We start from the raw sequence: 57,391 nt of genomic DNA, 5'->3' as shown, positions 1-57,391 counted from the left end.
CGACATTGAGCGTGATGCCCTTGTCGAGATCGGTCAGGGCGTGGATCTGCACGATCTTGTGCGCGAGCTCGCCGATCGCGCTGACGCCGGCGGCGAAATTGGCTCCGGAATGCGCGGCTTTGCCGGTGATGGCGAGATGCATGAAGATGCCGCCCTTGCGCCCCGTGACGACATTGCCCGTGGGGCGGCCCGGCTCGGAATTGAACACGGCACGCGCGGCGCGGCCTTCGCGCTCGATCACCGGCCGGGAGGAGGGCGAGCCGATCTCTTCGTCCGAGGTGATCAGCACCTTGATCGGATGCGGTGAGCCGCCGAATTTGTGGAAGGCGGTCGCGACGAACACGTTCATGACGAGGCCGGACTTCATGTCGGCGACGCCGGGTCCATAGGCGCGTCCGTCCTTGATGGTGAACGGCCGCCGCCCGGCCTCGCCCTTGCCGAACACGGTGTCGCGATGTCCCATCAACAGCACCGGCTTCTCGTTGCTCCCGGGCTTTGCCACCTCGGCGTGGATCGCATCGCCGAAGGTGGCATCGGCCTCGCGCCGGAACGGGATGCCGTGCTCGGCAAAATGCCGCTCGAACCGCGCACCGACCGCATCGACGCCTTCCTTGTCATAGGAGCCGGAATCGATGTTCACGACGTCGCGGAGCAGATCGACCATGGCCTGCTTCTGCGACGCCAGCCAGTCCGTGATTTGAGCTTCAGACATGTGGTCCCTCGCGTTGGTTCTCACGCGGGGTTATAGGGCGTTGTGCCGGCGGGACCTAGTCGGGGAACGCGGTGCGGCCATGTCCGCTGGTGCTGATCTCACCCTTAAAACAAAATGCCCGGGACTTCGCCCGGGCATTCACATTGTCGATCAGCATGGAGCCGCCTCAAGCCCCCATCATCGGCATACGCGGATATTCGCCGGGCGTGCCCGCCGGCGGGATCGGGATGCCGCCGTCGGAATATTCGTTGAGCTTGTTGCGCAGCGTGCGGATCGAAATGCCGAGGATGTTGGCGGCATGGGTCCGGTTGCCGAGGCAATGCTTCAGGGTCTCCAGGATCAGGTCGCGCTCGACGTCGGCGACGGTGCGTCCCACCAGCGCCCGCGTCACCTGCTCGGCGGCCATCGTGGCGTGGGCCACGGCCGGTGCGGTCTTGGCGAGGTCGAGACGGTCGCCGTCCGGCGTGATGATGGCATCGGCGCCGATCTCGTCGCCCTGCGCCATCAGCACCGCGCGGTGCATGGTGTTCTCGAGCTCGCGGACGTTGCCCTGCCAGCGGTTGGCCGAGAGCACGCGGCGCGCCTCCGCCGAAATCGGGCGCAGCGGCACGCCGTTGGCCTCGGCATATTTCTTCACGAAATGCTGGGCGAGCTCCAGAATGTCGGCCGGACGCTCGCGCAGCGGCGGGATCTTCAGGTTCACGACGTTGAGGCGGAACAGCAGATCCTCGCGGAACGTGCCTTCGCGCACGGCCTCGGCGAGGTTGCGGTTCGAGGTCGCGATGATGCGGATGTCGACCGGCACCGGCTTGGTGCCGCCGACGCGGTCGATCACGCGCTCCTGGATGGCGCGCAGCAGTTTCGATTGCAAACGGACGTCCATCTCCGAGATTTCGTCGAGCAGCAGAGTGCCGCCGGTCGCTTCCTCGAACTTGCCGATGCGGCGCGCGACCGCGCCGGTGAAGGCGCCCTTCTCGTGGCCGAACAGCTCGGATTCCAGGAGATGCTCGGGGATCGCGGCGCAGTTGATCGAGATGAACGGGCGCTTGGCGCGGGCCGAGCGGGTGTGGACGTAGCGCGCCAGCACTTCCTTGCCGGTGCCGGATTCGCCGGTGATCATCACCGAGGCGTCCGAGCCCGCGATCTGCTGCGCCAGCTTGATGACGCGGGCCATGGCCTCGTCGCGATAGACCAGCTCGCGGGAATCGTTGGCAACGGCGGCCAGCACCGCGGCGATCAGCTCCGGATCCGGCGGCAGCGGGATGTATTCCTTGGCGCCGGCGTGAATCGCGGCAACCGCGGCGCGGGCGTCGTTGGTGATGCCGCAGGCGACGATCGGCGCGTGGATGTGCTCGGCTTCCAGCCGCAGCACGAGGTCGCGGATGTCGAGGGCGACGTCGACCAGCAGGAGGTCGGCGCCCTTGCCCCCGCGCAGCACGCGCATCGCCTGCTCGTGATCCTCGGCGTGGGTCACGGTGGCGCCGTTCTCCATCGCGATTTTGGTGGCCGTGGTGAGCTGGCCCTTCAATGTGCCAACGATGAGAAGCCGCATGTCAGTCTCCTGTCCGTCTGCTCGCGCCGTCGCGCGTCATGTCCTTGCGTGTCAGCCGCGCTCGGCCTTGATGATTTCCGTCATGGTCACGCCGAGCTTGTCCTCGACCAGGACGACCTCGCCGCGGGCGACCAGCTTGTTGTTGACGTAGATGTCGATGGCCTCGCCGACGCGCCGGTCGAGCTCGAGCACGGTGCCGGGTCCGAGCTTGAGCAGCTCGCCGACGTCCATCTTGGAGCGGCCGAGCACGGCCGAGACCTGTACGGGAACGTCGAACACCGCCTCGAGGTCGGCGGCGGCGCGCGCCGCATATTCGTCCTCGCTGTAGCCGACGTCCGTGCCGGTGGGCGGCATCGGGCCGTTGAGATCGGGCAGCGGGACCTGTCCGTCGGTGTCGCTCATGGGTTAGCTCCCTTGCGGGACGCGATATAGCGTCCGACCATTTCGTCGATCTTGGCCGCGATGGCGCCGCGTTCCAGCACAACGCCGCCATCGGCCCATTCGATCCGGCAATCGCCGGTGGCAATTTCAGGCTCGGCCAGGATCACCAGCCGTCCCTCGAAGCCGCTCTGCTTGGCGAGCCGCTCGATCTTCTCGCGAGCGCTGTCGTAGAGCGCGTCATTGATGCGGACGACGAGATGTGGCGTCGCGACCAGGTGCGAGAAGCAGTCCTTGACCAGCGCGACGATCTCGCCGAGCGGCTCGGCGGCGACCAGGTCGGCGCACAGCTTGCGCGCGACGGCGACCGCGACGTCGACCGCCTCGGTTTCCATCTTGGATTCGATGCTGCCGATGCCGGTCGCGATGCCGCGGATGCCGATGTTGATCTCCTCCATGGCGAGCGCGACGCGGCGGTCGCTCTCGGCCTTGGCCTCGCGCTGACCGGCGGCGAAGCCTTCCTGATAGGCGCGCGCTTCGGCTTCCGCGACCTTCTGGGCGATCTCGGCGGCGGTCGCGGCCTTCTCCCGCGTCGCCCGCTCGGGCGCCGCGAAGTCGGTATCGAACAGGAATTTTGCCGGAGCTGCCATCAGTACACCAGTTCGTCGTCGGCGCGGTTCTTGGTCAGCATGATCTCGCCCTTGGCGGCGAGGTCCTTGGCGAGGTTGACCAGCAGCGCCTGGGCCTCGTCGACGTCGCGCAGGCGGACCGGGCCCATCGCCGCCATGTCGTCCTGCAGCATCTTGGCCGCGCGCGAGGACATGTTGCCGAAGAAGAAGTTGCGGACGTCCTCATTGGCGCTCTTGAGCGCGACGCCGAGCTTATCCTTGTCGACGTTGCGCATCAGCGTCTGGGCGGACCCGGAATCGAGCTTCACGAGATCGTCGAAGGTGAACATCAGCGCCTTGATGCGCTCGGCCGATTCGCGGTTGTCTTCTTCCAGCGAGGTGATGAAGCGGGTTTCGGTCTGGCGGTCGAAATTGTTGAAGATTTCCGCCATGACCTCGTGGGCATCGCGGCGGCGGGTCTGCGACAGGTTGGACATGAATTCGGTGCGCAGCGTCTTCTCCACGCTCTCGATCACCTCCTTCTGCACCGCCTCCATTTTCAGCATGCGGTTGACGACGTCGAGCGCGAGCTCCTCGGGCAGGATGCCGAGCACGCGGGCGGCATGCTCGGACTTCAGCTTGGACAGCACCACGGCGATGGTCTGCGGATATTCGTTCTTCAGGTAATTGGCGAGAACCTCTTCCTGCACGTTGGAGAGCTTCTCCCACATGTTGCGCCCGGCGGGGCCGCGGATCTCGTCCATGATGCCGTTGACGCGCTCCGGCGGCAAATACTGCTGCAGCAGCCGCTCGGTGGCGTCGAAATTGCCCATCAGCGCGCCCGAGGCCGACATGCGCGAGACGAATTCGAGCAGCATGTCCTCGACCGTGTCGACCTCGACGGTGCCGAGCGTCGACATCTCGAGTGAGAGCTGGCGCACTTCGTCGTCGTCGAGCAGGCCCCAGATCTTGCCGCCATATTGCTCGCCCAGCGCCAGCATCAGGATTGCGGCACGCTTCGGCCCGGGCAGCTGCGCGAGGCCCTTGCCATCGGCGGCGCGGCTGCCCGCTCGCTGACCCAGCGTGGAGATCACGCTGGTGATGTCGTTCGAATTGGCGTTTTGCAGACTGGCGGCCATGTCAGATCACTTCTTGATTCACTTGGCGGATTACTTGGCTGGTTCGGTCAGCCACTGGCGGATGATTGCGACGGTCTCGTTGGGGTTGCGCTCGGCGAGCTCGCCGACGCGGTGAACGGATTGGGCGTGGACCTGGCCCTGGATGGTGGCGACGTCGATCGCGCTTGCGGCGCCGCTCGGCAGCATCGGCTGGCCGGAGGCGGGAGCCGCCTCGTCCGAGACGGCGGGGCCGGGCAGGACGCCGGAAATGGCGGCGGCGACCTCGTCGGAGGCGAGGATGCGCTTGACCAGCGGACGGATCACCAGGAACAGCACGACCAGGCCGAGCAGCATCATCACGCCAAGCTCGACGAAGTACATGACGTCGTCCTTGGTGAACTGCAGCATGCCGAGGAAGCCGCTGGGCTCGCCGATCGGGGCGGTGGAGGGCGCATCGGCAAAGCGCAGATTGACGACCTCGACCTGGTCGCCGCGCTTCTGGTCGAAGCCAATGGCCGAGCGCACCAGCGTGGCGATGCGGTCGAGCTGCTCCTTGGTCCGGTCCTGATAGGCCAGCTCGCCCTTCTCGTTCTTGGAATAGATGCCGTCGACCAGCACCGCGACCGAAATGCGGTTGACCCGGCCGGCCTCAGTCACCTCGGTCTTGGTGGTGCGGGAGATCTCGTAATTGTTGGTCTCTTCGGTCTTCTTGCTTTGGTCCTTGGCCGTGGCGCCGCTGTTCTGCTGATTGCCGGGCAGCTCGTTGTTGACGGTGACCTGGCCGTTGTTGTCGGCGGTCATGCTCTGCTCTTCGCGGGTCTGGCTCGAGCGCAGCACGCGGCCTTCGGGGTCGTACTTGTCCGAGGTCTGGGTGACCTTGTTGAAGTCGAAATCGGCGGAGAGCTGCACGCGGGCGCGGCCCGAGCCGACCACGGAGGAGACGATGTCCTCGACCTGTTTGCGCATCCGCTTCTCGAAGGCGATGCGGCGCTCGTCGCCGACCGCCTGCTCCGGATCGGTCGCAGCCCCGTCGGCGAGCAGCTGGCCGGCCTCGTCGACGATCGAGACCCGCTGCGGCTTCAGACCGTTGACGGCGGAGGCGACCAGGTGGCGGATGGCGCGGATCTGCTGGGCTTCCAGCGCGCCGCGGACACGCACCACGATCGAGGCCGACGGCTCCGGCGCTTCGCGCGCAAACAGCGGGCGCTCGGGCAGCACCAGATGGACGCGGGCAGCCTGGATGCGGTCGATGGCACGAATGGTGCGGGCGAGCTCGCCTTCCAGGGCGCGAAGGTGATTGATGTTCTGGACGAAGGAGGTGGTGCCGAGGGCGTCGGACTTGTCGAACACCTCGTAGCCGACGCCGCCGCCCTTGGGCAGGCCGCCCTCGGCAAGCTTCATCCGCAGCCGCGTCACCTTGTCCTTGGGCACCATGATGATGCTGCCCTCATTGCGGATCTCGAACTGGATGCCCTGGCGTTCCAGGTCCTTGATAATGCTCGATGAATCTTCGACGCTGAGGTCGGTGAACAGCGTCGTCATCTGCGGCGTGGTGACACGCATGATGACGAACGCGAAGAAGCCGATGAGCGCGGCGGTGACCGCGATCATTGCCCCGAACCGGGCGGCACCGATACTCTTCAAAAAGTCCGCAAGACCTTGCAAGCAACCGCCCCAACAGCTTCGGCCGCATTCACGGGAAAGGCCGACTGGGCAATTATTGCCTAGGTGATGGTTTCGATATGGTTAACGAAGGTTAAGAGGTCGGACAAAAGTGGCGACATGAAAAAAATCGGCCTCGCAGGGCGAGGCCGATTTTCGTCAAAGACCGCAGATTTCCGGATCGCTTACTGGCGATATTGCTGAATGCGGGTGGTGCGAAGACCCGCCAGACCGTGCTGGTCGATGGAAAACTGCCAGGAGAGGAATTCGTCGACCGTCAGGGTATAACGGCTGCAGGCCTCCTCAAGGGAGAGAAGTCCACCACGGACAGCGGCGACGACTTCAGCCTTGCGGCGGATGACCCAGCGTTTGGTGCCGGGTGCAGGCAGATCCGCGATCGTCAACGGACTGCCGTCCGGCCCGATGACGTATTTTACCCTCGGGCGATGGGGTTCTGTCATGGCGTACTCACAAACTCTCAACCACTGAACTCACGCCCGTAACCCTACGCCCGGCGGCTTAAAAATCCGCTAAGCCTAAGGCTTCAATACAATTCTCGTTGAAAATGCTGAAACGGCGCCGAGTCGGCCGGCGGAACGGCGGCATCCGGGCCGGTCGAGGGGGTCTTCGTAAATACTTTACTAACGAATGGAGCCGGAGCGGGGGCTGCAAGGCTCGTGACCGTCATCCCGGGCGCGCGGAGCGCGAGCCCGGGATCCATAACCCCAGGGAGCAGTTTGACGACGGCTCGGGGTTACGATCTCACGCGAGAACGACATCCTGTGGTTATGGGATCCCCGCCTTCGCGGGGATGACACCTCGTTATGTGGCGCGCGGCACCGCCCCGTTAATTACTGCCGGTCGCGATGATGCTCTTCACCTGGCTCAGCGTGTAGCTGGTGCCATCGATGTTGAGGAGCGGTGGCGACTGGGTCAGGTCGACCGACGCGACGGTGCCCTGCACCTGCGCGGCGATGCCGACATTGTTGTTCGCCACGTCCTTGCCGGTGGCCGAGATCGTGTACTTGCCGTCGGGCCATTGCGTGCCGTCATTGCCCTGGCCGTTCCAGGTGAAGGGAATGTCGGTGCCGGCCGCGGCGGTATATTTGCCGGTGAACACGGTCTGGCCGCTGGCATTGGAGACCGTGATGTCGACGGTGGAATCGGTCGGCACGTTGAGATGCCAGGTGGCCGAGGAGTTCTTCATGGTCGCGGTCGAGCCGTCGACCAGGGCAGTCTTGCCGACGAAGCCGAGGGCTTGGGTCGCCTGCGTGGTCTGCTGCAGGGTGACGAGCTGGGACAGCGCATCGTTGGTCTTGAGCTGCTGCTCGACGCCGGCGAACTGCACCAGCTGCTGGGTGAACTGGTTGGTGTCGAGCGGATCCGGGGGGTTCTGGTTCTGCAGCTGAGTGGTCAGCAGCGTCAGGAAGGTCTGGAAGTTGCCGGCGAGCGTCGACCCCGTGGTCGAGCTCAGCGAATTCGACGAGGAAGATTTCGGCAGCTCGGTCGTTCCGGAGACGACCGCAGGGGCCGTGGCGCCAGTCGTGGTGGTCATGTCGGATACTCCTTACACTCTGATGTCGACGCCGCTGCTCGGCCCATAGATGCGGCCATAGCCGCGCCCGACGGGTGCGGCAGCAACGGTGTCGTCCTCGCTGATGATCAGCCGGCGGGCATTGCCGCCATTGTCGTTGTTCTGGCCGGAATTCTGGCCCGATGAATTCTGGTCACGCAGGCTGAAGGACAGCCCATTGCTGCCGGTCTTGAGGCCGGCATCGTCGAGCGCGCGCTGCAATTGCGGCGCGTCCTGGCGCAGCATCTGCAGCGTCTCCGGCTTCTCCACCGTGAGATGCGAGGTGACGTTGCCGGCGCGATCGACGTTGATGCGCACGTCGATGCGGCCGAGCTCGGCCGGATCGAGGCTGATGTCGAAGCGCGACTTGCCGGAGCGGATCGCGGCTGCGATCTCGATCGGAACGCCGCTGATCGGCACGGCCGTGTTGGTTGCCGCGGTCGCGGTCAATGTCGCGGTCGATGCGGACGCGGTCGAGGTCGTATTGGTCAGCGGCGCCTGCACGGCGGAAGCGGCCTGCGCACCGGCATCGCTGGCGTTGAACGCGGCCTGCGCATTGGCATGAGCCTGGGCGGCCGGTGCGGCCGGGATCGCGTCGGGGCTTCGGTCCGAGGCGCCGGGCTTGGCGTCGGTTGCGTTACCGTCTGCCTGCGGCTTGGCGGCTTGCGAATGCGCGGCGGTGTCGGCGGTCGTCGGGCCCGGCGCCTGCATCGGCGCGGCGTTCGCCTTGCCGGTGTCCTGGCCGATATTGGAGACGTCGGACTGTCCTTGCGCGGTGGCGACGGCCTGGAACGAGGTCTTCGGCGTGCCCTGATTGACGGGGATCAGTCCGCCGTTGGTCTTGCCGTCGGTTGCGGTCGCGTCGGTGGCCCCGGTCGCGGCATCGCCGAGCGTCGCCGAAGTATCGGCTTCGACCTTAGCGCCGGCGGTCTTGGCGCTCTTGTCGCCCGGCGTCGCGGTGTCGGTCTTGGCGCCCGCGATCTGCGCCGCGGTCGAGGCGCTGGCCGCGAGGCCGGCGGCAGCGATCGTCAGCGGCGAGGAGGTTGCGGCCTGGTTCGCCGTCGCGTTCGGATCGGCCGGGACGATCGGCGCGGCGACCACGATCGCATTGGGATCGGGCAGGGCGGCCTGTGCCGCATCGGTCGTCGCGGCGGCGACGGCGGTGGTGAGTCCGTCGGTGGCCTCGGCCTTGTCGCCCTTGGTCTCGGCGGATGTGTCAGCCGATTTGGCGTCCGACGTCTCGGTCTTGTCCTTGTCATTGGACTTGGCCTTGGCGGCGTCCTTGACCGGATCGGAGGTCGTATCGCCGGTCTTGTCGTTGTCGGTCGCCGCGGATGCGTCGGTGTCCTCGCTCGCCTTGCTCTTTGCGGGCTGATCCGCGGCAGAGCTGTCGCGCGGGCTCTTGTCCGCGGAGGACGAGGCGGGATCGCTCCGGCGCGGCGCGTTGTCCTGGGCCTGCGAGGCCGCATTGGTATTGATCGCCTGGGTGTTGCTGTCGACCAGCGAGCCGAAGGAGTCGTTCGCGGACGCCTCTTTGGCGGTCTGCGACCGGGCAGGCTTCTGCTGCGTGCTCGGAACTTGCACGCTTGCTGCGACATCTGACGTACGACCGACCACAGGCAACCCCTCGGAAACATCTTCCGCATGAGGGGAGCAAGGAGCGGGCCAGCGCCGCTTCACATCTATTTTTCCATAAAAATCAATCTCTTATGTATTTTCTGTCGCTGCCGGGAGGCCCGCCGCGACCCCGTCATTTCTGCCTCCCCGGCAAGAATTGCCCTAACCTCATAGCCCGCGTGATTGCTTCACCGGAATGCCGCCTATATTAAAGAGGTTACTCTCAGCCGCTTTCGACCGGGCAATCTGGCTTTCGGGAACCAAAGTTCCCGGGGATTGCCGATCTCCCGCGAGAAGCATGAAATCGCGGATCGCCGCACGCCGCCGTCAACCCTTAAAGGCCCATGCTCAACAGTCTGGATCTCGAAGGCCGTCCTGAGGACACCAGGGTCGTCGTCGCCATGTCGGGTGGCGTCGACTCCTCGACCACGGCTGCGCTCTTGAAGGCGCAAGGCTACGACGTCGTCGGCATTACGCTGCAGCTCTACGATCATGGCGCGGCGACCCACCGCAAGGGCGCTTGCTGCGCCGGCCAGGACATCCACGACGCGCGCGACGTCGCCGCCAAGCTCGGCATTCCCCATTACGTGCTCGATTACGAAGATCGCTTTCGCGAGTCCGTCATCGACAATTTCGCCGACTCCTACGCGCTGGGTGAAACGCCGGTGCCCTGCATCGAGTGCAACCGCTCGGTCAAGTTCCGCGATCTCTTGAAGACCGCGCGCGAGCTTGGGGCGCAGGCGCTCGCCACCGGGCATTACGTCGCCTCGCGCCGCCGCGACGACGGCTCGCGCGCGCTGGTCTGCGCGGCCGACGCCGACCGCGACCAGAGCTATTTCCTGTTCGCGACCACGCAGGAGCAGCTCGACTTCCTGCGCTTCCCGCTCGGCGACATGACCAAGCCCGAGACGCGCGAGCTCGCGCGGCGCTTTGGCCTTTCCGTCGCCGACAAGCACGACAGCCAGGACATCTGCTTCGTGCCGACGGGACGCTACACCGACATCATCACCCGCCTGCGGCCGAACGCGATGGACCCCGGCGACATCGTCGATCTCTCGGGGCGCGTGCTCGGCCGGCACAACGGCATCGCCAACTTCACCGTCGGCCAGCGCCGCGGCCTCGGCATTGCGGCTCACGCGCCGCTGTTCGTGGTGCGGCTTGAGGCCGCGACCCGCCGCGTCGTCGTCGGCCCGCGCGATGCCCTCAAGATGCACCGCATCTCCCTGCGCGACGTCAACTGGATCGGCGACGGCGACATCGACCGTGCCATCGGCGGCGGCCTCGAGCTGTTCGTGCGCGTGCGCTCGACCCGCAGTCCCCAGCCGGCCTGGCTGCGCGGCGGCAATGGCAATTACGAGGTCGAGCTCGTCGCCGGCGAGGAGGGCGTCTCGCCCGGACAAGCCTGCGTGTTCTACGACGCACCTTCGGGGCAGGCGCGCGTGCTCGGCGGCGGCTTCATCCAGAGCGCGGCCGCGAAGCAGGGCGACGCGACACCGCGCGCGCTCGCGGAAGCCGTGCGCGGCTGAACTTGCCCGGATTGACCCCACCTGCTACCGCGACAATGATCGTCTCACGTCAGTAGAGTATCCGGGGCAGGGCAGGGGCATGGCAGCAGACATCTCGCGAGCCGGGGTCGAGAAGGCCTATGGCCGCTGGGCGCCGATCTATGATCTGGTGTTCGGCAAGGTGTTCGACGCCGGTAGGCAGTCGACCATCGCCGAGGCCGACCGCATCGGCGGGCGCATCCTCGACGTCGGCGTCGGCACCGGGCTCTCGCTCTCCGACTATGCGCGCACCACGAAGATCTGCGGTGTCGACATTTCCGAGCCGATGCTGCGCAAGGCGCAGGCGCGGGTGCGGGCGCTTCACCTCTCCAATGTCGAAGTGCTCTCGGTGATGGATGCGAAGAACCTCGCCTTCCCGCAAGACTTCTTCGACGCCGTGGTGGCGCAATATGTCATCACCGCCGTGCCGGATCCCGAAGGCACGCTCGACGAGTTCGTGCGCGTGCTTAAGCCCGGCGGCGAGCTGATCCTGGTCAACCACATCGGCGCCGAGGCGGGCCCGCGAAAGCTGTTCGAGCTCGCCTTCGCTCCCGTCGCCCGCCGCCTTGGCTGGCGCCCGGAATTTCCGTGGCAGCGCCTGGTCGATTGGGCCGCCAAGCATGGCGGCGTCACGCTCAGCGAGCGCCGCCCGATGCCGCCGATGGGGCACTTTTCGCTGATCCGCTACCGCAAATCGTGATCGAGCCGCGGGAACACGCGCCGTGATCGGCGCGTTTTGCTCCCATGCGCACGACATCAAACATCATTCTGGTGAGCCTCCTGATCGCCGCCTCAGGCGCTGCGATCGCGCAGGCTCCGCCCGCCCCGGCGACGCCGCCGCAACAGACCGCGCCGCCATCCCCGCAACATACGGCCAACTGCACCCCGCAGGACCGGCCCAACCGGCAGGCCGACGGCACTACCACCGGCCAGTCCCGGGAACCGCTCGGCGACAAATTGGCCAAGTCCGACGGCGTGCTCTGCCCGCCCGCCGGTGTCGACCCCGACATGCACGCCCCGGCCCCCGACACCGGCGGCAACACCCCCGTCATCCCGCCCCCCGGCAGCCCCGGCGGTGACCCGAATGTGAGGCCGAAATAGGGGATGCTTCTCTCGCCTCTCCCCGCTTGCGGGGAGCGGGGGGCTTTCCGCGAGTCTGGTGCGCGAAACTGGGTGAGTCCGGCTCCGAATGGGTGATTTCACTCGCGAAATCGCCCCATCAATCGCCGCCACGTTGCTTGACTTCCCGCCGCCCCCTTCCTTATATGCCGCGCGTTCGCGAGATCGGCCTTAGTCGCCGTCGCGATCCCTGTGGCGGGGTAGCTCAGCTGGTTAGAGCACGGGAATCATAATCCTGGGGTCGGGGGTTCGAGTCCCTCCCCCGCTACCATTCGTACGATTTTGTGCGCCAAACTACGATTTTCTACGATTGTTTACGCTGGATGGCAGCAAACCGGCGTGGGCATATCAGTATCTAAGGCAACGACTGGTTGCTGCGCGTGCCTATGCCGGCTTCCGAAAATTGGCGGCGATGAAGTGGGTAACCTTGGGCTCGGCCGCAGCGCCGAACTCGTGGATCGCGTCCTGAACGACCCTGTCTGCGTTCGTCACGCGCTGGTGTTGTCGAAGATGCTCGAGCCATGACGCCACCATGAATGTTTCCAGGAAGCGCCCGGTCTCGGCGGCATCCTCGAATACGTCCCAGGAATAGGCTCCGTCGCGCCGGCGTTGTTGTTCCAAAGCTCTGATGTGGGTAAGGAAGGCTTCACGGCGGTCTGGAGCAATGCGGTACTCCACCGTAATCAGGACTGGCCCGCGGTCGGCGTCTGCGTCATTCGCCAAGACAGGTGCCGGCCAATGCATCGAGGGCGCAAGATCGACTCCTGCGCCTGTTTGAAGCTTCCAATGCCAGGTGAGCGCGATTCCGACGATGGCTCCCGCTGCAGCGAGGAAATGCGCCCCTGGCAAGCCGAGCGCAGAGGCAAGCTGCCCCCACAGCGCGCTGCCGGCGGTCATCGCTCCGAAGAAGACGGTGACGAACATGGCCAGTCCGCGGCCGCGGACCCAATCCGGCAACGAAACTTGAACTGAGACGTTGACCGTCGCGAGCACGGCAATCCATGAGATGCCTGCGATCAGGCATGCCGCAAGTCCGATCTCTGGGTAACGCGCGATGCCCAGGAGGATCAGACTGAGTGCCGTGCCGGCGGTGCCGGCCGCGACGAGCCCGTCGGGCCCGAAGCTCGCCTTCAGCCAGGGCAGCATGAACGCGCCGGCGATGGCGCCGACGCCGACCGCTCCGAGCAAAATGCCGTAGAGTTCTGGACCGCCTGCGATCTGATTGCGTGCGACGAGTGGGAGCAGTGCCCAATAGGCGCTCGCGAAGAAAAAGAATGCTGCCGCTCTGACGAGCGTCGCACGGAGCCTCGGGTTGAACCGCGCGTGGCGTAAGCCGTTCACCATGGCGCCGGCAAGACGTTCCGGCGGCAGTGCGCTGTCTTGCGAGGACGCCGGGCGCCACCAAAGTAGCGCTCCGATCACCGCGAAATTGCTCAGCGCGTTGATCCAGAAGGGTGCCGCGATGCCCAATCCGCCGATGACTACGCCACCGAGCGCCGGCCCGATAGCCCTGCTGATGTTGACGCCCACGCCATTGCTGGCGATGGCTGCCGCCAGATCCTGCTTGGGGACGAGTTGCGGGACGACCGACTGCCATGCGGGCGCGGTGAACGCAGCGCCCGCACCGAGCAGAAACGTGAACAGCAGCAGGATGGGAGGGGTGACGAGGTTAAGCCCGACGAGCACCGCGCTTGCTGCCGCAACGATCGTAAGGACGATCTCACAACCGATCAGAAAACGGCGCTTGTCGACGGTATCCGCCAGCGCACCGGCCGGTAGCGCGAACAGAAACATTGGAAGGCTGCTCGCAACCTGAACCAGGGAGACGGTCAGCGGATCGGCATCGAGGCTGGTCATCAGCCATCCGGACGCCGCGTTGTACATCCACGTGCCGACGTTGGCGACGACGGTCGCGGTCCACACAACCGTGAACGTGGTATGCCGAAACGCGATCCATGGAGAAGCGTTGCGCATTGCGGGTGATGGATCGGACTGTTCGTTGGATGGGGGCATCGTGGTCACTCAACCGTTCGAAATGTTCCACAAGGGTCGGCGGCACCCGCCCAAATGCTCCAGAAACTCGAGCAGTGTGTCAGTCATTCGTTGGCTTGAGTACCGTGGTGTAGTTCGTAGGCAACCACTCGAACCGGCCATCGATCGAACGGATATGCCCGATCCCGGGAAATGCGATATGGGCCGCGGCGATCCACGTCGTATTCTGAGCGGCCTTGGCGAACATCGCTGTGCGTTCCGCCTCCGCCGAGAAAGGATCGCTGTCGTAAGTGACGGTAACCGCGGGATCCGGAAACTGGATCGGAGCGACATGAACGAGATCGCCCCACACCAAAAGTGTCTTTCCTTCACTCGAGACTTCGTAGGACGTGTGGCCTGGCGTGTGCCCGGGGGTAGCGACTGCACGAATCCCCGGCGAGAGCTGCTGTCCATCTGCGAAGGGTTTCAGCCGGCCCGATTCCATGTAGGGCTTCAACGAAGCGCGATCGTCTTCGAACATCGGCTTGAGGAATTTAGGGGCTTCGCCTTCGCTCTTGGCGTCGAGCCAGTAATCGAGATCCTTCTGGTTGACTCTGACGGTCGCATTGGGAAATGCGGGTTTTCCTTGCGGAGCGATGCCGCCGACGTGATCTGCATGAAGGTGCGTCAGATAGATCTCGTCGATCTGCTCCGGCTTGTATCCGGATGCACGAAGGTTTTCCAACAGCTGTCCGCAGCATGCGCCGTAGAGACTGCCGGCGCCGCTGTCGATCAGAATGAGTTTCTCTCCCGTGTTGACGAGGAAGGCGTTGATCGAGCCCTCCACGGGAGCGGCGAGATCTGACGCGGCAAGGAGAGCCTCCGCTTTGCCGGGATGACTCTCTGCAAGCTTCACGGCTTTCCGGTCCCCGCCCGGTAGCGTCTCGTTTCGCGTCATCACATCGTGGACCGGGAAAGGATGCGTGCCGTCTAGCAAAGCTGTTATTTCCACCTGACCAAGCATGATGCGGTAGAAGCCCGGTGCCTGGGCGCGGACCTGCGGAGCGCCGGCATGCGCCTGCTCATGGGACAACAGGGATACGAATGCCAACAGCGTGATGGTGCGGATCGGCTTCATTTCATCTCCTCATCAGGTAGCCCGGCTCCGTTGCGGGCGTCTTAGCCGTTCCAGCCGTTCAGGAAATCGAGAAGGAATCTGTTGACGGCTTCCGGCTGTTCTTCCTGCGGAAGATGGCCGCAGCGTTCGATCGGAGCCACGGTGAGATTCTCGGCCATCTCGCTCCAGATCGACTTCATGTCGAACAGACGGCCGACGGCTCCGAAATCTTCGCCCCAAAGGGAGAGCACGGGGCACTTGATTTTCTTGTCGGCGTCCTCGATGTCCTGAGCGACGTCTTCCGCACTCGCGCGATAATCCGCCATCGCGCCTCGTACGGCGCCAGGCGCGCTGTAGGCCCTCACGTAGGTTTCGAACGCTTCGCCGGTGATCGTCATTGGGTCGTGGCACCAATCGGAGAAGAAGTGCCGAAGCCAGATATTCTCCCGTCCCGCGATCAATGCCTCGGGCAGATCGGGAATCTGGTGGAACATGAAGAACCAGTATTCGCGTGCGACCTTGGCGTTCATCTCGCGCGCGACGACGCGCGTCGGAACATTGTCCATGACCACGAGACGATCGACGATGTCAGGGTGATCCTTGACGAGACGGGTGGCGACCCGCGCGCCGCGGTCGTGTCCGACCAGTGCGATGCGTCCAACCCCGAGCGCCTTCAACAGCTCGACGATGTCGTTGGCCATCGTCCGCTTGTCGTAACCTTTCGACGGCTTGTCGGTCTCGCCGTATCCGCGAAGATCTGGAGCAATCACGCGGTAGTGGGGGGCAAGCGCCGGAATCTGGAAGCGCCAGGCGAAGTTGGTCTCGGGGAAACCGTGCAGGAGGACGACCGGCGGACCAGTCCCTGCATCGAGGTAGAATTGCCTGATGCCGTTGGCACGGCACGTGGTCCGATGGATGGTAGTCACGGATCTGGCGCCCCGGTACAAGATTTTGAGCCGCCATCCTTTCGTGAAGTCGGTCGGGACTGATTGCAGGTTTTAACGGCGCTTTGTACGATTGCGTCGCAGCAGCAGCGAAAGGCGCCCGACGCCGTACCGAATTTTGGCCTGGCGGCGGTTCCGTTACCGGGAGAAAGTCCAAGACACGGTGATGATGTTCGGGATTGTGTGGTCGAAATGACCGGTTTCAGAGCGAGAGGGAGGACCCGTAACGTGAATATCACAGACCGAGCGGACCGCCTCAGGACCGCGCATCCGGCAGCGACGACGTGAACGCGCGTGGACTCCACCACGTTACGACCATCATCGGCGACGTACGACGCGCCGCTGACTTCTACGTGGGTGTGCTTGGGCTCAAGCGGGTCAAGAAGACCGTCTGCTATGACGACCCCGGCAGTTACCACGTGTACTATGGCGACGATGTGGGAAATCCGGGCACGGTGATAAGCACGCTCGCCTGGAATTGCGTGACACCGGGGATGATCGGTGCCGGCGAGGTCGTGCAGACTTGCTTCCGGGTCGCAGCGAATTCGCTCGATTGGTGGGCAGATCGGCTCGGTTCCTTGGGGGTACCCAACCAGATGGAAGTGTCGCCCTTCGGGGAGCGCATCCTCTGTTTCGCGGATCCCGACGGTACGGAGCTCTCGCTGGTCGAGACATGGGAAGCAAAGTTGGGGAAAGGGAGCCCAAACTCATCGACCGATCACGCGCTGCGGGGCCTTCATGGCGTTACGCTGAACGTCCGCGAGGAAGATGCGACGATCGACATCCTTCAGAAGGTATTCGATTTCCAACTGGTCGCTCATCGGGAAGGAACCATGCGCTTCGTGGCCCATGACGGCCCGGGCGGCACGATCACGTTGCGCATGATCGGGAAGTCCTCGCGGGGACGCCTCGGCGGGGGCACCATCCGGCACGTCGCTTTCCGCGCCAGCGATCTCGACGACCGAACGGCGATGGTCGAGAAGCTTCGGTCGACGTACGGCATCGTGGTGAGCGATCCCATCGAGCGAACCTACCTGAACGCGGTAGGCTTTCGCGCGCCCTGCGGCGTGCTTTTCGAAATTGCGACCGATGGTCCGGGATTTGCCGTCGACGAGGCGCCGGAGCGGCTGGGCCGGAAACTTCAGCTTCCCGCATTTCTCGAAGAGCGCCGCGCCGAGTTGCAGGCGATCTTACCGCCGCTCAATTGAACGGCCCATCGATCATCGAGAGTTTGACCTTCCATGAAATCGGTAAGTCGCGGGCAGACGAAGTCGAGGAATGCTTTCACGCGAAAAGGCAGCCGGGGGCCTCCGTGATAGAGCGCGTGCACTTGCTCTTCGTCGCCTGCGGTACCCTCGAGCACTTCGACCAAGTGGCCTGCCGCTATATCGTCGCGAATGTGATAGTCGGCGAGTCGGGCGAGGCCGATGCCCGCGATTGCCATTCGCCGCAAGGTTTGGGCGTTGTTCGCAAGCAGGGAGCCGCTGACCGCCCGGTCGACAATTCGCCCGCTCTCCTTCAGAGGCCAGACCGGTGCAGAGCGCCGGAAATTGAATCCCAGGCAATTGTGACGGGAAAGATCGGCCACCCTTTTTGGTTCACCCAAGCGGTCAATGTAGTCGGGAGATGCGACGATCCTTCTCTTGACGACCCCAATGCGCCGGGCGACCATCGCAGAGTCCTGCAAAGGGCCGACGCGGAAGGCGACATCGGTTCGGTCGAGGTACAGATCGACGATCTCATCGGACAGCGAGAGGTCGACCACGATGTCGGGATGAGCTTCCCAAAAAGCCGGGAGCAGGCGTTCGAGGCCAAGGATGCCGAAGGAAACGGTGGCGTTTACGCGGATCGTCCCCCCGGCCGTCGCTGCGCCCCGAGAAATGCCGCGCTCGATGCCATCGAGTTCGTCCAGCAGTGCAAGGCTCTTCTCATAGTACATCCGGCCTTCGGACGTCAGGCACAGCCTCCGCGTCGAACGCTCGAACAGCCGTACGCCGAGCCGTACCTCGATCCTTCCGATGAGCTTGCTGACGGTGGACGGCGTCATCAAGAGGCGACGGGCCGCCTCGGAATAGCTCCCGGCTTCCACCACGCGGAGGAAGACCTGCATTTCGCCGATACGATTATCCATCACCTACCCATCTATGAAACCGTTTCACAGATAAAGTGGAATTGGGGCGGATTATCAAGTCCGGCAAATGTCACCTATCCTGGATCATCGTTTCCTTTCCGGTCGATTTTCCGATTAGCACGTTGCTGTCGGCAGCTCTCGGGATCGGCGACTTGAACAGAGACGATTGTTTCGATAGACGCGGCCATGTGGTCCTTCGGTAAATATATCCAGCGGCGGATAGCTTTGTGACTCCAATGACGGAAGAGGCTGAAATTGAGTCCGGGGGCTTCTATGGTCGCCGCCTCAGTCAGCACCTCGGGATGGAGGGCGATTGTCTGTTGCGGATCAATCGTGAAGGACAGTTGGCGCTCGCGGTAACCCGCCTGGCCTGCTCCCGCTTCGTGCGAGAACGGACAACCGCCATTCCTTCCGAACCGGCCTTCAGCATCCTGCACCAGCTCGGGGATCTCGAGGGGCACTCCTGCTGGCTGGCCGGACGACCGAAGTATTCGGGTGCTTTCGGAGCAGGGACTGTCAGCGTGATCGACCTTCGCGACAATCCGCAATGCGAATTCAAGGGACCGTTCGACGCCCTTCAGTATTACGTTCCACGGAGGGCTCTGGACGAGTTCGCTCGCGAGCACGGGGCCAAACCCGTCTCGACCCTCAAATGGAGCAGGGATCAGCGTGATCCGTTCCTCTCGACTCTGTCAAGCGTTCTACTCAGCGCGGTGGAGCAGGATCCGGCCACCAACCAGCTCTTCATCGACCAGATCGGGCTGAGTGTGCTCGCTCATATCGCCCAGACCTACGGTGGCATGCGACCTAGCGACGGGGTCTCGGGGGGAGGGCTCGCACCCTGGCAGGAGCGACGGGCCAAGGAGATCATGCGGACGCGCCTTGCTAGCAACCTGACGATCGCCGACGTTGCCACGGAATGCAAGTTGACGCCCAGCCACTTCGCGCGATCGTTCCGGCGCAGCACAGGCGTGGCGCCGCACGAATTCCTCTCCCAGCTTCGCATCGACGAAGCCAAGCGCCTCATGCTGAACACGAAGCTTCCGCTCGCCGACATTGCGCTCATCTGCGGTTTCGGCGACCAGAGCTACTTCACCAGGGTGTTTTCCCGCAACGTCGGCGCAAGCCCCGGCGCCTGGCGACGGGCCCGGACCGACGGCTAGGTCCGGGCGCGCCTCGTTTCAGGTGGGACGGATCATATCGCGGGCATAGGCCAAACCGATCCCGTATCCGCCCGCATGGGATTCAACGATGGCGCGTGCGCCGTCGTACGTTTCGTGCCTTGTCCAATCGCGCTGCATCTCGAGCAGGACCTGAATCCAGGATGTCAGGCGAGCACCGGCGGCCTGCATCCGGCCGAGAGCCAGTTCGTGGCTTGCAGTCGTGAGGCCTCCGCAGGCATCGCCGACGACATAGACTTCCAATCCGGCCGCCAGCGCCGAGAGCACCGCGAATGTCACGCACGCTTCGGTAAGCAGGCCCGAAACGATCAGGCGGCTTCGACCGGTAGCGAGGACGGCCTCACGCGCCTTGTTGTCCTCCCACACATTCATGCTGCGCCGGTCGATCGGCTCGATGCCGGGCAGCGCCGACTTAACGGCCGGCATCAGCGGCCCGCTGTACACCTTTGTCGCCGAAGTCGAGGCGACGACTGGCAGCCCGAACACCGTTGCGGTCTTGGCGAGCGCGACGACGTTGTTGATGAGAGCCTGCCGGTCGATCGAACCCACGCCGAACGCCAAGCCCGCCTGTTGGTCGACCAGGAGCAGCGCACAGTCCTTCGGCTCGAGCAGATCAAGTTGATTCGGGGCCATCGACGTTCTCCGGTCAGGCTTTCAGGAACGCGAGCAGGTCCGCATTGACCTGATCGGCGTGCGTCGTCGCAGTTGCGTGCGGCGCGCCCGGGTAGATCTTCAACTTGGCGCCCTTGATCATCTCCGCGGCCAGCTTACCCGTATAGGGAAGCGGGACGACCTGGTCGTCCTCGCCATGGATCACCAGGGTCGGCACGTCGATCTTGGCCATGTCGGGCCGGAAGTCGGTTTCCGAGAACGCGGTCACGCAATCGATCGTCGCCTTGATCGAAGCTTGAAGTGCGACTTGCAAGGTCTGCTTGAAAATGCCCTGAGACACTTTCATGCCGTGGTTCGTACCGTAGAAGAGGGGGCTGAAGTCGTCGAGGAATTGCGGGCGGTCCTTGACCAACCCGGCCTTGATGCCGTCGAACACCGACTTGTCGACGCCATCGTGATCCGCGGTCTTGACGAAGAGAGGCGTTACGGCACTGAGCAGAACAAGCTTGGCGACCCGCGACGTCCCGTGGCGTGCCACGTAGCGCGCGATGTCACCGCCTCCCATGGAGAATCCGACGAGCGTCACATCCTTCAGGTCGAGATGCTTGACGAGATCGGCGATGTCGTCGGCGAAGGTGTCGTAATCGTAGCCCGTCCAGGGCTGGCTCGACCGGCCAAAACCCCTGCGATCGAACGCCACGGTCCGGTAGCCGTGCTCGGCGAGGAAAAGCATCTGCGCGTCCCACATGTCCGCGTTGAGCGGCCAGCCATGGCTGAACAGGATCGGCTTTCCGCTTCCCCAATCCTTGTAATAAAGCTCGGTACCATCCCGCAATTTCAGCAAGGCCATCGTTCGCTCCTGTGACGAGGTTATCAGGATCGGGACGTCATCCAGCGAGGTCGTCCGGCTCCCGCGCACAAGGTCGCGGATGAAGCACAGATTAGCTTGGACTATCTGCGCGTGCTTTGGACATGCTGGCGATTTCGAACCGTTGCCACTGAAGGGCGTTCGGCAATTCGTCGCACCGTGGTGAATGATCGGGCCGAAGTCCAAGCCGCGACGAAATCGTCCAAGCTCCGTCGGCGTTCAGGGTTCACGGTGCAGCTGCTTGCAACACCCCCTTTTGCTCGATCGCCGATGTCGATCGCAAGGAGCCCATCAAATGTCGAAACTCGATATGCTCACCCCGGACAATAGCGCCATCGCACTGATCGACTATCAGCCGGCCATGTTCCAGGGTGTTCAGTCGCATGACCGCCTGGTCACGATCAACAATGTTCAGATCCTCGCCAAGGCCGCCAAGCTTTTCAAAATCCCGACGGTGCTGACTACCGTGGCGCGGGATTCGTTTTCCGGGCCGTTCATCCCGGAAGTGACCTCGCTGTTTCCGAAGCACGACGTTATCGATCGCACGTCCATGAATTCCTGGCTCGATGCGAACTTCCGTAAGGCGGTGGCTGCCACCGGTCGCAAGAAATTCGTGCTGGCGGGACTTTGGACCGAGGCGTGTGTGATCTTCCCGACGTTGGACATGCTCAAGGAAGGCTTTGAGATCTACATCGCCGCCGATGCTTGCGGCGACCTCTCGCTGGAAGCGCACAACCGTGCAATGGAGCGCGCCATCCAGGCAGGCGCTGTTCCGATCACTTCGTCGCAGTACGCCTACGAGCTTCAGCAAGACTGGGCACGCACCGAGACTTACGAAGGAATGATGGACATCCAGCGCGCCCATTCGCCTTACGGCATCCAGATCCGCTTCTCCAAGTGGGCGCTGGGAGAGCACGCCTCCGAAGGCGGCGCGAAAGCCGGCTAGACCCCCTCAAATAGCGGATAGCCGTGATGAAAATCTATCTGTTGTCCCTCGGCGCCGGCCTCTTGGTCGGCGTCATCTATAGCCTGTTGGATGTGCGTTCGCCGGCCCCGCCGCTGGTCGCTCTGGTCGGGCTGCTTGGCATCCTCGCCGGCGAACAGATCGTTCCCGTCGCCCGGCAATTGATTTCGGGTCATGGGCTCGCATCGGCTTGGCAGCAAGCCAAGTGCGCTCCGCACATGTTCGGGATGCTGCCCGGACGCCAAAGCGACCAATCTAAACGAGTTTCCTCGCAGGAAGGTCTGGAGAAACACTCATGAGCTCGACGCCGGACATCATTCTGCACCGTGGTTTGTTCACGACGCTCGATCGCACGAACCCGACGGCTTCGGCCGTCGCAATCGCCGATGGCCGGTTCGTGGCCGTCGGACACGACCATGAGGTGATGAAGCTCGCCGGGCCCGCCACGAAACTCGTCGACCTCAAGGGGCATCGCGTGCTACCCGGCTTGATCGACAACCACCTCCACATCATTCGCGGTGGCCTGAACTTCAACATGGAACTCCGCTGGGACGGCGTGCGTTCGCTCGCCGACGCCATGGGCATGTTGAAACGGCAAGTCGCCGTCACGCCGCCGCCGCAGTGGGTGAGGGTGGTCGGCGGATTCACCGAACACCAGTTCGTGGAAAAGCGACTGCCGACCATCGACGAGCTCAACGCCGTCGCACCGGATACGCCGGTGTTCCTGCTGCACCTCTACGATCGGGCTATCCTGAACGGCGCTGCGCTGCGTGCCGTCGGCTATACCAAGGATACGCCCGAACCGCCGGGCGGCGAAATCATGCGCGACGCAAGGGGCAATCCCACGGGTCTTCTGCTCGCGAAACCCAACGCCAACATTCTCTATGCTACGCTCGCGAAGGGGCCGAAACTCCCGTTCGACTACCAGGTCAACTCGACGCGACATTTTATGCGGGAACTGAACCGGCTTGGCGTGACCGGTGCGATCGATGCCGGCGGAGGATTCCAGAACTATCCGGACGACTATGCCGTCATTCAGAAGCTGAGCGATGAAGGCCTCCTGACGATACGGCTTTCCTATAATCTCTTCACCCAGAAGCCAAAGGGAGAGAAGGAAGACTTCCTCAACTGGACGAAGACGTCGAAATACAAGCAGGGCGACGACTATTTCCGTCACAACGGCGCCGGCGAGATGCTGGTGTTCTCGGCCGCCGACTTCGAGGATTTCCGCGTCGCCCGTCCGGATATGCCGCCGGAGATGGAGGGTGAGCTCGAGGAGGTCGTTCGCGTCCTAGTCCAGAACAAGTGGCCGTGGCGGCTGCACGCGACCTACGACGAGACGATCTCGCGGGCGCTGGACGTCTTTGAGCGGGTCAACCAGGACATGCCGTTGGAAGGGCTGCACTGGTTCTTCGACCACGCCGAGACGATCTCCGACCAGTCGATCGACCGCATCGCGGCGCTGGGCGGCGGCATCGCCGTGCAGCACCGGATGGCCTACCAGGGCGAATACTTCGTCGAGAGATACGGCGCGGGAGCCGCCGAAGCGACGCCGCCGGTCAAAAAGATCATCGACAAGGGCGTCAAGGTCTCGGCCGGCACCGACGCGACGCGTGTGGCGTCCTACAATCCGTGGGTTTCATTGTCCTGGCTCGTCACCGGTCGGACCGTCGGCGGATTGCGGATCACGCCCCAGCGCAACTGCCTCGATCGCGAGACGGCGCTGCGGATGTGGACCGAGAACGTGACATGGTTCTCCAACGAGGAGGGCAATAAGGGCCGCATCCAGGTCGGCCAGCTCGCGGACCTCGTTGTTCCGGACCGCGACTACTTCTCTTGCAGCGAGGCAGAGATCGCCGACACGACGTCCATCCTGACGATGGTCGGCGGCAGGATCGTGTTCGGTGCCGGCGATTTCTCCAAGTTGGAGGCGGTTACGCCGCCGCCGGCCATGCCGGATTGGTCGCCCGTCCGCCGGTTCGGCGGGGATGCAGCCTGGGCCGATGACAAGGCAAAGGCGAAGGAAGGCAGCCTTGCAATGAAGGCCATGCAGATGTGCGGTTGCGCAAATTCCTGCGGCGTGCACGGACATGATCACGCCTCGGCTTGGTCGAGCCGTCTTCCGGTCTCCGACCTGAGGAGCTTTTGGGGCGCGCTTGGGTGCGCGTGCTGGGCGGTCTGACATGACGCCGAACTGGGTATCCACGATTCTGCGTTGGCCAGTGCTGTGGCATGTGGCGAGACTGGCGCTGGTCTCGGCCTACGTCCTCGGCGGCTTTACCAAGCTGCTCGACTTCGCGGGCGCAGCGGCCGAGCAGGAGCACTTCGGCCTGTATCCGGGCTCGTTGTGGGCTGCAGCGGCCATCGTGGTCGAACTTGGTGGCTCGCTGCTTGTCATCGTCAATCGCTTCGTGTGGTTCGGAGCAGGCGGTCTCGGTGTGCTGACGTTCGTCGCGATGCTCACCGCCAATACCTTCTGGACAATGGGTGGCCATGAGAGATTCGTGGCCACCAATGCCTTCTTTGAACATCTCGGGCTGATTGCGGGCCTCATCATCGTGTCGATCGTCGCCGACCCGGCCTCTTCCGACTCGCGCCGCGCTGCGCAATCTCATGCCTTCCAAGGAGTGTCGAAATGAAATCAATGAGAATTCTCGCTCTTTTGGCGTTTTCCGCGGCGATCACGACGGCCGGGCCGGTTGCCGGAAAGGAAGCGACGAAATCCAGGGAGACAGTGGTCGCCGTCGCCCCTCAATATGATACGACCCACGTCTATGTGGCGCCTGAGGACGTGGACAAGTTCGCGACGAGTTTCATCGCGACCTTTGGCGGTAAGAGCACCAAGCAGGTGGTGGCGACCGTCACGCCCACGCCGAGCAGCACCACGTCGCAATTGCTGCAAACGCCCGTAGGCACGGTCTCATTGTTCGGCTTCAAGACGCCGATCCCGTATCCGTTCGGGGCGGAACGGAACGGCTATCTCGTCAGCGACATGGACAAGGCAGTCAAGGCGGCGCGCGCAGCGGGTGCTGACGTGATCGTGTCCACTTTCCCCGATCCGATCGGGCGCGACGCCGTGGTCCAGTGGCCCGGCGGCATCAACCTGCAGATCTACTGGCACACGACGAAGCCCGACTATGCTCCATTCGAGCGTGTTCCGGAAAACCGCGTGTACGTCTCGCCCGACAAGGCGGCCGCTTTCACGCGGAGCTTCGTAGCGTTCTCTCGCGGCAAAGTCGTCTCAGACGATGCAAAGGCGCCTGGCGTCCAGATCGGCCGGCCGGACGCGACTTACAGGCGCATCCGGATCGAATCCGCCTTCGGCAAGATGGTCGTACTGGTCACGGATGGTCATCTGCCCTATCCCTATGGGCGGGAGACGACGGGCTACGAAGTGGCCGATCTCGCTGCGACGTTGGGTAAGGCGAAGGATGCGGGCGCGACGGTACTGGTCGAGCCCTACACGTCCGGCGATCGCTCGGCCGCGATCGTCATGTTTCCCGGCGGCTACGTCGCCGAAATACATGCAGTGGGGCAGAAGGGCGCATCTCGTGCCGACGGCAAGACGAGGTGATGTCCGACGATGCCGGCACGGATCGAATTGCGTAGCTTCTGGGTCCTGCCGGTGCTTGCGAGCCTTGTCGCAGGCGTCGCGCGGGCCGAGGACGGCAATGCCTCGCCCCCGAAGAGGCCCACTTTCCAGGCAAACCGCTGGGCGGAGGATTGGTCGGTCCTTGCCGATCCCAGGTTGCGCACCGAGCCGTTCGACGAGTTGAAGTACATCCCGCTATGGGCCACCGATCCGAAGAGCTACATCTCGCTGGGCGCTACGCTGCGCGAACGTTTCGAGAGCAACAACGCAGCGGGCTTCGGCACCGGCAACACGCCGTCTGACGGTTACTTCCTGCAACGGTTGCAGGTCCATGCCGACGTCCACTTCAACGAAAACTGGCGTGCGTTCGTGCAGTTGGAGGACGATCGCGCATTCGACAAGACGAGCATCTCGCCGGTCGATCAGGATCGGCTCGACCTTCGTCTGGCGTTCCTGGAATACGTCAATACGTTCTCGGGCGGAACGCTGAAGGCGCGCCTCGGACGGCAGGACTTTGCCTTCGATCTGCAGCGTTTCGTATCTTCCCGAGACGGGCCCAACGTCCGGCAGTCGTTCGATGCCATCTGGGCCGACTGGGAGACCGGCGCCTGGCGGTTCATCGGCTTCGTCAGCCGTCCCGTCCAATACTTCGACGTGCGTCCCTTCGACGACACCTCGAACGACAACTTCCGGTTCAGCACGCTCAGGGTTGAGCGCAAGGTGTTCGGCGACAAAGAGCTTTCCGGCTACTATTCGCTCTACGAGCGCAACGGCGCCAAGTACCTGGACGCTTTTGGCGACGAGCACCGCCACGTCATCGATGTTCGCTTCGCAGGCAACGCGCAGCATTTCGATTGGGATCTCGAGGCCATGGGACAGGTGGGCCAAGTGGGGACGAAGGACATTCGCGCCTGGGCCGTCGGCGCGCGGACGGGCTATACCTTCGTCAGCGCGCCCTGGCAGCCGCGCGTCGGCCTTCAGGTCGACGCCGCATCCGGCGACAATCGTCCCGGAGACGGAGCGTTGGGAACATTCAATCCGCTGTTCCCGAACGGCTACTACTTCACGCTCGCTGGCTATACGGGCTATGTGAACCTGGTGCATCTCAAGCCATCCATCACCATCAGTCCGGCGAGCCGGCTGAAGGTGATGGGCGCCATCGGCCTGCAATGGCGCGAGACGACGGCCGATGCCATCTACGTCCAGCCCAACGTGCCGATCGCGGGGACCGCCGGCAAGGGAAGCAATTGGACGGGAGCATACGAGCAGCTCCGCGTCGACTACGCGTTCAACGACCATCTCACGGGAGCCATCGAGGCGGTGCATTTCGACGTCGGCGACACGATCCTCCGCGCTGGTGGTCACACCAGCAACTATCTAGGTGTCCAGCTTCAGTACGGTTGGTAAAAATGCCGCGGCAAATCCTCCTGCTTCCGCTCCTGATGAGCTTCAACGCCGGGTTCGTCGATACTGGTGGCTTCCTGGCGCTCCAGGGGCTGTTCACCGCGCACGTCACCGGCAATTTCGTTACCTTCGGAGCTGCCATGGTGCTTGGGACATCGGGCGGAATCGCGAAGCTTCTCGCTCTGCCGGTCTTTTGCGTGGTCGTGATCACCACTCGGATGTTCAGCTTCGTTCTGCCCGCAATCGGGCTACCGATCTTTCGCTCGATGCTCGCCATCAAGATGATGCTTCTGACGGCGGGCGGTGCATGTGCGGTTTACTTCGGGCCATTTGCGCAAGGCGATAGCTGGCAGGCGATCGGCACCGGCATGATCCTGGTCGCCGCCATGGCCATCCAGAACGCCGCGCACCGCATCCACATGGGCACCGAGCCTCCGAGCACGCTCATGACAGGGACGACGACCCAGATCATGATCGACGTCGCGGACGTATTGCGGGGCGCACCGGCCTCCGTGTTGGCCGTCGCCACGCCTCGCCTTGGCAAGATGGCGGCGAGCGTGGCGGCCTTCGCTCTTGGCTGCGCCGCTGGCGCTTGTCTCTACGCGAAATTTGGGACGTGGTGTTTCGTGCTGCCTCCGCTGATCGCGCTGCCGGCGGTGTTTCTGGCCACCGCGGAACCGAAGTGACGCGGCGGGAGCGATCTGGCGAACAGGTTGGGCCAGACAAATGTCGATTGAGGTGCGGTACTTCATCGATTTCCTCGCCGAATGCGCCGGGCACGAAGGCGGTGAGCGAGGAAATTGAGATGGCCGGCAGTACTCCTGATCCGTCGCCTCGAACTTATCCCTCGTCGGTCTCGTTCGTGCGTCGGGCCGGCCCCATCTCGGTTGCCGCCGGGAACATGGACACATTTGCCGAGATCGAAATCTGGCTGCTGGAAGGGGCCCCCGCCGAACGGCAAATGATCGACCTGCTGGTCAAGCTGATCCGTCGAATGAAGGCCGCCGGCTCTTCGGTCGATCGTCTGACGTTGCATATCGGAACGCTCCACCCTCAGCTCGTTGGCTTCGCTTGGGTCTGGAACATCGATGACGGCTTCTGCGACGAAGTGCGGGTCGCCGACGCGGCGATCGATTCTGACGCCTACAAGCTCAATCCGCTGCAACGAATCGTTGAGACCGGCGAAACGATTCGGCGAGCGCCGAATGAGCCGTCGGCGCAGGCCGAATTTCCCATCATGATCGAGCTCGCGTCCGCCGGCATGACCGACTACGTGGCGATCCCCTTATCCGGCCTGGATAAGCGCAACGTGATCACCATTGCGACGAAAGCGGCCGGCGGCTTCGCCGAGGCGGAGACAGATTCCCTGACACGCCTCTTCAAGCTGTTCGCCTTGCACGTGCAGCGGCACAGCGAGTTGAAGATCTCCGAAAACGCGTTGGGCGCCTATCTTGGCTACGGCGCTGCCGCCAAGGTGCTCGAAGGAGCGATCAAGCGCGGCGCGGGAGACTCGATCCGCGCCGTGATTTGGGTCTCGGATCTCAGAAACTTCACGAAGATGTCGGACGCTCTGGCCCCGGCCGAGATGCTCGTTCTGCTCAACGCCTACTTCGAAGCGATGGCGAGCGCCGTGGCCGCCCACGGCGGCGAAACCCTCAAGTTCATCGGCGACGGGATGCTCGCTGTCTTTCCGGTGACGGTGGGGGTCGCCGAAGCGTCGCGCGCGGCCGTCTCGGCGGCGAAAGAGGCAATCGCCAGCCTCGAAACTTCCAATCGGACAATCCGGGCCGTGGCCGACGCTGGAGCCCGCCCCGAGCTCCGGGCGGGTATCGTCCTTCACGAGGGTGAGGTCTTTTTCGGCAACGTCGGTGCTCCGGATCGACTGGACTTCACGGTCATTGGCGCAGCCGTCAATGAGGCCTGCCGCGTGGAAGCGCTCACCAAGACGATAGGTCGGGACCTGCTCATGACGGAAGCCGTCGCTGGACATGTTGCCGATGTCGAGCATCTCGGCGAGCACCAGTTGCGAGGAGTCTCCGCCCGGATGTCCGTGTACGGCCTCGCGGGATGACGGCTGCCTGCGCTGTTGTGCCGGCATCAAGCTCGCGCAGCGGCCTTTCCGTTGACGGTCTCGAGCAGCGAATAGTCGAGATAACCGGAATCCGAACCACCGTATATCCCGAACGGTTTGGGGGCATTGTAGGGACCACCAGCCCGAATCCGTGCCGGAAGATCCGGATTGGCGAGAAAGAGGCGGCCGAAGGCGATAGCGTCCGCCTCTCCGGAACTGACGATCCGGGCGGCGTGCTCGGGGGTGATGCTCGCATTGACGATGAGTGGTCCGCGATAGCGTCCGCGGAAGATTGGAAGCATCCTTTCGTAATCCGGTGCTCCCGTCCAGGCGTTGGTATCGGCAAGATGCAGATATGCGAGCCCGGCGGCCCGCAACAGAGGCGCGATTTGCCCATAGGTATCTTCCGGTTTTGGGTCGCGAGCGCTGTTGTAGTCTGCGAACGGCGATAGCCGCACTCCTATCCGCGAACGCGGCATGACCTCGGCAATCGCCGAGACGATTTCCTGAAGCAGCCTGGATCGTCTTTCGGCGCTCCCGCCATAGTCGTCGGTTCGCAGGTTGATCGTCGGGGATAGAAACTGGTGGATCAAATAACCGTTGGCGCCATGGATTTCCACGCCGTCGAACCCTGCGCGAGCGGCGTTGGCGGCCGCTTGTCTGAATTCGTTGACGACGCCTTGGACCTCTCCGAGTGTCATCGCGCGCGACGGCGTAGCCGCGATCCGCACGTATGCGCCGTTGGCAAGCAGCGCCCACACCTGCAGCCGATCCAGGTCGTCGTTCACGCCCGACGGCGACAGCGGTTGCTTGTCGGACAGCAGGCCACGCGCGCTCGCGCGTCCGGCGTGCCAGAGTTGCGCGACAACGCGCCCCCCTTTCTCGTGGATCCGATCTACGACCGCTTTCCATCCCTCGGTCTGTTCCTCGGTCCAGAGACCGGGCGTACGGTCGAAGGCATTGGACATCGGTCCAACGTTAATGCCTTCGCTTATGATCAAGCCGGCGCTCGTCCGCGCTGCGTAGTATTCCGACGCGGTAGGATTGATGACGCCGCGCTGGTCGGCACGCGACCGTGTCATTGGGGCCATGACTATCCTGTTCGTGAGATCGAGATCGCCGAAGGTCGTCCGATAAAAAAGCCCCGCCATGTTCGCACTCCTTTGAGGTTGGGATCTGGTGCCAGTCGACCGGGTTAGTCGCCGCTATCCTCGCGCGACCAGCGATTGCGCGGCACTGGATCGGTAGCGCGCACTCCCGGATTCGATCTGCCTGCTGGGTGGCCAACTTTGCCATGACAGTTATTGAGAGAACCCGGCGTGGCGTCAGTGGCGCGATGATTTCCCGATTCGGGATGAAAGCGTCGGTAGCTGCAACAGCAGACCCACCGTCGCAAGCGCGGCCCCGTAACCGCAGACGCCGAGCCATGAGGAATGGGTATAGGCCCAGCTCGCCCCGAGGGATCCGAGCGAACCGCCGATGAACATCGCCGTCATGAACACGGTGTTGAGCCTGCTTCGTGCCTCCGGGCGAAGCGCGAAGATCAGGTGCTGATTTGACACGAGCGCTGCGTTCACCCCCGCGTCCAGCAGCACCACCCCGACGACCAATCCCGCGACGGCGTTCCAGCTCGCGAATTCGACCCATGAGAAAAGGGAGATGGCGGCAGCAATCGCAACCACCATGTGAGGACCCCGCTTATCGGCTACCCGACCTGCGAGAGGCGCAGCGAGGATGCCTGACGCCCCGATCACGCCGAACAGGCCAGCGATCTCCGGTCCGAGTCCGAATTTGGGTTCTTGAAGATGGAGAGACAGGACGGTCCAGAAGGCGATGAATGAAGCAAACAGCATCGCTTGTGTCGCTGCCGCCAGTCGAAGCGCCGGCTCCTCGATGAGCAACTGGACGAGCGAACGCAGCGCGGCAGTGTATCCGATACCTTGCGTCGCATGGTGGCGCGGCAAGGTCAAACGGACCAGCGCGGCGGCGCCGAGCGCCAAAGGGACGCCGAGCCAAAACATCTCCCGCCATCCGAAGTGCGATCCGACGAAGCCGGCTATCGTGCGGCTGAGCAGAATGCCACCTAAGATACCGCTTACCACCATTCCGACCGCGGCGCCTCTGGTCCGGTTATCGGCAAGCGTCGCAGCGAATGGGACGATCTGTTGAGCCACAGTGGCCGATACGCCCAGCAAGAGCGACGCCGCGATCAACGCCAGCGTTGTCGGAGCGATGGCAGCGAACGCAAGAGCCGCTGCAAGAACGACGAATTGTACGGCGATGAGACGGCGTCTCTCGACAAGGTCACCCAAGGGAACCAAAAAGAGGAGGCCGACCGCGTAACCGAACTGTGTGGCCGTGGGTATGAGACCGATGGCTGAGGAGTTCGGATAATTTGCCTCGATCAGGCCGAGCAGAGGCTGATTGTAGTAGATGTTCGCGACGGCGATGCCCGCGCAGACCGCCATCGCGAAGATGCGTGCACGCGTGAGCGCGGAGGCCTGTTGGTCAGTCGCGATTGTTGATGTGGACATGGCGGCAAATCCTCTTTTCGTCGGCACGCAGTCTCGGTTCGAGGCGCCGGCTCTTGACCTCAGCACCAATGTTAATTATCAATCGATAAATAACAAGGAGTCGTCAAAGATGAATGGCTCCCATGTGCAGATGGCGGCATCTGCACACGGCCACGATGGTCTCGGCAATCGCCGCAACAGCTGTCTTGGCCGCACGCTCGTTCTTCAGGCGAGAGAGCCTTCGCTCGATCCCTACGCTGCGGACGAGCGGGCGTATTGGATTCCGTGCGCACGCTTTGGATTGGCTCGTCGAGCCGTGATCGAGAGATTGTGCAAGTCGCGCACGAAACTGAAAAGATGTCGCCTGGACCGGTCTGATATGGCGTTCGCATCCAGGAGGGGAGAGCGATGAAGCTTAGGTCCGTTCTGCTCGCACTGCTTGTGATTGGAGCGATCGGTGGGACGGCGGCACTTCTCTATGCTTGGGAATCGCCGATTCCTCCCATCGATTCACGGCCAGCCGGAGCCCCGGATCGTGCGAAGGCGCGTCGTGGAGCGAGCCTTGCTCTGCTCGGAGACTGTGCCACGTGTCATACGGCACCCGGCGGACTCCCCTACGCCGGGGGGCTTGCGATGCCCACGCCCTTCGGAACGATCTACTCCACCAACATCACGCCCGATCCGGAAACCGGCATCGGGCGATGGTCGGAGGCGGCGTTCATCCGTGCTCTGCGATCCGGTGTGGATCGCGAAGGCCGCCACCTTTACCCAGCGTTCCCATACGATCACTTCACACGCGTGTCGGATGATGATGCGACGGCGATGTATGCCTTCTTCATGTCGATCGATCCAGTCAGGTCGTCGGCGCCTCCGAACGAACTCCCGTTTCCTCTCAATGTTCGCCTGACACTCGCCGGCTGGAAGCTGATGTTTCTGCGTCAGGTGCGGTTCGTCCCTGACCCTTCGAAGAATGGGAAGTGGAACAGGGGAAAGTACTTGGTCGAAGGACTGGGGCATTGCGGCGCCTGTCATTCTCCGCGCAATCTGCTGGGGGCGGAAGAAGCCTCGGCCAGTTTCGAGGGAGGCGAAGCCGAAGGTTGGCGCGCTTATGCGCTCGGTCGAAGCTCGCAATCACCCGTCCCATGGGACGAAGGTGCCCTCACGGACTATCTTACGCGTGGCTCGCATCCCCAGCATGGGACGGCTCAGGGCCCCATGGCGAACGTGGTTGACAATCTGTCCCTTGTCGACCCTGCGGACGTAGGCGCGATGGCCCACTATCTTGCATCGCTCGGCAAGAGCGAGGGGCGGAAGGATGTGGAGACGGCTCCTTCCGGTCCGGGCCGCCTGCCGCAAGCCGCGGGCATTCAGGCGGCCGCGCCTTCTATTCCATCCGATCCCGGCGGAGCGATCTATGCCGCTGTTTGTGCGTCGTGCCACGAAGGCGACAGAGCCTTGCCGCTGGGCGGGGTGAGACTTGGTCTCTCCACCGCCGTTGCAGACGAGACGCCCACCAACCTGGTCAATCTTGTGCTGCGGGGAATACCAGCATCCACCGGCGGCTCTGCGCGTCCGATCATGCCCGGCTTTGGCGATGTTCTCGGCGATCGGCAGATCTCGGATCTCGCCAGCTATCTGCGAACCCAGTTTGCCGGGAAAAGCCAGTGGGATGGGATAGCCAAAGCGGTCGCGGAAGCTAGAGGCAATCGGTGAGCTGGACTCGACAACAAGAGCAGAAAGTTCGGTGAAGTGCCATGACAACGCTGACAATTAACGGTGAGAGCCGATCCATCAAGGCGAGCCCGGACACTCCGCTTCTCTACGTCCTCAGGGACGAGCTCGCGCTGAATGCCGCGAAGTATGGTTGCGGACTTGGCCAATGCGGAGCTTGCACCGTCATCGTCGACGGTAAAGCTATTTTCTCTTGCATAACGCCGGTGATGCTGTTGGAAGGGCGGACGATCACGACGCTCGAAGGACTTGGGAACCTGGGCGCACCTGGCCCAATGCAGCGTGCGTTCCTTGCCGAGCAGGCGGCACAATGCGGCTATTGTATTCCCGGCGTGATGATGCGCGCCCAGGCGCTGCTGAACCGCGACCCGCATGCCACCGACGAGTCGATCAAGGCCGAACTTCAGCCTCATCTCTGCCGATGCGGAACACATATGCGCATTCTGCGTGCGATCCGGCGGGCCGCGGAAGAGATGAACTCGAAGACTGCCGACGCAAGGACAAGACGATGACGCATGCCGTCTCGCGACGCGGCGTATTGGCGGGCGCCGGCGCGCCCATCATCGCCTTCCGGCTTTCCGGAGCACATGCACAGACCGAAACCGGTACGGGTGGAAAACCCTCGAAGCACGGTTTGCCCGGAAGCCTCGACGACACGCCGAGGATCGATGCCTGGATCCGCATCGACGCCTCGGGCGCCGCTACGATCCTCACCGGCAAAGCCGAACTTGGACAGGGCCTCAAGACTGCGCTGCTTCAGGTCGCGGCAGAGGAACTCAAGTTACCGCTCGCACGGCTATCGCTGATCACGGCTGACACCGCGCGGACGCCCAATGAAGGCTACACGGCTGCCAGCCACTCGATGCAGGACTCCGGCACCGCAATTCGGCATGCGGCGGCGCAAGCCCGCGAAATACTCCGAGACGAGGCAGCCCGCCGTCTCGGCGTGCCCGCTACCTCGCTGCAGATCCGCAACGGCGAGGTATTCGGCCCGAACCGCATGCGCCTGGGCTACGGCGAACTGGTCCGTGATCAGATGCTCGCGGTCGACGCACAGCAGACCTCGCATTTGACCTCGCCGGCAGATTTCGTTGTGTTGAACCAACCCGTGCCGCGGATCGATATTCCGGCCAAGGTGACGGGTGGAGCAGCCTACGTCCAGGACCTGCGCCCCGAGGGGATGCTGCACGGTCGCGTCGTTCGCCCGCCGAGTTATGGCGCCACATTGCGGGACTGTGACGTCGCGCAGGTCGAGCAAATGAGCGGGATCGTCAAGGTCGTGCGGGACGGCAACTTCCTCGGCGTGCTTGCAGAGCGGGAATGGACTGCGATCCAGGGAATGCGAACCCTCGCGGCAACCACGACCTGGATCGAGCAGCAAGCCCTTCCGGACAGCGCGGACTTGCCGGCCGCTCTGATGAAGCTGCCCTCCCACGACACGACGATTTACGACACAGGAAATCCGGGTGAGCCCGGAATTCTGGTCGAGGGGACCTTCAGCAGACCCTATCTTACGCACGGTTCGATCGGACCGTCCTGCGCGATTGCGCAATTCGGGGACGGGAAGCTTACGGTTTGGACCCATACGCAAGGCGTGTTTTTCCTACGCGACGCGATCGCGGGCATGCTGCGGATGCCTGCCGAGAATGTGCGCTGCATCCACGCAGAGGGCTCCGGCTGCTACGGCCATAACGGCGCCGACGACGCGGCGGCCGATGCGGCGATGCTTGCCCTCGCGATGCCCGGTCGTCCGGTCAGGGTACAGCTGATGCGTGAGCAGGAGCACGCGTGGGACCCATTCGGGCCGGGTATGGTGGTCAAGCTCAGGGCGACAGTCGGGGTGGACGGTGCGATTGCGGATTGGCGCCACGAGGTTTGGAGCCAGTCGCATATGATGCGGCCTGGCCCTCCCGGGGCGCTGATTGCTGCCCGACTGAAAGCCGACGCCTTTCCGCCGGCGCCGCCCGTTGCGCTGGCCCAGCCTGAGGGCGGCGGCGACCGGAATGCCATTCCGCTTTACGCGATCCCGAACTCAAAGGTGGTTAGTCACTTTCTGCCTGACATACCCTTGCGCGGATCCTCCATGCGCTCCCTGGGAGGCTACCTTAACGTCCTTTCGATCGAGAGCGTCCTCGATGAATTGGCGGCTCGCTCGGGCCAAGATCCCGTGACGTTTCGGCTTCGGCACATCGAAGACCCTCGTGCGCGTGAGGTCATCGAAACGGCGGCATCGCGTTTCGGCTGGGCTGGGCGGGGCAAGCGTTCGGAGAGCACCGGATTCGGATTTGGCTTTGCACGTTACAAGAATCTCGAGGCTTGGTGTGCCGTGGCAGTCGAGATCGAGGTGCCGCGTCAGAGTGGCGTCGTTCGCGTCCGTCGCATCGTGGCGGCGGTGGACACCGGGCAGGTCGTGAACCCGGACGGTATCCGCAATCAGATTGAAGGCGGCATCTTGCAGTCGATGAGCTGGACGCTTTTCGAACGGGTGACGTTCGATCGCACCCGCGTCACATCGGTCGATTGGTCGGCCTATCCGATCATGCGGTTTGACAGCGTCCCGGAGTCCGTCGAAGTCCGCCTGATAGATCGTCCGGGCGACTCCTTCTATGGTGTCGCTGAGGCCGCACAAGGGCCTGCGGGAGCCGCGATCGCCAATGCGATCAGGGATGCGACCGGTGTTCGAATGTACGAACTTCCGTTCACTGCGGCCCGAATCAAGAGAGCGGTTGCGGTCCGATCGGAAGGCTGAATGGAGGTTTGAAGGCGCGGTCGATGCACGGCCTGCCAATACACAAACATGCGATTTGCGCTTCGAATAAGACGGCAGACGCGCCTCCCGGACTTAACCCTTCGCCGGCAGAACGGAGCGAAAGCCATTCAGGAAGGTTGCTATTTTTGCATCAATGATGGAATTGACGTCCGTTTCGAGGGGCATCGAGTAGATGAATTGGCGCACGCCGAGGTAGAAGATCGCCGCGTGGAGTCCCCACACCATCTCGATTTCGAGATCGGTGACCGGGAGTTCGCCAGTCGAGGGGCGTCCGTACTCGACCCTGATTTCCTCAATGACCTTCTCGAACGCGCGTTCGCGCAGCATTTTGAGATAGCGGGCATTCAATCCGAGATCCTTCAGGCCCGCGAACATGAACAGGCGGATCCACTCGTAGGTGAGAATGACTGCGGCATATTCGCGATAGAAACGGACTAGCCTCGCCTTCACGGGTACCGAGCGATCGGTGATGATTTTCTCCCAGGACGGCTTCCAGCGCTCGACGAAAACGTCCTGATAGACCCTCTCGATGAGAGCTTCCTTGCTCGGAAAGTAGCGATAGAGCAGGGGCTGGGTAATGCGCAGCCGCTTTGCGAGTTCGCGGGTCTGCCCCTCGAACCCGTACTCGGCGAAAAACGTGACGGCTTCTCGCGCGATAATGGCTTCCCGCTCCGACGGGTCCAGTCTCTGCTGCTCTCGGATCGGCGTCCGGTGACCCGCTTTGCTGCGCTGCTTCACATCTGATTCGTTAGTTTGAGTGCCTTCGAAACTTCATACACCGATTTGCCGTCGCAGCCGATCGGGGCGCGGCCATCACGTTTTGTTTATCGAACGATAAATAGCCGTTGACTTGCGTCAATGACATCCCGATAATTGATCAATCGATAAATAACGATTGCAAAAGGGAGGTCGCTCTTGAGTGACCATCGTTGGAGCCAAGGGGCGCAGCTGAAAGCGCTGGTGGTTGGAGGGTCCATGGCCGGACTGTTCGCCGCGTTGCTATTGCGGCGGCAAGGCTGGAACGTCGATGTTTACGAGCGTATCGGCGCCGAACTGGCAGGCCGTGGCGCGGGCATCGTGACCCATCGTGAACTGTTCGAGGTCCTGGGCAGGGCGGGTATCGATACCGACGCCGCCGCCGTCGGAGTCGTTGTCCCAGGACGGCGGGTGCTGGACGGGAGCGGCCGCATCGTGGGTGAACTCGGGCTGCGGCAGGGCCTCACTTCCTGGGGACACCTCTATGGGCTTCTGAAGGCAGCGCTCCCGGCAGAGCACTATCATCACGGCAAGAACCTTGCGGAGGTTGCCGAGCTTGGCGATCGCGTGCTGGCGCGTTTCTCCGACGGCTCGGAGGTTTCAGCAGATCTGCTGATCGGCGCGGATGGCATATTTTCGTGCGTCAGGGCCCAGCTTGCGGCCAAGGTCCGTCCTGCCTACGCGGGCTATGTCGCGTGGCGTGGCCTCGTCAATGAGCGAGACCTGTCGTCTCGGACGCGCGCAGAATTGTGCGATTGGTTCGCCTTCAGCCTCCCTCCGGGCGAGCAAATGCTCGGCTATCCCGTCGCCGGCGCCAAAGAAGAGATGGATGTCGGCGAGCGTCGCTTCAATTTTGTTTGGTACCGCCCGGCCGACGCCGACCATGGCTTGGCAGATTTGCTGACGGACATTGACGGCGTCCGGCACGAACTGTCCATTCCGCCGAGCAGGATTCGATCCGAGGTGATCGCCTCAATGCGTCGGGACGCGGAGCAATTGCTTGCACCGCAATTCGCCGAGGTCGTTCGCCTTACCCCTCAGCCGTTCATCCAGGCCATTCTGGATCTCGAGACACCGCGCATGGCGCTGGGATCCCGAACGGTGATCCTGGGTGATGCCGCGTTCGTGGCCAGGCCCCATGTCGGAATGGGAGTGACGAAGGCCGCCGCCGACGCGGCAGCGCTGGCTGATGCTTTGCGAGCGCACCCGGCCGATTTGCCCGCGGCGCTTGCGAAATTCGAGTCGATGCGGCTTCCGTTCGGAGCTGCGGTCGTCCGTCGTGCCCGCGATCTCGGCGCGTACATGCAGGCGCAGATTGCCACTGCCGATGAACGGGCGATGGCGGAGCGGCATCGCAGCCCCGAGGCCGTGATGACGGAGACCGCCGTCGCGACGGGCATCGCCGCCTAACAGGATTCAAAAAATGGAGGACAGGAGACCAATGGATTTGCGAGTCATCCAGACCCATCCCGCGTTCAATCAGCTTGCGCGCGAACGTGCACGCCTTGGCGTGGGTATGTCGATCGTCATGGCCGCCGCCTATTTCGCCTACATCCTGACCATCGCATTCTGGCCCCGGTTGCTCGGGCGTCCACTGTGGGATGGTACCGTGATCACTTGGGGCGTGTTGATCGGCGTCGGTCTGATCGCGCTCGGCTTCATTCTCACCGCCGTCTATGTCCGGCGGGCCAATTCCCGTTTCGATCAGCTCAGTCAGCTTCTTCTGGAGGACCTGCGATGATGTCGCGCTCGGGTTGTGGAGCTTTGTTTGCGACCGTATTGGTTCTTCTTTCAGACCCCGCAGCAGCTGACGCGTTGGCTTCAGCTGTCAACGCGCGGCAATCATTGAATGCGACAGCGATCACCATGTTCCTCGGCTTTGTCGCAGTTAGTCTCGCGATCACATGGTGGGCGGCGAGAAGGGGAACAAGCACGGCGAAAGACTTCTATGCCGCCGGCGCCGGGCTCACGGGCGTCCAGAATGGGCTTGCGATCGCCGGCGACTACACCTCGGCGGCGACATTCCTGGGAGTCACGGCTCTCGTCTACAGCTCGGGCTACGACGGCATGATCTACGCGATCGGCTTTCTCATCGGCTTCCCGATGATCCTGTTCCTGATTGCCGAGCCGTTGCGCAATCTCGGCCGTTACACATTCGCCGACGTCGCGGCCTATCGGCTGTCAGAGGTGCCGGTGAGGGCCGTCGCGAGTGTGAACACCCTCGTGATTGTGGTCTTCTATCTCATCGCCCAGCTGGTGGGCGCCGGCAAGCTGATCCAGCTGTTGTTCGGGCTACCTTATATCTACGCGGTCGGCATCGTGGGTGGGCTCATGATGGTTTATGTGACGTTCGGCGGCATGCTGGCGACGACCTGGGTGCAGATCATCAAAGCCCTGCTGTTGATGTCGGGCTCGGTGCTGATGTCGATCCTGATCCTCGGACACTTCGGTTTCAGCCTGGAGGCTCTCTTCCGAGAGGCGATCATCTTGCACCCGAAGGCCGACGCGATCATGGCCCCCGGCGGACTGGTCAAGGATCCGATATCGGCGATCTCTCTCGGATTGGCCCTGATCTTCGGTACGGCCGGGCTGCCTCACATCCTTATGCGCTTCTTCACCGTGAGCGATGCTCGTCAGGCTCGCACGTCGGTTCTGGTCGCGACGGGGTTCATCTCCATCTTCTATAGCCTGCTATTCGTGCTCGGCTTCGGCGCCATTGCGATCGTTTCGGCGAATCCCCAGTTTCGGGATGCGTCGGGTGGTCTGCTTGGGGGCGTCAACATGGTCGCCCTGCATCTGGCGGACGCCGTGGGCGGGTCGCTCCTGCTCGGATTCATCTCGGCGGTGGCGTTCGCGACCATCCTGGCCGTCGTATCCGGGCTGACGCTAGCGGGTGCTTCGGCGGGGAGCCATGATCTCTATGCCCGTGTAATTCGCAGGGGCCGTGCGAACGAGCAGGAGGAAGTGCTTGTCTCGAAGGCCGCCGCGGTCGCAATCAGCCTGCTCTCGATGGGCTTGGGCGTCCTGTTCGAAAACCAGAATATCGCATTCATGGTCGGGCTGGTCTTCGCGATCGCCGCGAGCGCCAACTTCCCAGTGATACTTTTGTCGATCGTTTGGCCTGATCTCACGACGCGAGGTGCAGTGAGCGGTTCGCTGGCGGGCTTGCTGGCTTCCGTGGGATTGGTTGCTCTCAGCCCGGGAGTATGGACCGCCACGTTCAAGCTCGGACCTGCGCCATTCCCTTACGACAATCCAGCCCTGGTCTCGGTTCCGCTCGCCTTCGCGATATCGTGGGCCATGTCGGTGTTGGACCGCAGTGCGGCGGCCGCTTCGGTTCGCGCGTCGTTCGGCGCGCAGCATGTTCGCGCCCAAACTGGGCTGGGCGTCGAATAACGCAACCTGGATAAATTATCTCAAGGAGGCACGATAGTGACCGTTAGCGTGACGGAAAAGGGTAGGGCCGCGTGGCCTGATATCATTCGCAAAGAGTTCGACACCAATCGATTCAACGGACGGGTCGGCACCCGGCTCTTGTCCGAAACGGACCGCGTGCGCGTCTGGGAAATCCGGCTTGCTCCAGGCGAGCGCATTGGATTCCATCGTCATGTGTTGGACTATTTTTGGACCGCAGTCACGCCAGGTCGGGCGCGATCCCACGCGGAGGATGGGACGATCGTCGAAGCCATTTATTCGGCTGGCGAGACCCGTCACTTCGTCTATGGGAAGGGCGAATACAAGATCCACGATCTCGAAAACGTCGGAGAGGCCGACTTGTGGTTCACCACTGTCGAATTCCTCGACAGCTCGAACAAGGCCTTGGAACTTGACCGTTAGGTCCATTGCGACAAAGAGAGTAGCTCTTGGCGCGAAGCGGACAGGATTCGAACGTGTGATCTTTGCCTTCGAGGGCAGGGGTCTATTCCATTGATCGCGGAATACGTCCTTCGATGCGACGGATAGTCCAGAATAACAGGCAGTATAACGAGACCCCATGACCTGCGACGAATGCCCAGTTTGGGCCGGATAAGCGCAGGTGTGCGACCGGCAAGTCGTTGATTGCGCTTGATCCGTGGCTGTCTCTTAATTAGCCACATCGGTCAGGACGTCAGGTGCTTACTTCATGACGGTTACATGCGTGATAGTCCGAAGCAGGGCAAAGCGGATCTCAAAGTTGCGTTGCTCGGTTCGATCGCTTCGAGCTGCTCCTGCGGAGTTTTCATTTGGAAACGGCAGCCACTGCGGCGTCGGCTCCACTGTATCGCGCCTCCTCGACTCGCAGCGCTGCATCGAGGCAATCTCGAGCGGCAGTTCATCGTACAAACGGCGGCTTTCGGCAGCCTATCCAGTAGCCTCGCGAGTTAAGCTGCCCTTCGATAAGAAAATTGGGCTTCCGAATTAGTGGGTTTCGCGATGTAGCGCTCCCCCGCTACCAAACCTGCGATTTTGCACGCCAGACCACGATTTTCCGCGATCTCGTTCGCAGGGTGGTGGCGCGCCAAGCGTTTTGCGACAGCACTGGCTCTCCGGCGGTCTGATTTGGCGCGAGCCAATCGGCGACGCCGCGGGCTGATCATGCGCTCGTCAGACAGATTGTTAGGCGTAGGACTTCGATGGCCACCTGGGATCCGTGCGCTCGCAGATTCGTGTGTACGGATTCATCCATCGCTGCGTGCCGCGTTGCGCAGCAGTTTGACGAACGCCTCCGCGGGCGGTGAGAGCACGAGTCCCCGCCGTTGGTATATATAGTAGCGGCGGCGGATTTCCGGAGCGCGCAGCTTGATGAAACGCACGTTGAAGTTCGGCGCGAACAGCCGGCCGTAGTCGGGAACGGCAGCCAGGCCGGTACCTACGCCCACCAACGCCAAAGCGGTGGTCAGATATTTAACCTCGACGGCGGTCTGCATGGAAAGCGAGCTGTCGTGCGCATGCAGCAGGCTCTCCAGGTGCCGGTTGAACTCACTGGAATAAATGACCCAGCGCTCGTCGCGCAGTTTTTTCCACGAGACGGCGCGTTGCTGCGCCAGCGGGTGCTGCGCTGAGCAGACCACTCGGATCGGTACATCCATCAGGAATGTGCTGGTGACATCCTCGCCGGTGGCGCGCTCTGGGCCGACGCCCAGTTCCGCCTCGCCACGGCGCACCGTGCCCACCACCTCGTCTGCCATCGCGTCGGTGACGCGCAGGCCGACATCCGGATGGGCTTGCTCGAATTCGCCCAGCACCGCCGCCACCCACGTGCATGCCAACATCTGCGGCGCTACCACGCGCAACAGGCCGGTGCGAAGGGAGCGAAGGTCCGAGGCGCCCTCTGCGATCTGTTGCACGTCATCCAGGATGCGGCGCGCCAGGGGAAGCAATTGCTGGCCGGCCGCCGTCAACAACACGACCGCGCCACGGTCGAACAGTTTCAGCCCGAGGGTCTCCTCGAGCTGCTGAACCAGCATGCTGACTGCCGACTGCGTCAGGTTGATCTGTCGCGCCGCCGCCGTGAAGCTGCCCGCTCGAGCGACCGCGGCAAAGGCACGCATCTGTCGCAGGCTGAGGGCGGAGAGAACTTCGGGCCGCATCAAGCATCCTCGCGTGAATGGATCGACTATCAGAAATCCTGATGATCGTATTAAAAGAATTGGCTTGTATGATAGGGGAATTATTTTTCAGAATTCCCAACCATGCACATTGTCGTCATAGGGACCGGAATCGTCGGCGCTTGCACCGCGGCGTGGCTGCAGCGCGATGGCCATGCGGTGACTTTCGTCGATCCGCTGGAGGCGGGCGAGGCCTGCTCCTTCGGCAATGCCGGCTCGCTTTTGCCCAGCGCCTGCCTGCCGGTGGGCATGCCCGGCATGTGGAAGAAGGTGCCGCGCTGGCTGCTGGACCCATTGGGACCGCTGACGGTGCGCTGGGCGTACGCGCCGCACGTGGTGCCGTGGCTCTCGCGCATGCTCCGGCATTCGTCGCGCCAGGAGGTGACGCGGATCGCCACGGCGTTGCGGACGCTGCTGTCGCCGATCTTCGACTGCTACGATCCACTGGTCGCCCATGCCGATGCGCAGGAGCTGGTGCGGCGGAGCGGTTGCCTCTACGTCTTTTCCTCTCGCGAGACAGCGGCGCAGTGGGCCTGGGGCATGAACCTGCGGCGATCGCTGGGCGTGCGGATGCAGGATGTGGAGCAGGACGAGCTGGAAAGTCTCGAGCCTGACCTCAAGGGACGGTTTCGCTTCGGCATCCTGGCGCCCGAGAACGGCTCCACGTCCGATCCATCGGCCCTCGTCAAGGCGCTGTACAATCGCTGCATCGGCGACGGCGCGCGTCACGTTCGCAATCGCGTCCGCGGTTTCGAGCGGCAGGGCCGGCGCGTCACGGCCGTGCTGTTGGAGCACGGTGAGCCGCTGGCGGCGGACGGCGTGGTGGTGGCAGCCGGAGCCTGGTCGGGCGCACTGGCGGCACAGCTCGACAGCCCGGTGATGCTGGAGACGCAGCGCGGTTACCATGTCACCGTGCAGAGCTCGAACCTGGCCCTGCGCCACACCGTGATGGCGGTGGAGCACAATCTGATGGTGAACCCGATGGCGATGGGCCTGCGGCTGGCCGGCACGGTGGAATTCGCCGGCTTGAATGCGCCACCCAACATGGCGCGTGCCGACGCACTGCTTCGTCAGGGGCAGCAATTATTCCCCCACCTGGATACATCGTCCTTCACGCGCTGGATGGGCCATCGTCCCTGTCTTCCCGACAGTCTTCCCGTGGTCGGTCCGGTCCGCGCGGCCGACAACGCCTGGCTCGCCTTCGGCCACGGCCATATGGGCATGTGCATGGGCGCTGCGACCGGCCGCGAGATCGCGCATCTGGTGGCCGGACGTCCGACGCAGGTGGACCTGACGCCGTTTTCGCCGGAGCGCTTCCGTTGAGCGCGTCCTGGTCGCTCGCCGTGGACATGGGTGGCACGTTCGTCGATGCGGTGGCCTTGCGGAGCGACGGGCACGTTGCATCGCTCAAACTTCCGCGCGCCGGACGCCGGCTGGCGGAGCCTGTTGTCGAGGCACTCGATCGGCTGTGCGCGCAGGCGGGCATCGGGGCAGATGACGTCGGCCGCGTCGTGCACGGCTCCACCGTGATCACCAATCTGCTGCTGGAGCTGAACGAGCCGCCGGTGGCCCTTGTCCTGACGCGCGGCATGCGCGACGTACCGGTCCTGGCGCGCCAGGACCGCAAGGAGCTGTATGAGCCGGTGATCATGCCGGCCGTGCCCGAAGCAAAGCTGTTTCCGGAGCCGCTGCGTTTTGAGATCGGCGGGCGCATCGATGCCGAGGGGCGTGAGGTGGAGCCGCTTGAACTGTCGGCCGTGGACGCCATTGCGAATGCAGTGAACGCCGCCGGCGTGCGCGCGCTGGCGGTCGGTCTGTTGTTCTCGCACCGCAATCCGGCGCACGAGCGCGCGCTGCGGGCTGCGCTGCATGCGCGCCTTCCGGGCCTGTACGTTTCGCTGTCCAGCGAAGTCGATCCGCAACCGCGGGAGTTCGAGCGCTGGCTCGTCACGGCGCTGGACGCCTATGCCAAACCGCTGGCGACGGATTATCTGCACGCGCTGGCCGACGCATTGAAGATACGTGGCTTGCCGCCGCTGCGCCTGATGCGATCGGCCGGCGGCACCGCGCCCTGGCATGATCTCGCCGAGCAGCCCATCGGCCTCGCCATGTCCGGTCCCTGCGCGGCGCTGCAGGGCGTGGCCGCCGGCCTCGCAGCCTCCGATCCCGCGATCGTTCTGGATATCGGAGGCACGAGCGCCGACATCAGCATTCTGCTCGACGGCAGGCTGACCTTTACCGACGCGCTGGAATGCGGCGGCTTGCCGATCCGTCAGCGCTGCGCAGATATCACCTCCATCGGCATCGGGGGCGGCAGCGTGGTGTCGGTGCTGCCGGGTGGCGCGCTGCGCCTGGGGCCGCGCTCGCAGGGAGCCTGGCCGGGACCGGCCGCCTTTGGTCTCGGCGGTGACTTGCCGACGCTGAGCGATGCGCTCTGCGTACTGGACCGCTTGCCGCCCCGGCTGGCCGGCGGGATGGTGCTGGACCGCGCCGCCGCGGAGGCCGCACTCAGCGACGTGGCCGGCGCGCTCGGCCTGTCGGTGCTTCGAACCGCTGAAGCCGTCGTGAGCGCGGCCGCTGCCGGAATGGCGGAGGCGCTCAAGACCCACGCCTTTCAGCGTAACTTGGATCCGGCGGATGCGGTGCTCGTCGCCATCGGCGGCGGCGGCGCGCAGCATGCGGCCGAGATCGCTGAACTGGCCGGGATGCGCCGTGTGCTGGTGATGCCGCACGCCGGCGTGATGGCTGCGCTGGGCATGCTTTACAGTCCGGAGCAGGGCGACGTCCGCCTGGCGGCGAGCGAAAGCCCGTGGGATTCGCTGCCGCCGCAAGGCAAGGGGCCCCATTCTCTGTTCGCGCCGATGACCACCGCCTTTGTGCCGGCGGGCTGGTGGTGGCGGCTGACGCCGGATCAGACGCTGGCGCTGGAGGCGAAGTCATGATGCCGCGCGCGCGCGAGGTCCCACCTGATCCGCTCATCGCCCTGCGCATGGAGCCGTTGCGTCTGGCGCTGCAAGGCACGGCCGACCGCATGCAGCATGGCATGATGCGCGCCGCCGTGTCGTCCATCGCCCGCGAGAGCGGCGACTGTGCCGCGGCGCTGTTCCTGCCGGACGGACGCTTGCTCGCCCAGGCGCGCTCGCTGCCGTTGTTGCTGGGATCGCTGATTCCGGCCGTTGCCGGTGTGCTCGCACGCTTTCCGCTCGCAACGATGTCAGAGGGCGACGCCTATCTGCTCAACGACCCCTGGTCCGGCGGCACGCATCTGCCGGACCTGGCTCTGGTCCACCCGATCTTCCACGATGGTGAGGTGATCGCCTTCGCCGCCGCCAATTTGCACCATCAGGATGTCGGGGGCATGGCCGCCGGCTCCATTCCGCCCGACGCAACCGAAGTGTACCAGGAGGGCCTGCGCCTGCCGCCGGTGCGCTGGCGCAGCGCCGAAGGCGTGCGGCCCGATATCGACGCCATCCTGGTCGCCAACTCACGCACGCCTGACAATCTGCGTGGTGACCTGGACGCGCAGTGGACGGCGCTGACGCAAGGCGCGCGCGAACTGAAGGGAATCGCGCGTCACACCGGACCTCGTTTTGCCGAGGTTTGCGATGCCCTGATTACGCAGACCGAACGCATGACCCGCGCCGCTCTTGCGGCCGCGCCCGACGGCGAATGGACCTGGCGCGACCAACTCGACGGCGATGGCATCGACACCGCCCCGGTTTCCATCGCGGTGAGCTTGCGCAAGCAGGGTGACACACTGGTGATCGACTTCGAGGGGACCGCGCCGCAGGTGAGGGGGCCTCTCAATGCATCGCCGGCGGCGATGCTGTCGGCGGCTCTCTTCTTCATGCGGACGCTGGCACCGGACGCACCCAACAATGCCGGTTGCCTTGCGCCACTGACGCTGAAGCTTCCACCCGGCAGCCTGGTCAATCCGGCGCTGCCGGCGGCGGTCAATGCGCGCACGGCGACCGTGAAGCTGGCGTGCAACGCGATTCTCGGAGCCTGGTCACAGTCGGCGAGCGGGATGGGCGTGGCGCCGCACGCTGGGGTGGCCACCGTCCTTGCGCTCAGCGGCACGCGGTCGGACGGGCGGCGCTGGATGTTCACCGAGATCATTGCCAGCGGCGCCGGTGCCAGCGTCCTCGCGCCCGGCCGCGCCGGCGTCTCCACCGACGTCGGCAATGCGCGCAATACCCCCGTGGAGGTGATCGAGACCGAAGCGCCGCTGCGTGTGGAATGTTACGAGATCCGCCGCGGCAGCGGCGGCGCCGGTCTGCAGCGCGGCGGCGACGGCGTGCGGCGCGCCTATCGGCTGCTCGAAGGCCAGGGGTGGATCGCCTATCGCGGCGAGCGCCATGTTGGCCGTGCGCGCGGCGCGCAGGGCGGTCGAGCCGGCGCAACATCGATGGCCCGGGTTTTGCGTGTGGACGGAGCGGTCGAGTTCTTGCCTGCGCGCGCCCGCATCGCGTGGTCCGCCGGCGACCTGCTGATCATCGAGACCGCTGGCGGTGGCGGCTGGGGATCCCCGGCTCCGGCCGAAACCGCCAATCCACCCGCAAGGAGTTGCCCATGATCCGCTTCCTGATTTCGCGCCGCGCGACGCTGGCGTTGGCCGGCCTCGCGATGCTGCTGCCCGCGCCCGGTCATTCGCAAGCCAGCTACCCGAACAGGGCGATCCACATCGTCGTGCCTTTCGCGCCGGGCGGCAGCACCGACGTGCTCGCGCGTCGTGTCGGCGACAAGCTCGCCGCGGCCTGGGGCCAGCCGGTCGTGGTCGACAATCGACCCGGCGCCGGCGGCGCCCTGGGCGCCGACTTCGTGGCCAAATCCGCACCCGACGGCTACACTCTGCTGGCCGGCGTCACCGGCAGCAACGCCATCGCGCAGGCGCTGTACGCCAAATTGCCCTACGACGTGGTCAAGGACTTCGCGCCGCTGTCGACATTGGTGACTGCGCCGCTGGTGCTGGCCGTCAACCCCGACGTGAAGGCGAACACGGCAGCCGAGTTTCTCGCCCTCGCCAAGTCGAAACCGGGCGAATTGACTTTCGGCTCGGCCGGCAACGGCACGTCGATGCATCTCACCGGCGAGATGTACAAGCAGGCGGCCGATGTCTCGATGGTGCACGTTCCCTACCGCGGCAGCGCCGCCATGCTCACCGACCTGATGAGCGGTCAGATCCAGGCCACGTTCGGTGACGTCCTGGTGCTGATGCCGCAGATTCAGGCCGGAAAGATTCGCGCGCTGGCCGTTACCTCGAAAACCAGACACCCCCTGCTGCCGGGCGTGCCGACGCTGGATGAAGCGGGACTGAAGGGTTTCGAGGCGCTGTCATGGCAAGGCTTGTTTGCGCCGGCCGGCACGCCGCCCGAGGTGGTCGAAAAGCTGAGCGCGGAAGTGAACAAAGCGCTGCAATCTCCTGACATCAAGGACTACTTTGCGGCGCAGGGCTTCATCGTCCAGGGCTCGACGCCTGAGGCCTTCAAGGCCTTTATCGCGAGCGAGGTGAACAAGTGGACGCCGATTGTGAAGTATTCGGGTGCCCAGGTGAATTGAGCTGGCGCCGCCGACCTCGTGGCCGGCAAGATCAAGGGGCGCGTCGTAATTGATGTGAAGGCGTAGGATCGCCGCGCACGGCAGGGTACGCAGTCGGCCTATTCGAATAGCCAAGGGCGGCACCGATGGTTCGTGCTGCCTCCATCACGTGAACCGAATACTCCCTGATCTGCTTGCGCTTGACGCGCGTATCGGGCCCGGACATGCCGATCGCTCCAACGAGTTCGCCGGAGCGACCGAGGATCGCACAGGCGCAGGCTGCAATGCCCTCTCGCCACTCGCCGTGCAGCACGGAGGAGTAGCCTTGCGCGCGTGCCAGCTCGATGTCCTCGCGCAGCTCCTCGATCGTCGTTCGCGTCGTCTCCGTGTAGCGCCTGAGATGCGGCCGGAAGCGTTCCAGATAGTCATCAGGCATATGCGCGAGCATCGCCTTCCCGGTCGCCATGGTGAACGCTGGGGCGCGCATTCCCACGCTGGTATGGGCGCGGATATGGTGCGCGCTTTCGATCTTGTCGACGTAGACGACGTCGGTATCCTCGAGTACGGACAGGTGAATGGTTTCGCCGGTGATCTCGGCGAGCTTCGTCATTGCCGGTCGCGCGACGTTGATGAGATCCATCCGGTGAATGACGTGGCTGCCGAGCGCCCAGATCTTGGTCGTGAGCTCGTAGGTGCTGTGCGGGGGGATCTGGCGCACATAGCCTTGGGACTGCAGGGTCATCAGCAGCCGATGCACGTTGCTCTTGGTGAGCTTCAGCTCGCTCGCGAGGTCGGTGACCCCGCGGGGCTGCTCGCTCAGAGCAAGTGCTTCCAAAAGACGCAGTCCCTTGGTGAAAGCCTTATCCATCCGCCAGCCAAAATAGAATGATCTTTCACTGCCTCTAGCATGGACGCGCGATCGGCAACAGCCTGCGTGTGGGATCGGCCCCGATCCTCCTTGGGGTCGGGGCCGGTCAGACGCCTACTGAGCCAGCAGGGCGTTGAGCTTCTCCTGCCCGTACTCTTCATTGGTCGAGTTTCCGGCCGGCGAAGCTGCACCCCAATAGTCCGGGCTCCATTCGATTGCTTTGGAGACGTTGTCCGGGTTGTTGGCCCAGTAGCGGGCGAGCTTCTTGTCGGTCGCGGCCGCGAACACGACCGAGGAGGGGAGGGCGACCGGGAAGGTCGAGGTGAGCTGCGCCGCGCGCTTGGGCTCGAGCCGCCAGGAAAGCAGCTTCAGCGCGTTATCGTAGTTCGGCGCTCCCTTGGGGATCGAGAAGAAGTCGTAGTAGACGAAACCCTGATTGAAGGTCAGCTCGATCGGGGCGCCCTCCAGGGCGAGCTTGCTCATCGAGCCGGTATAGGCCATGCACATGTCGGCCTCGCCGTCGAGCAGGAGCTGCGGCGGCTGCGCGGCCGTGGTCCACCATTTGGCTATATGGGGTTTGATCTCCTTGACCTTCTTCAGCGCCCGCTCCATGTCGATCGGGTAGAGCTTGCTCTTCTCTACGCCGTCGGCCATCAGCGCCGCTTCGAATACGAAACGCGGCCAAGCCGGCATGCAGCGCCGGCCGGGGAATTTCTTCACGTCCCAAAAGTCGGCCCAGTTCGTCGGTACGTTTTCCCCCTTGTACTTGTCCTTGTTGTAGACGAGGCCGACGCCGATCACCTGCAGCGCCACGCCCTTCTTGCGTTTCAGATTGTCCGGCATCGCCGCCAGCGTCTGTTTCGCCGCGTCGGACAGCTTGGAATAGTCGATGTCGGCCAGGCAGCAGTCGCCGAGCAGCTTCGTCTCCTGGTCGAAGATGAACGTCAGATCCCATTGCGCTTTGCCGGCTTCGGCTTGAGCCTTGATGCGCGGGCCGCTACGGGCCTCCTGGACGGTGACGACCTTGATGCCGGTGTCCTTCTCAAACGGGTCGTACATGACCTTGCGCAATGCATCGCCATATCCGCCGCCGGGATCTTGCATGATCACGACATTGCTCTGCGCGTGAGTCAGACCCGTTCCGATCGCCACGGACAAGGCCGTGGCCAACACGGAAGCCGATAATCGCAAGTGTTTCATTCCCAGCATCCTCTTTTTCCTCCACTTGAAATTGATACTTGTCACGTTGCCTTCCGCGACGTGGCGAGAACGGGTCGTGCAAGAACCAGCCCTGCGACCACCAGCAGCACCTCCAGCGTCGAGACCACGGCCAGCACCGGATTGAGCCGATAATTGATGTCGCCCCACAGCATGAGCGGAAGTGTCTTCAGCTGCGCGCTCGACAGGAACAGCGTCAGCACCAACTCGTCGAACGAGTGCAGGAAGGCGAAGAACGCCGCAGCAGCCAGGCCCGGCATGATGGCAGGCAGTGTCACCAGGCGGAACACCGTCAGGGGCGATGCGCCATGGACGGCGGCCGCCTGTTCGAGCCTGGCATCGACGCCTTGAAGCGATGCGGACAGGATCACCACGACGATGGGAAGGCCGCCGATCGCATGCGCCGCGGCAAGGCCGAAGACGGAGCCGACGAGATCGAAACGCAGGAACAGGCTGTAGAGCGACAGGCCGAGCACGACCGGAGGAACGATGATCGGACTGACGAGCAGCAGCATGATGGCGGATTTGCCGCGAATGCTGCTTCTGACGATGCCGAGCGCGGCCGACGCCCCGAGCACGATCGCAATTCCGGCCGACATCGCCGCGACGATCAGGGATGTCCAGAACGCCCGCATCCAGTTCGAATCGGAGAAGAACTGCTCGTACCAGCGCAGTGAGAAGCCTGGCGGCGGGAAGGTCAGATAGCTTGCGTTGCTGAAGGAAATGATCATCACCACGATGATCGGCAGGATGAGAATGGCGATGACCATGCCGCCCATGATACGAACGGTCCAAGTTCCGCAGCTCGCCGGCAGACGCCCGAACAGCCGCAGCAGCGGCCAGCCGATCAGATCGGCAGCTATGGCGCCGAGATTGCGCTGGCTGACATCGGCGGCGGTGCGGGGGGTCGCTCTTGGTGTGGCTTCCGTCAGCTTGCGGCCGCCCCAAATGAACTCGAAGCCGAGGAAGCGTCCGGCCACCGCGACCACCGCCAATATGATCGTCAGCAGCACCACGCCCAAGGCCTGCAGGAATCCTTCAGACGTGACGGAGTCCGCCTGCTGGGTGATATGCATTGCAAACATCTGGTCACCGGGTCCCCCGAGCAGGGTTGGCGTAATGAAGAAGCCGATGGCGGCGACGAAGACCAGCAGGAAGCCGGCGCCCATTCCAGGCAAGGTCAGCGGCAGCATCACGCGCCAGAATGCCGCAATGGGCCCGGCGCCGCTCGCCAGCGCCGCGCGGGTCAGGCTTTGGTCAAGGCGCGCCACGCTGGAATAGATCGTCAGCACCATCAGCGGCAGAAGCACCGCGGTCATGCCGAGAAGCACCGTGCCGCGATTGAAGAGAAGCTGCACGGGCTCGCTCAGTATGCCGATCGAAACCAGCAGCTTGTTGACCGGCCCATTGCGGCCGAGCAGGACCATCCAGGCGTAGGTCCGGATCAGGATGGCAATGAAATAGGGCAGCACGATCGCGGTCGCGATCAGCACCTGAACGATGCCGCGACTGCGGTGAATGAGCAGCGCAGTCGGATATCCGAACAGCAGGCACAGGCCCGCAACGGTGACCGAGATCTGCATCGTGCGGACGAGCGAATCCCAATAGAGCGGTATCGCGAACACGCGCTCGAAGTAAGACGACCACGATGGCCCGCTCAGGCTGATCCGGATGAGATCGATCAGCGGCAGGAGATAGATGAAGGCCAGAAATGCGAGCGCAGGCAGGAGCAGCGGCGCGGGATCCCTCAACCTCCTGACGAGATCGAGATCCGCAGGACGGTCTGTCTGGAGGCCGATCGATGCCGAGGTCATGCAAGCACCCAGCAGTCCGCGGCGCCCCAACTCACGTGCAGGCGATCCCCGACGGTCGGCAGGGGCCGGTCGGCCATGTCAGTACACCTGATCAGAAGCGGCTCTCCGCCATCTATTTGGGCCTCGATCCGCAGGATCTCGCCGAGGAAGATCGCAGACGTGACGCTGACGGGCACGGAATTCGCAGTCGGTTCGTTCGACACGGCGATGCGTTCCGGGCGCACGAGCACGGTTGCGCGCCCGACGTCGATCGTGTCCCGGCTTTCGGCGCTGAACACGTATCCTGCGCGGTTCTTCATCGTCAGCGTCGATCCGCGCTTCTGCAGGATCTCCGCCTCGACCAGATTGCTCTCGCCGACGAAAGAGGCGACGAAGCGATCGGTCGGATGTCGATAGATGTCCAGCGGACGGCCGATTTGAACGATCCTGCCGGCGTTGAGCACTGCGATGCGGTCGCTCATGGTCAGGGCTTCGCCCTGGTCATGCGTGACGAACAGGATGGTGCTGCCGATGGTCTGATGAAGATCGCGGATCTCGATCTGGATCTGCTCGCGCAGCCGCCTGTCGAGGGCACTGAGCGGTTCGTCCATCAGCACGACCTTGGGCCGCTTGACGATGGCGCGCGCGATCGCGACGCGCTGCTGCTGCCCGCCAGACATCTGAGAGGGAGATTTCGCCGCATGCTCGGTCAGCCGCATGATCTCCAGCGTTTCGGCGACGCGTCGCTCCGCAGTCGCCCGATCGACGCCCGCCATGCGAAGCGGAAACGCGACGTTCTGGCTGACCGTCATGTTCGGAAACAGCGCATAGCTCTGGAACACCATGCCGAAGCCGCGCTTGTGCGTGGGTACGTTGTGGACAGGCTTTCCGTCGACCAGGATCTCGCCGCTGTCGAGGCTCTGGAATCCGGCCACGAGATTGAGCAGCGTCGTCTTTCCGCTGCCGGAGGGGCCAAGAAGCGTGATGAATTCGCCTGGTTCGATGTCGATGCTGATCCGGTCGACGGCATGAAAGCTGCCGTAGGTCTTCACCGCGTCGCGGACGGCGATGCTCGATCCGATCGCGTCGCGTTCCCTGAGGCGGCCGGTCAGCAATGCCCGAACATTCGCATCGCCGGAGCGCATCGCGCGCTGAGCCGCGGGCTCACCCATTCTTTCCTCCCAGCATGTTCTATATTGTAGAACGTTATTCCAATTATTGTTGGCGTAACGGGGCATCTTGTCAAGTCGACCTGACTGATCGCAGCGCAATGGCACGCGGCTGTGGCCGGCTGTGCAAGCGGAAGTCCTGCAAATGAAGGCCTCGCAGGCAACCCAGATTGACAGCGTCGTCGAAATCCGCCTAACATAAATTTGGAATTACGTTCTATAATATAGAACAACATAGGGGGGATGATGGTGTTGAGCGAGCCTCGCGCAATGGCGAAGCACATCGAGCCGGGCATGCGCGTGGCGCTGCCGGTCGATTATGCCGGCGTCTCCATGGCCATGACGCAGCCGATCATCGAGCATGGCGCGGGCAATCTCGATCTCGTCTGCGTGCCGACCGGCGGATTGCAGGTCGACCAGCTGATCGGTGCAGGTCTGGTTCGGACGGTGGAGACCAGCGCCGTCTCGCTGGGTGAGGCAGGCGGAGCGCCAAGGGTCAACGCCGCTGTCAAGGAGGGCGCGGTTCGATTGAAGGACGCCACGTGTCCCGCCATCCATGCGGGCCTGATGGCGGCGCAGAAGGGCAGTCCCTTCATGCCGCTCCGGGGGCTGATCGGAACGGACCTGCTCCGCCATCGCGATGATTGGCGCGTCGTCGACAATCCGCTGGCGGACGGGGGTGATCCGATCGTGCTGATTCCGGCCATCAAGCCCGACGTCACGATCTTCCACGTGCCCATGGCTGATCGCTTCGGCAATGTCTGGATCGGACGGCGCCGCGAGCTTGCCGCAATGGCTTACGCCTCGCGGCTCGTTCTCGTCACGGTGGAGCGGGGCGTCGAGGAGAATCTGCTTGCGGATGAGATGTGCGCCGCCGGCGTGCTGCCGGCGCTCTACGTCACGGCGGTGGCGCGTGCTCCAAAGGGGGCGTGGCCATACGGTCTATGGGGCGAGTATCCGGCCGACAGCGCAGAGATCGCACGCTACGCGAAAGCGGCACGAACGGCCGATGGCTTCTCGGCCTATATGGCCCAGACGCAGATGGAGCCCGCGTGATGGCCGAGGTCCTTCCTCGCGAAGTGCTGATCTGCACGATCGCGCGGCTGCTCGATGGTGTCAGGCATGTCGCGGTCGGAGCGTCATCTCCCATTCCTGCGGCCGGCGCGATGCTGCTGCGTGCAATGAAGGAAGCGGACGGCGCCGTCGGTCCCCGCATCTCCATTCTCGGCTCTGTCGAGCATAATTTCTTCACCAACGGTTCGGCCGAGCTGTTCGATTGCGCGGGTCAGGGCCGAATCGATGCGTTCTTCCTCGGCGGCGGCCAGATCGACGGCTTCGGCAACGTGAACCTCGTCGGCGCCGGCGACTATCCGCGTTCGAGCGTGCGCTGGCCAGGCTCGTTCGGATCGGCCTATCTCTATTTCGTCGTGCCGCGCGTCATCCTGTTCCGCGAGGAGCATACCCCGCGCGTGTTCGTCGAGAAGGTGGACTTTATCAGTGCCCCGGGTGTCAGTCCCGAGGGCGTCTTCCGGAGCGGCGGCCCTATTGCTCTCTTGACCGGCAAGGGACTCTTTCGATTCGACAAGACGCGGCCGGGGTTCGAGCTGGAAAGTGTTCACCCCGGGCACGATCTTGCGGAGATCAAGCAAGCGACCGGCTTTCGGTTCGAGCATGACGCCGCGCCGCGGCAGACCTCGCTGCCGGATCGAGCGACGCTCGATCTGCTCCGCGGCCGCGTGTTCGACGAGCTCGCCGAGACCTATCCCGAATTCGCCGCGCAGATGCGGCGCGATCTTGGGACGGTCGACGCATGAGCAGGATCAAGCGGGTCCCGCATTGCAGCCATTGGGGTGCGTACACGATCCTGGTCGAGGACGATCGCATCGTGGGCGTCGAACCGTTCGAGCACGATCCGGCGCCTTCCCCGATCATCTATTCCATTGCCGAATGGGCCAACCCCGAGCGGCGCGTGCTGCGACCGATGGTCCGCTCGGGCTGGCTCGACAAACGCGAGAAGAGCGACCGCCGGGGCCGCGGCCGGGAGAAGTTCGTGCCGGTGAGCTGGGACGAGGTGACGACGCTGGTCGCCGACGAGGTGCGCCGCGTCGCCGGCACCTTCGGCAACGCGTCGATCTTCGCGGGTTCCTATGGCTGGACCAACTCCGGCCGCCTGCATCATGCCTCTTCGCTTCTGAAGCGCATGCTCAATCTGGTTGGCGGCTTCACCAGGCACGTCGATACCTATTCGATCGCGGCAGGTCCCGTGATCTTGCGCCACACGCTGGGCAGCGACGACGCATGCGGCGGCCGCGCCAACACGCTCGACACGATCGCACAGCACACCGAGACGCTGGTGGTGTTCGGCGCTCTGTCGCCGCGAACGGCCCAAAACGAGGCCGGGGGAATCGGCAGCCACCGGCTCGAAACCTATCTCAGGCAGATCGTCGAACGCGGCGTCAAGGTCATTCACGTCTCGCCGCTGAAGGATGATCTGCCCGATTGGGTCAACGCCGAATGGTGGCCGATCCGGCCGAACACAGACACGGCGCTGATGCTCGGCCTTGCCGGCGAGATCGTGAAGGCGGGCCGGCACGATACCGATTTCCTCGCGCGCTGTACCAGCGGCGCGGATCGCTTGCTTGGCTATCTGGAAGGCAAGACGGACGGCGCGCGCAAGGAGGCGGTGTGGGCCGCGAGCATCTGCGGCCTCGATGCGGACAAGATCGCGCGGCTGGCAAGCCGCCTGGTCGACACGCGCAGCATGCTGACCGTGAGCTGGAGCCTGCAGCGTGCCCATCACGGCGAACAGCCGTTCTGGGCGGCGCTCGGACTTGCATCGATTGTCGGCCAGATCGGATTGCCAGGCGGCGGCGTCGGTTACGGCTACGCTTCCCTGGGGGGCGTGGGGGCCCCACTCAACCTCGGCAGGTCGCCGGCTATTTCACAACTGACCAGGCCAATCGACAGCTTCATCCCGGTGGCGCGGATCAGCGACATGCTGCTCAATCCCGGCGGCCCATTCAGCTACGAAGGCGAGGTCCGCACCTATCCGGATACGAGGCTGGTTTATTGGGCGGGCGGCAATCCCTACCACCATCACCAGGACCTCAATCGCCTGTCGGAAGCCTGGACGAGGCCCGAAACGATCATCGTGCAGGACCCGATGTTCACGGCGACAGCCCAGCGGGCCGACATCGTGCTGCCGGCAACCACGTCAATCGAGCGCAACGATCTTGCCGGCAACAGGCGCTCCGACTTTATCCTGGCGATGAAGAAGGCGATCGAGCCGCTGGGCGAATCCCGCTCCGACTTCGAGATCTTCAACGCGATTGCAGCCAAGCTTGGAGTGGCCGATCGATTTAACGAAGGCCGAGATGAAATAGGCTGGATTCGGCATCTCTACGAGGCCTGCCGCAGCGACGCTTCGCAGCGCTTCGGCTTCGCGATGCCGGATTTCGATGCGTTCTGGGAAGTGGGCTATGCCCGCTGCCCGGTCGAGGCAGAGCACACCTTCCTGGCCGACTTCCGCAACGAGCCGAAGGAGCATGCGCTCAGGACCGAAAGCGGAAAGATCGTGCTCGGCAGCGAGAACCTGGCCGGCCTGCACTATGCAGACTGCCGCCCGCATCCCGCCTGGATCGAACCGGCCGAGTGGCTCCGCAATGCTGCCGACGCCGGCCAAATGCACCTCATCTCGCAGCAGCCGGCTGGCCGTCTTCACAGTCAGCTCGAAACCGGGGGATCGAGCCGGGCCATGAAGCGCAATGGCCGTGAACAAGCTCGCCTTCATCCCGACGACGCGGCTGCCCTCGGCATCGCCGACGGCCAGACGATCCGCATTTGGAACGGCCGCGGGGAGTGCCTTGCGACGGCAGAGGTCACCGACACGGTCCGTCCGGGCGTGCTGGTGCTTCCGACCGGTGCCTGGTTCACGCCGACAGGCAATAGCGGCCTGGAGATCGCCGGTAATCCGAACGTGCTCACGCTCGATATCGGCACGTCTCAATTCGGCCAGGGCTGTTCGGCCCACCCCTGCCTCGTGCGAGTCGAGCCGTACGCCGCCGATCGACGCGATGCGTTCGAGGCCTATCAGGAAACGCTCGTCGCGCTCGCGGCAGTCTAACAGGAGCTTGGAACATGTCTGCGCCCGCCATCCGCCGCTTTCCCGTGCCCGACATCGCGGCGCTCCCCGAGGATATCCGCACGCGCATCGAGGCGGTTCAGGAGAAGTCCGGCTTCGTCCCCAACGTCTTCCTGACGCTGGCACATCGTCCGGACGAGTTCCGGGCGTTCTTCGCCTATCACGACGCTCTGATGGATAAGCCCGGGCCGATCACCAAGGCCGAGCGCGAAATGATCGTTGTCGCGACCAGCAGCGCCAATCAATGCCAGTATTGCGTCGTGGCACACGGCGCCATCCTGCGCGTGCGCGCGAAGAATCCGCTGATCGCGGACCAGGTCGCCGCCAATTACCGCAAGGCCGATATCACCGCCCGGCAGAGGGCGATGCTCGATTTCGCGATGAAGGTCTCGGCGCGCGCCTATGAGGTGGACGATTCCGACGTCGAGGATCTCAAGGGTCACGGATTCACCGAGGAGGACGCCTGGGACATTGCGGCCATCGCTGCATTCTTCGGCATGTCGAACCGCCTCGCCAACGTCACCAGCATGCGCCCGAACGACGAGTTCTTCGCGATGGGACGCTGAAC

Annotated in this window: 51 protein-coding genes and 1 tRNA gene (1 of these 52 running past the window's edge); 29 read left to right on the top strand and 23 right to left on the bottom strand. The window is 63.7% G+C overall.

The window, feature by feature from the left end:
- The 9 genes from X268_RS26390 to X268_RS26350 all read right to left on the bottom strand — a co-directional run.
- A protein-coding gene (locus X268_RS26390; protein WP_128927642.1) for a M20 family metallopeptidase crosses the window boundary here: on the bottom strand, positions 1–712 show its 5' portion. 437 nt of this gene lie to the left of the window's left edge; only the first 712 of its 1,149 coding nucleotides appear in the window; it begins with the start codon at positions 710–712; its stop codon lies beyond the left edge, outside the window.
- Between the two features lie 166 nt (positions 713–878).
- Entirely contained in the window at positions 879–2,264 is a 1,386-nt protein-coding gene (gene flbD / locus X268_RS26385) for a sigma-54-dependent transcriptional regulator FlbD (RefSeq protein ID WP_128927641.1), read from the bottom strand.
- A gap of 51 nt (positions 2,265–2,315) precedes the next feature.
- The gene (gene fliN, locus X268_RS26380; protein WP_128927640.1) at positions 2,316–2,666 is read right to left on the bottom strand and encodes a flagellar motor switch protein FliN; all 351 of its coding nucleotides are present in this window, start codon (positions 2,664–2,666) and stop codon (positions 2,316–2,318) included.
- On the bottom strand, positions 2,663–3,292 hold the full coding sequence (locus X268_RS26375; RefSeq protein ID WP_128927639.1) for a FliH/SctL family protein: 630 nt from the start codon (positions 3,290–3,292) through the stop codon (positions 2,663–2,665). Before X268_RS26375 ends, fliN begins: the two co-directional genes overlap by 4 nt.
- Positions 3,292–4,389, bottom strand: a complete 1,098-nt coding sequence (fliG, locus tag X268_RS26370) for a flagellar motor switch protein FliG (RefSeq protein WP_128927638.1) — start codon at positions 4,387–4,389, stop codon at positions 3,292–3,294. Before fliG ends, X268_RS26375 begins: the two co-directional genes overlap by 1 nt.
- A 30-nt stretch (positions 4,390–4,419) precedes the next feature.
- Positions 4,420–6,033, bottom strand: coding sequence for a flagellar basal-body MS-ring/collar protein FliF (gene fliF, locus X268_RS26365; protein ID WP_128927637.1), 1,614 nt, complete (start codon positions 6,031–6,033; stop codon positions 4,420–4,422).
- Positions 6,034–6,215: 182 nt separating this feature from the next.
- Positions 6,216–6,491, bottom strand: a complete 276-nt coding sequence (sciP, locus tag X268_RS26360; protein ID WP_002714638.1) for a CtrA inhibitor SciP — start codon at positions 6,489–6,491, stop codon at positions 6,216–6,218.
- A gap of 386 nt (positions 6,492–6,877) precedes the next feature.
- Positions 6,878–7,585 carry a flagellar hook assembly protein FlgD gene (locus X268_RS26355; protein WP_128927636.1) on the bottom strand — a complete coding sequence of 236 codons (708 nt, stop codon included), beginning with the start codon at positions 7,583–7,585 and terminating at the stop codon, positions 6,878–6,880.
- Positions 7,586–7,597: 12 nt separating this feature from the next.
- Entirely contained in the window at positions 7,598–9,220 is a 1,623-nt protein-coding gene (locus X268_RS26350; RefSeq protein WP_128927635.1) for a flagellar hook-length control protein FliK, read from the bottom strand.
- 344 nt (positions 9,221–9,564) lie between these two features.
- On the opposite strand from X268_RS26350, the gene mnmA reads away from it, so the two are divergent.
- The 4 genes from mnmA to X268_RS26330 all read left to right on the top strand — a co-directional run bounded on the left by mnmA (position 9,565) and on the right by X268_RS26330 (position 12,154).
- Positions 9,565–10,746: a tRNA 2-thiouridine(34) synthase MnmA gene (gene mnmA / locus X268_RS26345; RefSeq protein WP_128927634.1), complete on the top strand. Its 1,182-nt coding sequence runs from the start codon at positions 9,565–9,567 to the stop codon at positions 10,744–10,746.
- Positions 10,747–10,825: 79 nt separating this feature from the next.
- On the top strand, positions 10,826–11,464 hold the full coding sequence (locus X268_RS26340; protein ID WP_128927633.1) for a class I SAM-dependent methyltransferase: 639 nt from the start codon (positions 10,826–10,828) through the stop codon (positions 11,462–11,464).
- Between the two features lie 44 nt (positions 11,465–11,508).
- Complete coding sequence (locus X268_RS26335) at positions 11,509–11,865, top strand: hypothetical protein (protein WP_128927632.1); 357 nt, start codon at positions 11,509–11,511, stop codon at positions 11,863–11,865.
- 212 nt (positions 11,866–12,077) lie between these two features.
- A tRNA-Met gene (locus X268_RS26330) sits at positions 12,078–12,154 on the top strand.
- Positions 12,155–12,267: 113 nt separating this feature from the next.
- On the opposite strand, the gene X268_RS26325 is transcribed toward X268_RS26330, so the two are convergent.
- The 3 genes from X268_RS26325 to X268_RS26315 form a co-directional block, all read right to left on the bottom strand.
- The gene (locus tag X268_RS26325) at positions 12,268–13,857 is read right to left on the bottom strand and encodes an MFS transporter (RefSeq protein ID WP_164938189.1); all 1,590 of its coding nucleotides are present in this window, start codon (positions 13,855–13,857) and stop codon (positions 12,268–12,270) included.
- 118 nt (positions 13,858–13,975) lie between these two features.
- Positions 13,976–14,992: an MBL fold metallo-hydrolase gene (locus X268_RS26320; protein WP_128927631.1), complete on the bottom strand. Its 1,017-nt coding sequence runs from the start codon at positions 14,990–14,992 to the stop codon at positions 13,976–13,978.
- 41 nt (positions 14,993–15,033) lie between these two features.
- Entirely contained in the window at positions 15,034–15,897 is an 864-nt protein-coding gene (locus X268_RS26315) for an alpha/beta fold hydrolase (protein WP_245477665.1), read from the bottom strand.
- Between the two features lie 302 nt (positions 15,898–16,199).
- Between X268_RS26315 and X268_RS26310 the strand changes: the two genes are divergently transcribed.
- Positions 16,200–17,123 carry a ring-cleaving dioxygenase gene (locus tag X268_RS26310; protein ID WP_128927629.1) on the top strand — a complete coding sequence of 308 codons (924 nt, stop codon included), beginning with the start codon at positions 16,200–16,202 and terminating at the stop codon, positions 17,121–17,123.
- On the opposite strand, the gene X268_RS26305 is transcribed toward X268_RS26310, so the two are convergent.
- Positions 17,057–18,046 (bottom strand): LysR family transcriptional regulator, encoded by a 990-nt coding sequence (locus X268_RS26305; RefSeq protein WP_128927628.1) that lies wholly within the window; start codon positions 18,044–18,046, stop codon positions 17,057–17,059. The two genes, X268_RS26310 and X268_RS26305, sit on opposite strands and share 67 nt — an antisense overlap.
- 236 nt (positions 18,047–18,282) lie before the next feature.
- On the opposite strand from X268_RS26305, the gene X268_RS26300 reads away from it, so the two are divergent.
- Positions 18,283–19,209 carry a helix-turn-helix domain-containing protein gene (locus tag X268_RS26300; protein WP_128927627.1) on the top strand — a complete coding sequence of 309 codons (927 nt, stop codon included), beginning with the start codon at positions 18,283–18,285 and terminating at the stop codon, positions 19,207–19,209.
- A gap of 18 nt (positions 19,210–19,227) precedes the next feature.
- Here the strand turns inward: X268_RS26300 and X268_RS26295 are convergent, their stop codons facing one another.
- Both X268_RS26295 and X268_RS26290 read right to left on the bottom strand, forming a co-directional pair.
- Positions 19,228–19,860 (bottom strand): hydrolase, encoded by a 633-nt coding sequence (locus tag X268_RS26295; protein ID WP_128927626.1) that lies wholly within the window; start codon positions 19,858–19,860, stop codon positions 19,228–19,230.
- A gap of 13 nt (positions 19,861–19,873) precedes the next feature.
- Positions 19,874–20,893 carry an alpha/beta fold hydrolase gene (locus tag X268_RS26290; RefSeq protein ID WP_245477663.1) on the bottom strand — a complete coding sequence of 340 codons (1,020 nt, stop codon included), beginning with the start codon at positions 20,891–20,893 and terminating at the stop codon, positions 19,874–19,876.
- A gap of 109 nt (positions 20,894–21,002) precedes the next feature.
- On the opposite strand from X268_RS26290, the gene X268_RS26285 reads away from it, so the two are divergent.
- From X268_RS26285 to X268_RS26250, 8 genes are all read left to right on the top strand, one after another.
- Complete coding sequence (locus X268_RS26285; protein ID WP_128927625.1) at positions 21,003–21,653, top strand: hydrolase; 651 nt, start codon at positions 21,003–21,005, stop codon at positions 21,651–21,653.
- A 26-nt stretch (positions 21,654–21,679) separates the two neighbouring features.
- On the top strand, positions 21,680–21,970 hold the full coding sequence (locus X268_RS26280; RefSeq protein WP_128927624.1) for a XapX domain-containing protein: 291 nt from the start codon (positions 21,680–21,682) through the stop codon (positions 21,968–21,970).
- A complete protein-coding gene (locus X268_RS26275) occupies positions 21,967–23,853 on the top strand; it encodes an amidohydrolase (protein WP_128927623.1) in 1,887 nt (628 codons plus the stop codon). Before X268_RS26280 ends, X268_RS26275 begins: the two co-directional genes overlap by 4 nt.
- A gap of 1 nt (position 23,854) precedes the next feature.
- Positions 23,855–24,310 carry a DoxX family protein gene (locus X268_RS26270; protein WP_128927622.1) on the top strand — a complete coding sequence of 152 codons (456 nt, stop codon included), beginning with the start codon at positions 23,855–23,857 and terminating at the stop codon, positions 24,308–24,310.
- Positions 24,307–25,245, top strand: a complete 939-nt coding sequence (locus X268_RS26265; RefSeq protein ID WP_128927621.1) for a glyoxalase — start codon at positions 24,307–24,309, stop codon at positions 25,243–25,245. The genes X268_RS26270 and X268_RS26265 overlap by 4 nt, the downstream gene beginning before the upstream one ends.
- Positions 25,246–25,254: 9 nt before the next feature.
- Entirely contained in the window at positions 25,255–26,670 is a 1,416-nt protein-coding gene (locus X268_RS26260) for an alginate export family protein (protein WP_128927620.1), read from the top strand.
- Between the two features lie 2 nt (positions 26,671–26,672).
- Positions 26,673–27,353, top strand: coding sequence for a YoaK family protein (locus tag X268_RS26255; RefSeq protein WP_128927619.1), 681 nt, complete (start codon positions 26,673–26,675; stop codon positions 27,351–27,353).
- 119 nt (positions 27,354–27,472) lie between these two features.
- Positions 27,473–28,738 (top strand): adenylate/guanylate cyclase domain-containing protein, encoded by a 1,266-nt coding sequence (locus tag X268_RS26250; protein WP_245477661.1) that lies wholly within the window; start codon positions 27,473–27,475, stop codon positions 28,736–28,738.
- A gap of 26 nt (positions 28,739–28,764) precedes the next feature.
- Here X268_RS26250 and X268_RS26245 read toward each other — a convergent pair whose 3' ends face one another.
- The gene (locus X268_RS26245; RefSeq protein ID WP_128927617.1) at positions 28,765–29,889 is read right to left on the bottom strand and encodes an alkene reductase; all 1,125 of its coding nucleotides are present in this window, start codon (positions 29,887–29,889) and stop codon (positions 28,765–28,767) included.
- A 174-nt stretch (positions 29,890–30,063) separates the two neighbouring features.
- Positions 30,064–31,272: an MFS transporter gene (locus X268_RS26240; protein WP_128927616.1), complete on the bottom strand. Its 1,209-nt coding sequence runs from the start codon at positions 31,270–31,272 to the stop codon at positions 30,064–30,066.
- A gap of 387 nt (positions 31,273–31,659) precedes the next feature.
- On the opposite strand from X268_RS26240, the gene X268_RS26235 reads away from it, so the two are divergent.
- Genes X268_RS26235 through X268_RS26225 form a run of 3 tightly spaced genes read left to right on the top strand, consistent with a single transcriptional unit; the run spans position 31,660 to position 35,731 of the window.
- A complete protein-coding gene (locus tag X268_RS26235; RefSeq protein WP_128927615.1) occupies positions 31,660–32,964 on the top strand; it encodes a c-type cytochrome in 1,305 nt (434 codons plus the stop codon).
- Positions 32,965–33,005: 41 nt separating this feature from the next.
- Positions 33,006–33,494, top strand: a complete 489-nt coding sequence (locus X268_RS26230; RefSeq protein ID WP_128927614.1) for a (2Fe-2S)-binding protein — start codon at positions 33,006–33,008, stop codon at positions 33,492–33,494.
- A complete protein-coding gene (locus X268_RS26225) occupies positions 33,491–35,731 on the top strand; it encodes a xanthine dehydrogenase family protein molybdopterin-binding subunit (RefSeq protein WP_128927613.1) in 2,241 nt (746 codons plus the stop codon). Before X268_RS26230 ends, X268_RS26225 begins: the two co-directional genes overlap by 4 nt.
- A 93-nt stretch (positions 35,732–35,824) precedes the next feature.
- On the opposite strand, the gene X268_RS26220 is transcribed toward X268_RS26225, so the two are convergent.
- Complete coding sequence (locus X268_RS26220; protein ID WP_128927612.1) at positions 35,825–36,490, bottom strand: TetR/AcrR family transcriptional regulator; 666 nt, start codon at positions 36,488–36,490, stop codon at positions 35,825–35,827.
- Between the two features lie 177 nt (positions 36,491–36,667).
- Between X268_RS26220 and X268_RS26215 the strand changes: the two genes are divergently transcribed.
- Genes X268_RS26215 through X268_RS26200 form a run of 4 tightly spaced genes read left to right on the top strand, consistent with a single transcriptional unit; the run spans position 36,668 to position 40,345 of the window.
- Positions 36,668–37,918, top strand: coding sequence for an FAD binding domain-containing protein (locus tag X268_RS26215; RefSeq protein ID WP_128927611.1), 1,251 nt, complete (start codon positions 36,668–36,670; stop codon positions 37,916–37,918).
- Between the two features lie 31 nt (positions 37,919–37,949).
- Complete coding sequence (locus X268_RS26210; protein WP_128927610.1) at positions 37,950–38,249, top strand: DUF485 domain-containing protein; 300 nt, start codon at positions 37,950–37,952, stop codon at positions 38,247–38,249.
- Positions 38,249–39,904, top strand: coding sequence for a cation/acetate symporter ActP (actP, locus tag X268_RS26205; protein ID WP_167506418.1), 1,656 nt, complete (start codon positions 38,249–38,251; stop codon positions 39,902–39,904). Before X268_RS26210 ends, actP begins: the two co-directional genes overlap by 1 nt.
- Positions 39,905–39,940: 36 nt before the next feature.
- Positions 39,941–40,345 (top strand): cupin domain-containing protein, encoded by a 405-nt coding sequence (locus tag X268_RS26200; protein ID WP_128927609.1) that lies wholly within the window; start codon positions 39,941–39,943, stop codon positions 40,343–40,345.
- Positions 40,346–41,166: 821 nt separating this feature from the next.
- Here X268_RS26200 and X268_RS26195 read toward each other — a convergent pair.
- Entirely contained in the window at positions 41,167–42,078 is a 912-nt protein-coding gene (locus X268_RS26195) for a LysR family transcriptional regulator (RefSeq protein WP_128927608.1), read from the bottom strand.
- Between the two features lie 102 nt (positions 42,079–42,180).
- On the opposite strand from X268_RS26195, the gene X268_RS26190 reads away from it, so the two are divergent.
- Genes X268_RS26190 through X268_RS26175 form a run of 4 tightly spaced genes read left to right on the top strand, consistent with a single transcriptional unit; the run spans position 42,181 to position 47,655 of the window.
- On the top strand, positions 42,181–43,419 hold the full coding sequence (locus tag X268_RS26190) for an NAD(P)/FAD-dependent oxidoreductase (protein WP_128927607.1): 1,239 nt from the start codon (positions 42,181–42,183) through the stop codon (positions 43,417–43,419).
- A complete protein-coding gene (locus X268_RS26185) occupies positions 43,416–45,038 on the top strand; it encodes a hydantoinase/oxoprolinase family protein (protein ID WP_128927606.1) in 1,623 nt (540 codons plus the stop codon). The genes X268_RS26190 and X268_RS26185 overlap by 4 nt, the downstream gene beginning before the upstream one ends.
- Positions 45,035–46,672, top strand: a complete 1,638-nt coding sequence (locus X268_RS26180) for a hydantoinase B/oxoprolinase family protein (protein ID WP_128927605.1) — start codon at positions 45,035–45,037, stop codon at positions 46,670–46,672. The genes X268_RS26185 and X268_RS26180 overlap by 4 nt, the downstream gene beginning before the upstream one ends.
- Positions 46,669–47,655 carry a Bug family tripartite tricarboxylate transporter substrate binding protein gene (locus X268_RS26175; RefSeq protein WP_128927604.1) on the top strand — a complete coding sequence of 329 codons (987 nt, stop codon included), beginning with the start codon at positions 46,669–46,671 and terminating at the stop codon, positions 47,653–47,655. Before X268_RS26180 ends, X268_RS26175 begins: the two co-directional genes overlap by 4 nt.
- 31 nt (positions 47,656–47,686) lie before the next feature.
- On the opposite strand, the gene X268_RS26170 is transcribed toward X268_RS26175, so the two are convergent.
- The 4 genes from X268_RS26170 to X268_RS26155 all read right to left on the bottom strand — a co-directional run bounded on the left by X268_RS26170 (position 47,687) and on the right by X268_RS26155 (position 52,685).
- The gene (locus X268_RS26170; RefSeq protein ID WP_128927603.1) at positions 47,687–48,502 is read right to left on the bottom strand and encodes an IclR family transcriptional regulator; all 816 of its coding nucleotides are present in this window, start codon (positions 48,500–48,502) and stop codon (positions 47,687–47,689) included.
- Positions 48,503–48,616: 114 nt separating this feature from the next.
- Positions 48,617–49,606, bottom strand: a complete 990-nt coding sequence (locus X268_RS26165) for an extracellular solute-binding protein (protein WP_245477980.1) — start codon at positions 49,604–49,606, stop codon at positions 48,617–48,619.
- 137 nt (positions 49,607–49,743) lie between these two features.
- Positions 49,744–51,534: an ABC transporter permease subunit gene (locus tag X268_RS26160; RefSeq protein WP_128927601.1), complete on the bottom strand. Its 1,791-nt coding sequence runs from the start codon at positions 51,532–51,534 to the stop codon at positions 49,744–49,746.
- Positions 51,531–52,685 carry an ABC transporter ATP-binding protein gene (locus tag X268_RS26155; RefSeq protein WP_128927600.1) on the bottom strand — a complete coding sequence of 385 codons (1,155 nt, stop codon included), beginning with the start codon at positions 52,683–52,685 and terminating at the stop codon, positions 51,531–51,533. Before X268_RS26155 ends, X268_RS26160 begins: the two co-directional genes overlap by 4 nt.
- Positions 52,686–52,952: 267 nt before the next feature.
- Between X268_RS26155 and X268_RS26150 the strand changes: the two genes are divergently transcribed.
- Genes X268_RS26150 through X268_RS26135 form a run of 4 tightly spaced genes read left to right on the top strand, consistent with a single transcriptional unit; the run spans position 52,953 to position 57,389 of the window.
- The gene (locus X268_RS26150; RefSeq protein ID WP_245477657.1) at positions 52,953–53,738 is read left to right on the top strand and encodes a CoA transferase subunit A; all 786 of its coding nucleotides are present in this window, start codon (positions 52,953–52,955) and stop codon (positions 53,736–53,738) included.
- Positions 53,738–54,496: a CoA transferase gene (locus X268_RS26145; protein WP_128927598.1), complete on the top strand. Its 759-nt coding sequence runs from the start codon at positions 53,738–53,740 to the stop codon at positions 54,494–54,496. The genes X268_RS26150 and X268_RS26145 overlap by 1 nt, the downstream gene beginning before the upstream one ends.
- Positions 54,493–56,805, top strand: a complete 2,313-nt coding sequence (locus X268_RS26140) for a molybdopterin-dependent oxidoreductase (protein ID WP_128927597.1) — start codon at positions 54,493–54,495, stop codon at positions 56,803–56,805. Before X268_RS26145 ends, X268_RS26140 begins: the two co-directional genes overlap by 4 nt.
- A gap of 14 nt (positions 56,806–56,819) precedes the next feature.
- Positions 56,820–57,389, top strand: a complete 570-nt coding sequence (locus tag X268_RS26135; RefSeq protein ID WP_128927596.1) for a peroxidase-related enzyme — start codon at positions 56,820–56,822, stop codon at positions 57,387–57,389.
- Positions 57,390–57,391 lie beyond the last annotated feature (2 nt).

The sequence above is a fragment of the Bradyrhizobium guangxiense genome (assembly GCF_004114915.1).
Lineage (GTDB): Bacteria > Pseudomonadota > Alphaproteobacteria > Rhizobiales > Xanthobacteraceae > Bradyrhizobium > Bradyrhizobium guangxiense.
The sequence above is the reverse complement of the archived record's forward strand: the minus strand, read 5'-3'. Positions and strand labels throughout refer to the sequence as shown.

Excerpts from the sequence above, each read along its gene's own strand:
- sciP (WP_002714638.1), bottom strand. The coding sequence starts at position 6,491 with ATGACAGAACCCCATCGCCCGAGGGTAAAATACGTCATCGGGCCGGAC.
- X268_RS26250 (WP_245477661.1), top strand. The coding sequence starts at position 27,473 with ATGGCCGGCAGTACTCCTGATCCGTCGCCTCGAACTTATCCCTCGTCG.
- X268_RS26145 (WP_128927598.1), top strand. The coding sequence starts at position 53,738 with ATGGCCGAGGTCCTTCCTCGCGAAGTGCTGATCTGCACGATCGCGCGG.
- X268_RS26135 (WP_128927596.1), top strand. The coding sequence starts at position 56,820 with ATGTCTGCGCCCGCCATCCGCCGCTTTCCCGTGCCCGACATCGCGGCG.
- X268_RS26280 (WP_128927624.1), top strand. The coding sequence starts at position 21,680 with ATGAAAATCTATCTGTTGTCCCTCGGCGCCGGCCTCTTGGTCGGCGTC.
- X268_RS26265 (WP_128927621.1), top strand. The coding sequence starts at position 24,307 with ATGAAATCAATGAGAATTCTCGCTCTTTTGGCGTTTTCCGCGGCGATC.
- X268_RS26325 (WP_164938189.1), bottom strand. The coding sequence starts at position 13,857 with ATGCGCAACGCTTCTCCATGGATCGCGTTTCGGCATACCACGTTCACG.
- X268_RS26180 (WP_128927605.1), top strand. The coding sequence starts at position 45,035 with ATGATGCCGCGCGCGCGCGAGGTCCCACCTGATCCGCTCATCGCCCTG.
- X268_RS26150 (WP_245477657.1), top strand. The coding sequence starts at position 52,953 with ATGGCGAAGCACATCGAGCCGGGCATGCGCGTGGCGCTGCCGGTCGAT.
- X268_RS26195 (WP_128927608.1), bottom strand. The coding sequence starts at position 42,078 with ATGCGGCCCGAAGTTCTCTCCGCCCTCAGCCTGCGACAGATGCGTGCC.
- X268_RS26190 (WP_128927607.1), top strand. The coding sequence starts at position 42,181 with ATGCACATTGTCGTCATAGGGACCGGAATCGTCGGCGCTTGCACCGCG.
- X268_RS26165 (WP_245477980.1), bottom strand. The coding sequence starts at position 49,606 with ATGCAAGATCCCGGCGGCGGATATGGCGATGCATTGCGCAAGGTCATG.
- X268_RS26355 (WP_128927636.1), bottom strand. The coding sequence starts at position 7,585 with ATGACCACCACGACTGGCGCCACGGCCCCTGCGGTCGTCTCCGGAACG.
- fliG (WP_128927638.1), bottom strand. The coding sequence starts at position 4,389 with ATGGCCGCCAGTCTGCAAAACGCCAATTCGAACGACATCACCAGCGTG.
- X268_RS26375 (WP_128927639.1), bottom strand. The coding sequence starts at position 3,292 with ATGGCAGCTCCGGCAAAATTCCTGTTCGATACCGACTTCGCGGCGCCC.
- mnmA (WP_128927634.1), top strand. The coding sequence starts at position 9,565 with ATGCTCAACAGTCTGGATCTCGAAGGCCGTCCTGAGGACACCAGGGTC.
- X268_RS26160 (WP_128927601.1), bottom strand. The coding sequence starts at position 51,534 with ATGACCTCGGCATCGATCGGCCTCCAGACAGACCGTCCTGCGGATCTC.
- X268_RS26230 (WP_128927614.1), top strand. The coding sequence starts at position 33,006 with ATGACAACGCTGACAATTAACGGTGAGAGCCGATCCATCAAGGCGAGC.
- actP (WP_167506418.1), top strand. The coding sequence starts at position 38,249 with ATGTCGCGCTCGGGTTGTGGAGCTTTGTTTGCGACCGTATTGGTTCTT.
- X268_RS26210 (WP_128927610.1), top strand. The coding sequence starts at position 37,950 with ATGGATTTGCGAGTCATCCAGACCCATCCCGCGTTCAATCAGCTTGCG.
- X268_RS26260 (WP_128927620.1), top strand. The coding sequence starts at position 25,255 with ATGCCGGCACGGATCGAATTGCGTAGCTTCTGGGTCCTGCCGGTGCTT.
- X268_RS26235 (WP_128927615.1), top strand. The coding sequence starts at position 31,660 with ATGAAGCTTAGGTCCGTTCTGCTCGCACTGCTTGTGATTGGAGCGATC.
- X268_RS26175 (WP_128927604.1), top strand. The coding sequence starts at position 46,669 with ATGATCCGCTTCCTGATTTCGCGCCGCGCGACGCTGGCGTTGGCCGGC.
- X268_RS26275 (WP_128927623.1), top strand. The coding sequence starts at position 21,967 with ATGAGCTCGACGCCGGACATCATTCTGCACCGTGGTTTGTTCACGACG.
- X268_RS26170 (WP_128927603.1), bottom strand. The coding sequence starts at position 48,502 with ATGGATAAGGCTTTCACCAAGGGACTGCGTCTTTTGGAAGCACTTGCT.
- X268_RS26295 (WP_128927626.1), bottom strand. The coding sequence starts at position 19,860 with ATGGCCCCGAATCAACTTGATCTGCTCGAGCCGAAGGACTGTGCGCTG.
- X268_RS26285 (WP_128927625.1), top strand. The coding sequence starts at position 21,003 with ATGTCGAAACTCGATATGCTCACCCCGGACAATAGCGCCATCGCACTG.
- X268_RS26320 (WP_128927631.1), bottom strand. The coding sequence starts at position 14,992 with ATGAAGCCGATCCGCACCATCACGCTGTTGGCATTCGTATCCCTGTTG.
- X268_RS26270 (WP_128927622.1), top strand. The coding sequence starts at position 23,855 with ATGACGCCGAACTGGGTATCCACGATTCTGCGTTGGCCAGTGCTGTGG.
- X268_RS26140 (WP_128927597.1), top strand. The coding sequence starts at position 54,493 with ATGAGCAGGATCAAGCGGGTCCCGCATTGCAGCCATTGGGGTGCGTAC.
- X268_RS26225 (WP_128927613.1), top strand. The coding sequence starts at position 33,491 with ATGACGCATGCCGTCTCGCGACGCGGCGTATTGGCGGGCGCCGGCGCG.
- X268_RS26340 (WP_128927633.1), top strand. The coding sequence starts at position 10,826 with ATGGCAGCAGACATCTCGCGAGCCGGGGTCGAGAAGGCCTATGGCCGC.
- X268_RS26255 (WP_128927619.1), top strand. The coding sequence starts at position 26,673 with ATGCCGCGGCAAATCCTCCTGCTTCCGCTCCTGATGAGCTTCAACGCC.
- X268_RS26155 (WP_128927600.1), bottom strand. The coding sequence starts at position 52,685 with ATGGGTGAGCCCGCGGCTCAGCGCGCGATGCGCTCCGGCGATGCGAAT.
- flbD (WP_128927641.1), bottom strand. The coding sequence starts at position 2,264 with ATGCGGCTTCTCATCGTTGGCACATTGAAGGGCCAGCTCACCACGGCC.
- X268_RS26305 (WP_128927628.1), bottom strand. The coding sequence starts at position 18,046 with ATGGATAATCGTATCGGCGAAATGCAGGTCTTCCTCCGCGTGGTGGAA.
- X268_RS26335 (WP_128927632.1), top strand. The coding sequence starts at position 11,509 with ATGCGCACGACATCAAACATCATTCTGGTGAGCCTCCTGATCGCCGCC.
- X268_RS26245 (WP_128927617.1), bottom strand. The coding sequence starts at position 29,889 with ATGGCGGGGCTTTTTTATCGGACGACCTTCGGCGATCTCGATCTCACG.
- X268_RS26300 (WP_128927627.1), top strand. The coding sequence starts at position 18,283 with ATGACGGAAGAGGCTGAAATTGAGTCCGGGGGCTTCTATGGTCGCCGC.
- fliN (WP_128927640.1), bottom strand. The coding sequence starts at position 2,666 with ATGAGCGACACCGACGGACAGGTCCCGCTGCCCGATCTCAACGGCCCG.
- X268_RS26240 (WP_128927616.1), bottom strand. The coding sequence starts at position 31,272 with ATGTCCACATCAACAATCGCGACTGACCAACAGGCCTCCGCGCTCACG.